We start from the raw sequence: 57,671 nt of genomic DNA on the forward strand, positions 1-57,671 counted from the left end.
TCAGGCCTGGCGATGCTGGCCCTCTACTCCAGGCTCACAATGCCGGCCAGGAGGCCAGGCAAGAGGTACTTCTCTAACGAGAGGTCGAGGTCAACGGCCGCCCTGCTGGCCGCCATGTTTGCGGCCGACGCCTTCGGAGGGGGGCTCGTGTCGCTGTCCCTGCTCTCCTTCTGGTTCCACTACCGCTACGGCGTCGGCCTGAGCAGGCTTGGGCCCCTCTTCTCCGTAGCGTTAGCCTTAACCGGGGTCTCCATACTGGCCACGTACCCGCTGGCAAGGCGTTATGGCAACCTAAACATCATGGTATTCAGCCACCTCGCGTCTAACGTCTTCCTTGTCGGCGTGGCCCTCTCGCCCAGCTTCACCCTGGCGGCGGCCACGCTGCTGGCAAGGCAGTCGCTCTCCCAGATGGACGTGCCTACGAGGCAGGCCTTCATGTCCGAGGTGTTTCCCAGGGAGGACCTGGCCCCGGCCAACTCGCTGACTAACACCGCTAGGCTGCTGGCCTCCCTGCCGGGCGGTGCAATAGTTGGCGCCCTGGTAAGCGTTGGGGCCGTCCAGCTGCCGGTGCTCCTGGCGGGGATGATAAAGGTAGGGTATGACATTAGCATCTACGCCAAGTTCAGGGGCCCCTACAGGGCGCTGAGGCCCGCGGGAGGCAGGGGGCCTCATTAACTTTAGATATTTTATATTTCTTAATTTATAAATAACGTTTAAACCTTACGGATGTCACTTAACCTTTAGTGACAGCCCTTGGAGGACCTCAGGGTGAACACCAAGGTACTGAGGATAGACCCGGAGAACATAGACATGGACCTGGTGAGGGAGGCGGCCGCCGCTATAAGGGCGGGTGGCATAGTGGCCTTCCCCACCGAGACCGTCTACGGCCTTGGGGCTGACACCTACAACCCCGAGGCCGTCAAGAAGGTGTTCATAGCCAAGAGGAGGCCCATGGACAACCCCCTCATAGTTCACATACACTCGCTCAACCAGCTTTACGAGGTGGCAGTTAAGATACCCCCTGAGGCAGAGAAGCTAGCCAGGAGGTTCTGGCCGGGCCCCATGACCCTGCTGCTCTGGAAGTCGGACAAGGTGCCCCCGGAGGTGACTGCCGGGAGGCCCACAGTGGCCGTCAGGATGCCCGCCCACCCAGTGGCCCTGGCCTTCATAAGGGAGAGCGGGGTCCCAATAGCCGCCCCCAGCGCTAACCTCGCCGGCAGGCCCTCGCCTACAACTGGTGAGCACGTGGTAAGGGACCTCTACGGCAGAGCTGACGTCATAATTGACTCTGGCGAGACCGTTTACGGCGTTGAGTCCACGATAGTTGACATGACCAGGGACCCGCCGGTCCTCCTGAGGCCCGGGGGGCTGCCGGTGGAGGAGATAGAGAGGGAGCTGGGCAAGGAGGTAGTTATACCGCAGTTTGCGAGGGGCCTGGGGCAGGCCGACGTGGCCCTGGCCCCCGGCATGAAGTACAGGCACTACGCCCCCTTCAAGAGGTTGACCATAGTTGAGGGGGACTACAGCGACCTAAAGGCCTACGCGGCCAAGGTGGCTGAGGTAGTTAAGCAGGAGATAGCCAAGGGGGCGAGGCCCATAATACTCTGCTCCTCCGAGACCGCCCAGTACTACGAGCAGCAGGGCCTGAGGCACCTGGTGCTCGGCCCGAGGAGCAACATATTCATAGTCGCCAGGAACCTTTTCAAGACGTTCAGGGCCATTGACGAGATGCTTGACGTTGACGAGGCCTTCATGGAGGGCTTCGAGGAGAGAGGCCTGGGCCTCGCGGTCATGAACAGGGCCAGGAAGGCCAGCGGCTTCAGTATTATCCGCGTCTAGAGCCCCATTCAAGGTAGCTGGCCTGGCCGCACGCCTTCACTTTTAACCAATGGGCTCCAAAGCTAAGTCTTGGTGAAGCCTATTTCGAGCGCGCGGAACCCTGAAGCCCTCATGCTAGAGCGCGGCCTCAGGAGGGCCGCCCTGGGCCTCCTGGCTGACCTGGAGGTCTACTTCAGGGAGACCGTGGGCAGGGGCTTCGTCCAGTACCTCATGGAGGACCCTGTCAGGGCCTACAGGCTTGCGGCGAGCAGGTACCCTGAGAGCCTCGTCAGGGCGGCCCTGAGGGCGGCCCTGAGGCTTGGCCTCGGGGCCTCCTCGGCTGACGTGGAGCTGGCAGTGGAGATGCTCAGCACGGGCATACCGTCAAAGTTCTTAGCCCTCCTCAACAGGGCGGCCCAGTGATCAGATCTCCTGCTGCTCCTGGTAGGGGGACCTTGACCTGTAGTAGGAGTAGCCCATGTAGGCCGCTATCGCAGTGGCGGCCAGGGCCCCGGCTATAATGTAGTACTTAACGTTCCTCACAACGGGGGCCCCGCGCCTGACTGGGACGAGGCCCAGGGTAACGTTCACAGTGGAGCCTGGGGAGACCGTCACGGTCCTGTTAACTCCCACGTAGCCGGTGCCCTCCGCCGAGACCACGTACTGGCCCGGGGAGACGGAGACCTCCACGCGGCCAACGCCGACCGCCACAAGTGTGCCGTTGGGGAACCTGACGTAAACAGAGGCGGAGCTCACGTTGCTAACCGCCTCTATTGTGCCCCTGGGAGGGGCGGGCGGCGCCGTCGGCGTCACGTTGTAGAAGTAGAGCTGGGGCAGCGTGGCGTTGACCTTAATGCTGGCTGAGAGGCCGTTAGCTGTAGAGAGCACGTCGTAGCTCCCCGGCGCCACGGGCAGGTAGAGAGGCGCCTCGGGCTCCAGCTGGCCAGAGAACACGGTAACGCCTGACTTGCTGACCTTAACTGAGGCGGGGAGCGAGCTGACCAGCTTTAAGACGGGCGTCGTGAGGCTACAGCTGACCTCGATGGTCCCGTTGGACTTCATTATAACTGTCTCGCTCACAGGGGCGCAGACGTTAAGCGGGTAGAAGTAGTTGACCTCGACCTCGTAGGGGATTCCCGAGAGAAGCTGGAGGCTCGAGTTGACCGGCAGCCTAAAGCTTGACCCATTTATGTAGCCTTCGACGTAGCTCACGGGTATGGGTGAGACCACCGAGAGCGTCGCGTATACGGTGACGGGCCTGAGGCTGACCTTTATGTCCTCAGACGTCAGGGGCAGCACCGTGGAGGAGTAGGCGGCGTAGCCCGCGGCAGAGACGGTTACGTTAATTGGCGTCGCTATGTCGTAGACCGTGGCGGAGCCCACGCCGACCCTCGTGCCATTTATGTATATGACAGCCGAGGGGGGCGACGCTGAGATGTTGACCTGCCAGGCGCCCTGGACCAGGCCCTCGTAGCTAACTATCTCGACGGTGAAGCTGCTCTTGTTGTATATTGCGAGGAGCCCCCCAGGCATCGGCGCGTACCTCAGGTAGCCGCCCCAGGCGGGCATCACCACGTACTCCGTCATGGAGCTCAGGTTCACTATGTACAGGTTGCCGTCAGCCCCCTGAAAGGCGGCCGAGGCCCCGTTGACTGAGGCGGTGCTCACAACGGCGGGCAGGCTAATGTTGAGCCCGGGAGCCTGAACGCCCGCGGGCGTAACTGCAACTCCAGAGGACGGGTCCTCAACAACCGGCGACTGCAGCCGGTACTCGCTGGCGCCGCCAGGGCCGTAGACGTACATGTAGGTGCCGAAGGGGCCTGAGGACTCCACCATGACGTAGTAGCCGCCGTAGGCCCTGTAGACCCCCATGTAGGTGGGCACGAACGTTATGTTGGCCCTGTAGGCCGCCACGGGGCTCCCGCTGTAGCTGAACACGTAGATGGTGCCGTTGGCCGAGTACAGGGCTATCCCGCCCGGCCCGAGGCCCCCGTAGAGCCACTCGCCGGGGATGACCAGAGGCCTAGGCGACACAGTGACGTTAACGCCAGGGGAGAGCACTATGGCCTTTGACGGCACCACCAGCAGGAGGGACCCACCCCCTGAGGCCATGTAGGTGACCTGCCTGAAGACCTCCAGCGGCGAGACGGCCGGCGGCCTTACAACGTAAACTGCTCTCACGGGCCCGCCTACCTTGGCAGGGTAGGCCAGCGTGCCCCCCAGCAGGTCAAGGAGCCTGTTGCCGACGAGCAGCAGGGAGGGGGTAGGAAGCTCATATGCTCCGGGCGTGAGGTTCAGCTGGACCAGGAGGCCGCTTATGTTAAGCGTGCCGTACATGGGAGCCTCCGCGACCAAGGTTGTAGGCACGGCCGGCGCGAGCAAGGTGACGCCGTTGTAGTCGGTTATGAAGGCCACCCCTCCCAGCGAGGCCACCTCAAGCCCTGGGACAGGGATCCAGGAGCCCCCGCTCATGACGTAGCTGTAGCCCGAGGATGGCATGTAGTAGCCGTCAGGCACCGGCAGCGCATCACCTATGACCTGCGCCCTGGTCCTGCCGCAGCAGGCGGTCACCAGCTCCAGCCCCGGGGGGCCCTGGACAACGAGCTCGTCGCCCTGAGCCCTGTAGACGGCGAGCGGCACAAAGCTGGCGACGAACTCCCCCACGGGGACTGCCCTCAGGGGGCTGGAGCTGACGTCAAATATTAAGAGCATGGGGCCCTGGCCGTCAACGTAGCCGAAGACGTAGGCCCTTGTCCCGTTCAGGATGCCCGCGGGCTGCCCGCCGGAGCCGCTCACGTTAAGCGAAAGCGCGCCCTGGGGCGACTGGAGCTCAAGGGTCCCGTTGACGTCCTCAAGGAGCAGGGGGCCGTTGGCATAGCTGAACGACAGGACTCGGGAGCCCTGGGGCAGGGGGATCACAGCCGCCGTGCCCCTTGGGCCCTCGACGTAGGCCTCGTTGCTCAGGTTGTAGACCACCATCCCACTGTACACGCCTATTATGTCTGAGTAGGGCTCCCTGACTACCCAGGCCAGGGACGCGTTGGAGGAGTACAGGAAGTAGGTGCCCTGGTACCCCAGGACCGCTATGAAGCCGTCGCCGCATGAGGCCCCCAGGGCGACATCGCCAGGCCAAGGGTCAGTGAAGGAGCCCGTCGCCAGGTCCAGCACCCCGCCCTGGGCTATGAGGTAGGGGTAGCAGAGCCCCACGGAGCTCCCGTTAAGGAGGACTGGCAGGGTCGCCGAGGCCTTCGCTGAGGTACTGGCAGCGTAGGGACCTAGGGCTGCCGCTATAAATAATATCAGCAGCGCTGCTGTCCACACCTTTAACAAGGGCGCGCCCCATGGTGCTAACTCAAGCTAAGGGGAACCTAATTGCGTTACTCGCCTCGGCTTAAGCCGCAGCCCCATGGAGGGCCGCCCTCGGTGTTACCGGCCGCCCACGTGCCTCCAGAAGTTAAGCTCATAGGTCTGGGCCGACAGGGCCACGTGCCTGTACATCTCCATGTTAAGGTGTCTCTCAGCTATGGCCTCTGCAAGCGACTCCCTGGCCTCGTCTATCCCCCTGCACCTGAGGAAGCCGGCAGACCTCACGCCGAGGGACTCGGCCCACTCGGCCAGGACGTTGGTGTTGACGCAGAACGACCTGAAGTTGACCCCGACCAGCACCGCCAGGTCGCCCATGGTGCCGTTCACGCCAAGCCACGTCAGGAAGTGGGAGTAGGCCACGGCGTCAGGGCTCACCTGGTCAGGGCTGTAGGACACCCCCAGCTCCCCCGCGAGCGACCTTATGTTCCTTATCCACCTGGGCCCTCCCTCGAGGAGGCCCATTATGAAGTCCACCTCGTCGTCAGCGGCCGCCTTGGGGACGAAGAGCGAGAGCGCCCTGTAGTCGTAGGGCGCTATGTACATCTCGTTCACCACGAACCTCCTGAGGGCCTCAAGGCTTGGGCCGAGGCCCTGCAGCGATGACTCCACCTGCCTGGTCAGGTCGGCCACATAGCCCCTGAGCTCGTCAAGTACGCGGCCCACCCGAAACCCCTGAGCCTTAGGGCTCCTCGGCTTTAAAGAGGGCCCTCTTTACACTTTCAAGGGAAGAGCTTGAACCGCAGGGACTGGATGATATCGCTGATACCGTTCAACCTCGCCATGGGGCCACTCTCCACGCTGGTGACGCTTGAGGTCTACGAGCTCAGGGGAGGGGCGGTGGGGGTAAGCTACGCTATATCAGCCGGCACCGCGGCCTCCATACTGGCCTCCCTGATATGGGGCTTCGCCCTAGACAGGTACGACAGGAAAGACGTGCTGACCGTAGGCCTCGCCGGCACCCTGCTCTCACTCCTCGCCCTGGCCTTCTCGAGCTCCCTGGCCGAGGTGGCGGCGTACTACGCCGCCGCGTCCCTCTTCTCCTCAGCCGTAGGCATGGCGGTCAGCGTCCTGATAATGGACACCATAGAGAAGTCCAGGTGGAGCTCCGCCTACTCAAGGTATAACATGCTCTCCTCCGTCGGCTACTTCTCGGGGGACGTGACCGCTGCCATAGCCTCGGGCCTCATGCCCACCAGGACCATAGTTGAGGTTATGACAATGATCACAGCCGCCTCAGTGGCGTGGGCCTCCCTCACGGTGCCCAGGTCGCCGATCTCGTTTGAGAGGGAGTCCCTGCTCCACATAATTGAGGGCTTCCTGCTCAGGATAAAGCTGGTGCCCACGTTCTTCCTGAGGCTGCCATCAAAGAGCACCTTCAAGCCCCTGAGGCTCATAAAGCTCGGCAGGAGCCCCGCGGCCTACGTGCCCATGCTGTTCATAGCAATAACTATATTCTACGTCTCGTCCGGCATATTTAACACCCTCTACCCCTACGGCCTGAGGGCCCTGGGCCTCTCCAGGTCAGAGGTCTTCCTGGTAATATCAGCCGGCATGGCGGCCCAGGTGGCCGGGTTCCAGCTCGCACCCAGGATAATAGCCGCCTCAAAGGGCAACGCCGGGGCCTCCTACAGGGCCCTCCTGGCCAGGGGGGCCTCCTACATAGGAATTGGAATTGCCACGTCCGCGGGAGGAGGCCCCGTTTACCTGCTCGGCACGGGGCTCACGCTCTACCCCCTGGCCGCCGGCATAGCCTTTGCCACCTTCTTCACGGCCTCCAATGTAATGGTGTTTGAGGTGCTCAAGGGCAACAGGGAGGGCAGGGGCCTCGGGCTCTACAGCACGCTCACCGGCTCGGCCTACTTCGCCGGGTCCCTGGCCTCGGGCTTCCTGGCCAACTCGGTCGGCTTCGGGTACACTTATGTGATAGCCGGAGCTATGCTGGGAGGCTCCGCCTACATATTCAACGAGCTCAGGAACATGGCCTGAGGGTCAGCGAAGAGCGCTTCGGCCACGGCTTAGCCCAATGAGACCTCTCGTCATCCCTAGGCTCCAGTGGCCCCGCGGGAGTTAAGCGTTGCCCAGGTACTTCATCACGAGCCTCGTGAACCCCACGTCCTCCGCTGGCCTGAAGAAGTACTCGGCGCTCCTTATTATGCCCAGCACGAAGTCCCTGGGGACCCTTATGGGCAGCCTTGAGGCTATCAGGTCAGCTGAGGCCTCGGGGTCCCTCCTCATCATGTTAACTCCAAGCTCGTAGGCCTCCCTCACGTAGCCTAGGGCGTCCGCGTTAAGCACGCTCACCCCGCACGCCCCGGGGGCCCCCACCATGGCCTCAAGGGTTGGCCTCCTGTTGACCATAGCTATGCTCAGGACCGCGCTGTCAACCTCCCCCGAGGAGAGCATCCTGTAAAGCTGCTGCCACTCGTCCGCGTAGACCAGCGACGCCCTGACCCCGTACATGTCCATGGCGGCCCTGACCAGGACGTCGGCGGCTGACCCCCTCCTCCACACGCCCACCCTTGGCCCCCTCAGCTCGGGGTAAACGGTCATCAGCTCCCTCACGGTCACGTAGTCCACCCTCAGCCCTCTCCTGATCAGCGACACTACCGAGTCGGCCACGGCGTCCGCCGAGCCCTCCTTGCTGAACTCCAGTGATATGTTGGCCCTGTCCTCGGCCACCACAAGCGGGTATGAGACTGGCCCTGGGGCAGCAAGCACCTTAACGGCCATCCCGGTCACCTTCAGCCGCTGGGACCGCCGTCACTATTAAGCGCTTCTATATATCACATGATTTAAGATAAATTATTTACTACAGCGGCCGCAAGGAGTATGAACCAGTATTTTCTCGCATATATTTATTTTTACAAAATAAGTAACTTTATATACGACCCTTTCTCTTATAATAGAATTGGTGGGAAGGTGTCAGCTGGAGACTCCTTCCTCTCGGACCCCCGGAAGAACTTAACCGCGATAGCTGTTTACACCGCCGTCCTGTTCGCCATATCACCGCTGCTCGGCGCTAACTGGATATCGCCGGGCGACTTCGACTCATCGACCCAGGCGGTCTACCACGCGCTCATGATACCCCTGACCCTGCTCCTGGCAATACTTGCGTGCGAGCTGCTCGGCCTGCCCCGCTGGGCCAAGCTGTTGGCAAACTACGCCACCTACCCGACCCTCGCCCTCACGTTCGTGGGTAACGCTATACTTCAGAACTACTACCCCTCCTCGCTGGCCAACTACGCGGTCCAGGGCGTCAGGGACGTGCTGCTCTACCTGGTGGCCCTCGCTGTCATAGTTGCAGCGCTCCTCAAGGCTGCCCGCGAGAGGGCCTGGCTCAAGGCGTATTGGGCTCCCTTCCTGCTTATATTGGTCGCCGGCGTGTCAATAGCCCTCGCCCCCATCTATGGAATTGTATCGCTCATGCCGCAGACGTGGCACCTGTCCTTCCTGGCCTCCACAGTTAACGCCGTTGGTAACCAGACCTTTGTGTCAGACCTCGTGACGTCGCACTCGCACCAGATGCTCCCAGCGGTGGGTGACGCCATTGTTGGGCTCACCGCTATCTGGTTCGGGTACTCCGAGCTCAGGGGCAGGGCGAGGGCCGCCGCGGCTGCAGGCCTCATTATAGGCCTCGCCAGCGTCATCGTCTTCACCTACCTGTACTGGGCCTCGGGCGTCGGCACCTACTCAATACCTACCATAGCCCCCTTCGGGCCTCAGGGGGTCAACGGGCTGGCACTTGACGACTTCACCACAGGGCTCTCCGGCTGGGGAGCTATGCTCGTGCTCGCGGCCCTCTACGTTGGGCCGCTCGCGTACCTGGCCAGGTCTGGACAGAACGCCGAGAGGCTCTACAGGCTCGCCACCCTGGCCACGTGGGTTGCAGCCATGGCCATACTTGTAGGCATAGGCTACTTCATAGAGTTCAACGAGGCCTTCTTCGGCTTCGGGAGCCCTGGCCAGCCGCCCAGCGGGGGACCCGGCTACATGTTCGATGACGCCTTCATGAAGGGGCACCTGGTCACCGCATTCATGATAATACCCCTGCTGGCCGCCACCATGCTCGCCGTGGACTACATAGTTAAGGAAGGGGGCAAGGCCAAGAGGTACCTGGCCTACCTCACCTTCGCCTCCCTCCTCCTCTGCTACCTCGGGGTCCAGTTCTACACAATGACGCTGATACCTACACTGCTTGAGGCGGCCCTGGCGGTCTCAGGGCTTGACCTGCTCCTCAACGCGCTGGCGCCCCTCTACGTGAGGCCTAGGACGGCCAGCTGAGAGGCTTTAGCCTTCACACCAAGCCTATTTTTCTTGGTCCAGGCCGGCCCGCGTTTTACCTTCTCCCCGCGCTCCCACCTGGGCGTCCGCCAGGTGGAGGTCTTCCGCATAAAGGGCATGTCAAATTCCTACCTCACCAGCGACGGGATCCTCATAGACGCCGGGGCCAGGGCCAGCGACGTGGCCAGGGTGGCCGAGGAGCACGGGGTGAAGGTCAGGTACCTCCTCATAACGCATCAGCACGTGGACCACGTCAGGTACGCGGCTGAAATTGTAAAGGCCTTCAACTGCAGGGTCGTTGCCCCCTCGCTGGAGGCCGACGTGATCGAGGGGAGGGCCAGGCCCTCGGGCAGCGCCCTGACGGCGATCTTCCAGGCGCTGCTCAGGGCCAGGGCCGTCCACGTAGATGTCAGGGTCAACGAAGGTGACGCGGTCGAGGGCTACAGGGCGGTGCTCGCCCCAGGGCACACGCCGGGCAGCACGGCCTACGTTAAGGACGAAGTGATGTTCAGCGGCGACGCTATAGTGAGCCGCAACGGGAGGCCCTCGCTGCCCTCCAGGGCCCTTAACGTGAACTACGCCTTAGCCGAGGAGAGCCTCAGGAGGCTCCTTGAGCTGAGGCCCAAGGTCATCTACCCTGGCCACGGGAGGCCCATAACGCTGTGACTGAAGGTGGTGGGCCCGGCCGGACTTGAACCGGCGACCTCCGCCGTGTGAGGGCGGCGTCCTAACCAATCTAGACGACGGGCCCACCAGCGCTAGAGCTTCAAGGGGAACCAATTAAAGCTTTGTGCCAGGCCTTAAGTTCTAAGCCATTATTATCTGGTAGCCCTGCGCCACCAGGTCCTCAAAGGCGTAGTGGTGCCCCTCATCGCCTATGAGCCTGAACCCCTTGAGCCTCTCCCTCAGGTTCAGGTGCGGAGGGGAGGCGCAGTAGCCGCAGGCCCCCAGAAGGAGGTTGTTCCTGAGCACCTCCTCAAACGCTGGCCTGAGCCCCCTGTAGGGCGACTCCGACACCGGTATCTTGACGCCCGGGCCGTCGAGGTATACTTTAACCTCGTGGCCTGCCTTCGCCAGGCTCACTGCGTAGTGGAAGGCGTGGGCGGCCCTTATGGACCCCTCGAGGCCTGAGGGGTCATCCATCACGACGAAGAGCAGCCTCATGTTCCCACAGGGCTCCCCCCTCCAGCGATATTTAAAAATGTTGATATTGACTAGCTCAGCCACGTCGCCCTCCAAGTACTTCATCTTAGCTTATAAGGGCCCCGCCCAACGGGAACTGGGTAAATAGGAGTGCAGGTAAAGGACCTGGCTCCTGGCGTCAACGTTGACAGCCTCACTGTGAAGGTTGTCAAGGTTGAGGAGCCCAGGAGCGTGAGCGGAAGGGACGGGTCAACCCACAGGGTTGCCGATGCCCTAGTTGGAGACGAGAGCGGCAGCATACTCATGACTTTGTGGGACAGGAACATAGACTCCGTTAGGCCGGGCGCCGTCATAACCGTCAGGAACGGCTTCGTGGGCACCTTCAAGGGCCACATGAGGCTGAACCTGGGCCGCGGCGGCACCCTGAGCGAGTCGGACGCCCAGATAGAGAACGTGAACACGTCAAACAACCTCTCCGACAAGGTAGTTGAGGACGCCCCGCCCAGGAGGCGCGGCTTCGGGAGGAGCCGCAGGTTTTAACCCTCCCTATCACCTTGTTTTAGACTAATTCTTCCTTGAGCTATAGTCTGCGTCTTAATACTAAGCCCTCCTATAGTCATGGATAGGCCTTACAGGCCTGAGCTCCACTTTATACGGCTTGGCCTCCCCGACAGGCTGGGACTTGCTGTGAAGTGGTACGGCTACAAGGGCCGCATCCTGAGGGTTGACCTCTCCGCTGGCAAGACCAGCGTGGAGGAGCTAAGGCTGGACTACGTCAAGATGTACATGGGAGGCCTCGGCTACGCCGCCAAGGTGCTCTGGGATGAGCTTCAGCCGGGGGTAGACCCGCTGTCGCCCGACAACATTCTCATAGCCACCGCCGGCCCCTTCACGGGAACCCTGGCCCCAGGCAGCGGCAACATATACTGGGCCTTCAAGGCCCCCATGACGGGCGGCTGGGGGGAGACAAGGTCAGGGGGCAAGTTCGGCTCGTGGATGAAGTACAGCGGCTTTGACCTAATAGTAATAAGGGGCAGGGCCCCCGAGCCCGTCTACCTGTACCTTGAGTCGGGCAGGGCTGAGATAAGGAGCGCAAAGAGGTACTGGGGCATGACAGTACATGAGGTCACCGACGCCCTCAGGGATGACACAGGGGTTCACGACGCCTCGGTGGCCGCCATAGGCCCGGCTGGGGAGAACCTGGTCAGGTTCGCCGCCATAATAAACGACTACGACAGGGCGGCCGGCAGGACGGGCGGAGGGGCGGTCATGGGCTCGAAGAACCTTAAGGCCGTGGTGGCGGCCGGCGGCGAGGGGATAGACGTCTACGACCCAGAGGGCTTCATGGCTGCCGCGCTCGAGGCCCAGGGAGGCATAAAGGCCGACCCGGGCCAGAGGTTCATGGGACAGCACGGCACCATAGGCGGGCTCCTGGGAACCAACGCCATGGGAGGGCTCCCCACTGCGAACTTTGAGACGGGCTACTTTGAGGCGGCCGACAGGGTGTCGCACGAGACGCTCGAGAGGAACTACATGATAAAGAGGAGGGCGTGCCACGCCTGCGCAATAGGGTGCAGCAGGTACAGCTACGTCGCCTACGGCCCCTTCGCCACCCCGCCCAACGAGGGCCCCGAGTACGAGACTACAGACATGAACGGCCCCATGAACATGATAGACAACATGGAGGCCATAATAAGGGTCAACTACCTCGCCAACAACTACGGCCTGGACACCATATCAACGGGGCACACGATAGCGTGGGCCATAGAGGCGTACCAGAAGGGGATAATAACGAAGCAGGACACCGGCGGCCTTGAGCTGAGGTGGAACGACCCCGAGACCCACGTGAAGCTTGTCGAGATGATAGCCTACAGGAAGGGCTTCGGGAACCTGCTGGCGGAGGGGAGCTACAGGGCCGCCAAGGCCATAGGCAGGGGCGCCGAGGAGCTGGTGAACCATGTCAAGGGCCTCGAGTTCCCCGCCCACGACCCCAGGGTCGAGTCCAAGCTGTTGGCCATACAGTATGCAATAAGCCCTAGGGGCGCCTGCCACGTGCACCCAATATACCCGTCGTACGACATGATGCAGGTGGACGCCGGCCTCAAGGACTTCGGCCTCCCGTGGCCGCTGCCTGACAGGCTCGCCGAGACGGGAGTCGGCAAGGGGATAGCCTACAGGGCGCTGGCCAGCTACGGGGAGGCTTTCAACAACGTGGGCCTCTGCATATTCTACTCGGCGGGGCCCGAGAGCGGGGTCATAAGTCCAAGGAGGATAGCCAGGATATACACAGCACTGACGGGCATAGAGACCACCCCCCAGGACGTGCTGTTGGCCGGCGAGAGGACGTGGAACCTGAAGAGGGCCTTCAACCTCAGGGAGGGGTTCACCAGGGAGCACGACAGGCTGCCCAAGAGGATGATAACGCCTATACTCACGGGGCCCGCCAAGGGGCTCAAGGTTGAGAGCCCAGACGGCCTTGTAGATGAGGCCTACGATGCCTTTGGGTGGGACAGGAGGACTGGCTACATAAGGAGGTCAACGCTTGAAAGGCTTGGCATGAAGGACGTTGAGGAGCAGCTCCAGAAGCTCGGCAAATTGTCTGACTGAGATCCAGATAAATGCTACAAAGCGGACGTTGAAGGAAAAAAGGAAGCTTTTCACCAACAGTGGTCGTGACGGCCGCAGGGACTATTTATCACCCGGACCTCACCCTGTAGATAGTGATGTATAGGTCAGCCACGGCCTCAAGCCTCTGGTTCTGCCTATTAGCCTGCCTGTACCCCCTCTCCATTTTTCTCACCTCTTCTCCAAATATTTAATAGAATCCAAAAAGCCTAAAAAAGGTTTCTCCTAATATTTACCTGAAAATACCCTTGTAATACTGTATACAAAAGTTGATAAACGTCTCCGGAGCTGGTAACACGAGCTGCCGTGAGCTCCGACAAGTGCGACCCCTTCACCAGGGGCCACGTGGTGGAGGTCTGCAGGGAGAGGTGCGCAGAGGTCAGCCTGGGAGGGAAGGACTTCGCGGAGTGCGTCAGGTCCTGCGTTGAGGAGCTCAGGTCAAGGTGCGGATCCTAGAGACCAGGTCGTAAAACTTCAGCCCGCTGCCCGTGAGCACGGCTATGAACCCGCCCACGTCAACGCCCACCTCCCTCAGGAGCTTCAGGGCTGCATATGCCGAGGCCGAGGTGGGCTCAGCCATGAGCCCCATGGACCAGAGGTCCCTGGTGGCCTCCGCTATCTCCTTGTCCGAGACCAGCACCAGGCCTCCCCCGCTCCTCCTTATGGCATCAGCGGCCTCCTGGGCCCTCGGCGCCGAGGGGAGCACCAGGCCGTCGGCCAGGGACGACGTGCTGCCGGAGCCAACGGCTATGGGCTCCACGAGGCCCCTGAGGGTGGCGTTCTGCACCCCCTGCACGGCGTACAGCCTGACCTTGCCCCCTGAGCCCCTCCAGATGCCAAGGAACAGCGAGAAGCTGGCCGAGGGGACCACCACGGCGGAGCCCTCTGGCACCTCCCTGCCAGCTGAGGTCATCCCCTCAAGGAAGGCGGCGCTCACAGAGTGGGCCACGTAGAAGCACCTGCCAGCCATGGCCTCCGCGTACTTGGCCGCCTCCTCCCTGCTGTCGAGCTCGACCACCCTGGCCCCCAGCGACGCTATTATTGACTTCTTGGAGGGGGCCGCCGTCCTGGGCACCGCCACTACGGCCTCCAGCCCAAGGAACGAGGCGTAGGCGGCCGTGGAGATGCCCGCGTTGCCGCTCGAGTCCTCGACCACGCACCTGTAGCCGAGGTCCCTGGCGAGCTGAAGCGAGTAGGCCGTGCCCCTGTCCTTGAAGCTGCCCGTCGGGTTGACGTACTCCAGCTTGAAGCCTATGGGGCCGAGCGGCGTCTCCCTGTAGACAAGGGGAGTTGAGCCCTCGCCGAGGAGCCTCCCGTACCTCGGCCTCTCCCCCTCAAACTCCAGCGGCGAGCCGCACCTGGGGCACCTGTGGTAGTACCTGCTCTCCTCGCCCCTGAAGCCGCACCTGGGGCACACTAGCCTCCAGGCCAAGGCCCGCGCCTCAGTAGGTAGGGAGCCCCGCGGCCTCAGCCACCTCGTCGTAGGCCCTCCTGGCGTCGTCCTCGTTCATGGCTCCCTCTATCACTACGACCCTCCTTCCAAGCACTGTGACGCTCACCCCCTCCTTAGTGACCACCTTCACGTAGTTGGGCCTTGAGACCACCCAGCTGAACCTGCTTGAAAGCCTGGATGCCAGGTCCTGGGGCTCAGGGGCGTCAAGCGGGAGCCTGAGCTTGAACGCCTCGCTGCCGCAGACCCTGCTGATAACTCCGAACCTCGGGGGCCTTGAGAGGAGCTTGAACTCCCTCCTGACGCAGACGGGGCACGAGGGGTTCCTCTCTACCTTAACCTTCTCAACGGTGTTCTCCCTGGCGTCTATCGAGTACAGGACCCCTGGCTCGGGCCCGTCGCCCGCCAGGTACCTTATAGCGAGGTTGGCGGCCATGGCGCCAACTATAGTTGTCACGGTGCCTATTGCAGGTATGATATCGCATGAGGCCTGCTGCCCCTCCTGGCCCTCGGGGATGAGGCACCTGAGGCACGGCCCCCTGCCGGGCTCTATGAGCATCACAGTGCCATACCAGGAGTTCACGCCGGCGTAGACCCACGGCTTGTTGTACTTCACCGCGGCCTCGTTTATCACGAACCTGGTGTCCATGTTGTCCGTGCCGTCAAGCACTATGTCAACGTCCTTAACTATGTCCTCTATGTTGTCCGAGTCAACGTCGTCTATGTAAGCCTCAACCTTAACCGACCTGTCTATCCTCGCCACGCCGTCCCTGCAGGCTATAGCCTTGGGGACCCCCTGCTCGGCCTCCGCCTCGCCCACCATGTGGGTCCTGTGGAGGTTGGTGTAGTCCACCACGTCCCTGTCAACGACCCTCAGGAACCCTACCCCTGACCTGGCCAGCAGCTCAGCCTCGGTGGAGCCAAGGGCCCCACAGCCTATTATTGCGACCCTCGACTCCCTCAGCCTCTTGACGCCCTCCTGCCCTATTCCCTTTACCAGGGCCTCCCTTGAGAACCTAGAGAGGACCTCGGCAACGTCAGCTGAGGCCATAAAGCTCCCAGCTGGGCGTGGCCCAGCGAGTTTTTGAACGTTAGTAGGCTGTCCGACTGGCTCAGTCCTCGCGCGGCACGAACCTCAGGTCCAGGTTCTCCTCCTTAGCGAGCTTCTTGAGGCTCCTGACCTTCCTCGAGCTCAGGTTCGCCCTCCTGGGGAGCTTAACTATGAGGGCCCCGTCCCTGACCTCGGCCTCGGCGCCTGGGACTATCCTTGAGACCTTGTCCTCTATGCTGAGCGATGACCTCCTCTGGCCCACGGGTATGACCATGACCTGCTCGCCGAAGGTGTACATCTCGTACTCCAGCTCGCCAGTCAGGAAGTCCCTGACCTCCACCACCGGCCTGGCGAGCTCCTCCTCCTTGAGGCCCGTCGGCAGCTTGACAGTTATGCCCAGCTCGTACACCTTGCTGACCTGGCCGCTGTCTATGAATATTACAGTGTCAATGATGCTTGGTATCATGCCGAGCTCCACCCTGGTGGCCAGCCTCTGGACGGCGTCTATGGGCGTCGTGGCGTGAACAACTCCTATCATGCCTATGCCGGCCAGCCTGAGGTCCACGTAGAGCTTGAAGTCCTCGTCGTCCCTCATCTCGTCGAACACCGTGTAGTCGGGCCTCGAGAGCAGGAGTATGTCGTGGAGCTCCGTCATGTCAGCGTAGTTCTTGGAGTACTGCGTTATAGAGGGCGAGAGCCTCATGTCCCTCGGCGACTCTATGGTCTTCACTACCTTGCCCCTGCTGGCGTAGAACTCGGCCAGGGCCTGGGCAAACGTTGTCTTGCCGGCGCCGGGCGACCCAGCTATGAGTATGCCCTCAGCCCTCGAGAGGAGCCTGTCCATGAGCTTCTCAGGCAGGTTGTAGTCCTCAAGCTTGAGCTTCGCTATCGGCCTCACCGCGGTTATCTCCCACCCGTCGCTCAGCGGGGGCCTCGTTATGACGACCCTGTAGTCGCCCAGCTGAACTATGGTGGAGCCGCTCCTGTCTATCTCGACGAAGCCGTCAGTTGTAGTCAGCGCCCTCTCGATTATCTCTCTTGCCATCTCCTCAAGCTCTGACCTCTCAAGCGGCCTGTCAGAGAGCTTCACGAAGAGCCAGCTCCCGGGCCTCCCTACCTTAGCCAGCGGGGCCGCCCCCTCCTTGAGGTGTACGCTCATTGTCTTCTCGTTGAAGTACTCCTCTATCCTGAGCTTGCCCTCCCTGGGCATGCCAGTGTAGAGCACCTTGATGCCTATGAACTGGGCCGCCTGGGCCTGTATGGGGTCGCTCGTCACCAGGACGGCCCCGCGCCTCAGCGCGTAGTCCCTCACGGACAGCTTGAGCCTCTCGTAGCTCTCGCCCTCCACCTCGGCTGAGACCTCTATGGTCACTCCATTGGGAGCCTCCCTGGCCAGCCTGTCGAGCTCCTGGAGCCCCGTGAAGCCCACGCTCCTGCCGGCCTTGGCCTCCGAGTAGAAGTAGTCGACCGCGCCCTTCGGTATAACCACCCTGCCCATAACCTTGCCTGACTCCACGAGCTTCCTGAGGCTACCGTCAACTATGGAGTCCACATCTGTTACGTAGGTCGTCGGTTCACCGCTCAACCCATCTGGCCCCTTAGTCCACTGTAAGCATAAAGTCCAGCGATTTTAACCTCTCACGTGACTGAGGACTTCCTCAATGGGGGGAGCGATCCGACACGCGTAATTACCCACGGAAAACCAAAGGGAACGTGGATGAAAGATGACCCTCACTGTGCTGATTAACGCGGCGGCGGTCTACACGGGCAAGGAGGTCATAAGGGACTCCTACGTCTACATAGAGGACGGCATAATAAGGGACGTGGGGCCTCAGCCCGCCCCCGATGACATACAGGACGCCACGCTGGTGATAGGCGGCGAGGGGAGGGTCGTTGTCCCCGGGCTCACGGCCGTGGCGGACGTGGCGGCTTACCCCATAAGGTACGCGAGGCCTTCCCTGACAGCGAGGATAGAGCTCTACAGGAGGCTCAAGGACGAGGAGCTGTTCACAGCCTCCCTGCCGGGCGTCTACGAGCTCCACATGATGGGGGTGACCACCGCACTGGTCGAGAGCCTCTCAAGCTCCCTCGCCCTTGACCTGGCCCGCAGGATAGGCGGCTTCTACGGCGTCGCCAGGCCGTCGTGCACGGAGGCCTTCTCCATACAGCCCATACTGAGGGGGATGGTGACCATAGGCGGCAAGGACTGCCCAGGGGGCCAGGTTGAGGACGGCGACAGGGAGCACCTGGTGCTGACCGGGAGAGGAGGCTACGGCCTCGAGGACCTTGGCGACGCGCTCTCGCTGAGCCAGTCCCTCAGGAAGCTGGCGGGGCTTGAGGAGACGCTCATAGAGCCCAACAGGCCCGCCGAGGTGGCAGTTTATGACGCCTCGAAGCCCCCAGCTATGCTGATATACAAGGCCGGCGAGGACGAGATAAGGAGGATCTACACGTCCCACGCCACGCTCGAGAGCCTCATAGCTGGCATGGACGTACTTGTGGAGATGGGGGAGCACATGAGGATAGGCAGGAAGCACCTGAACGAGGCGGCCCAGCTCTACAGAAGGCTGGGCTACGCATGACGAGTGCACCCTTTTAATCTAAAACTTCGCGGCCCTCCTGAGGGGCTACTGAGGTGAGCCTAGAGGAGATCCTCTACCTCTCGCTGGCCGTGGGCTTCATAGTTGGCCTCGCCCTTGAGGGCAAGGGGTCGGGCCACCTAAAGGTCCTTGACACGACGTCAACCATATTCATACTGGCCCTCGTGTTCTCAATGGGCCTCGTGGTCGGCTCCGAGGTGCTCTCCATAGGGAGGAGCGCAGTAAGTATAACAGCGGCCTCCCTGCTGATAGCGGTCCTTCCAGGCATCCTGGGGGCCTATATAGCTGAGTGGGGGCTGAGGAGGCTTGAGGGAAGAGCTAAGGGCAGCGGCTAGGACGGCCTCCGCGTTTGCTATAGGCATTGCCCTGGGGGCAGCGCTGAGGCCAAGGCCGGACGACGTGCTGCCCTACGCTTACATCTTCCTGTATATAGTTGTCGCGACTGCCGGGGCCTACGTGGGCCTCTCGTGGAGGAGGCTCGCCAGTGCTGGCAGGAGGATACTCTCCGTGGGCCTCATGTTCACCGCCGCCGCGCTCGTGGGTGACGCCGCGGCGGGGCTGGCCATTGCCGAGCTCCTGGGCCTCCCGCTGAGGCTCACCGTGGCCGCCGCCCTGGGCTCGGGCTGGTACTCCTTCACAGGGCCGTTCCTGTCGCTCTTCAGCCCATCCATGGGTGTCATAGGCTTCGTGGCAAACCAGCTCAGGGAGGACCTGACCCTCGCCCTCTTCCCCGCGATTGACAGGCTCATAGGGGAGGGCTCCGTCGTTATGGGGGGCGCCACGTCGATGGACACCACACTTGGCGTCATAACTAGGTACGCCGGGCCCGAGACAGGCCTTGAGGGCCTTGTCCAGGGGGTGGTGCTTACCCTGCTAATTCCTATTATAGTGCCTGCCGTCGTCAGGCTATAGGTTCTCGCCCTGGTATGAGCCCCTGTAGAGCGAGGAGGGCCTCGACTCGAGCCTTATAAACACCATCTGGGCCACCCTGGCGCCCTGCTCTATGACGGCCCCATGGGGGTTGGCCACTATCATGAGGGCCTCCCCCCTGCCCGTGTACCCGGGGTCCCACACCGCGCATGAGATGGTGACCCCCATCCTCAGCAGCGTGCTCCTGGGGTAGCAGATGCCGACTGCGTCCGGGGGAACTGCGACAACGTCAAGGAACCTTATCTTGTAGGCTCCAGGCTGGAGCCTGTAAAGGCCGTCCACTGGCTTCACTGGCCTGACGTCGGGGAGCCTCTTGGAGCTCGCCCTCAGCTCGCCCTCGTTCAGGAACTCCATGACCTCCCCCAGCCTTATGTCGACGCCCGCCGGCTGAACCTGCTCGTCCACGGAGTCCCTTATGTAAGACCTGGCCGCGTGGCCCGGGACAGCCAAGCCCTGCACCTGGGATAACTCAAGGTCTAGGCCTAAAGAAGCGAGTGGGTCTAGAGGGTCAGAAGGAGACAACCTCATAGCCTTCCTGTACCTTCTTAGCCGTGTGGACGCCGCCCATCACGGGCTCAACGCCCTCTATCAGCATGTCTGGCGTCAGCCCGAGCCCCTTGGCTGAGACGCTGCAGTAGGCCACGTCTATGCCGGCCTGCTTCATCTGCTCTATCTGCTTCCTCACCTCGTCTGCGTTGGCCGCGTTCTTCATCAGGTACTCAACGCCCCTGCCGAGGAACATGAACGACACGTCAGCGCCCGCGTTCTTCCTGGCGCCGAGGGCGAAGTTTATGGCCATGTTGACCCTGTTTATGTCGTCCCTCCCAGCCGTGCAGATTACAAATATCTTTACCATGCGCGCCACCCTTGACCTGAGTGCCCGGTGGGATTAAACGCTTCAGCCGTGGTAGACAAACGTGTACTTGACGTCCGCCGGCATCCCCTCAGCCGAGCAGGTGCCTCCCCTGCACCTTACCGTGGCCCTGACGCCGTCGTCGTAGTAGGGGTAATCCGCCTCCGTCACCTTGAACGCGTGGAACTCCACTGGGCTGAAGCGGCCGTCAGGCACGTGGTCGACCTCAACTCCCAGCAGTGGTATCACTGAGCCCTCCTTGACCAGCAGCGGGAACCTGTCGAGCGAGTCATATGATATGGTCACCCACCTGCCGCCCTCGTACTCCCTGCCCGTGAAGTAGTCTATCCACCTCCCCTCCGGCAGGTAAACACCCCTGCCCCTCTGGCCCTCCTCAACTATCGGGGCCACCAGCAGGCTCGAGCCCAGGTAGAACTCGTCATCTATGTCATACACGTTGGGGTCGTCAGGGTGCTCGAGCGGCAGCGGCCTCACGAGCGGCACCCTCTCCTCTACGGACCTCCATGACTCCGAGTAGAGGTAGGGCAGCAGCCTGTAGCGCAGCTTGAGCGCTGCAAGGGTTTCCTTGGGTGAGTACTTCCAAGGCTCCCTGTCAGTCACGCCGTGGGCCCTCACGTGACTCACAGTTACCCCCGCCTGGAGGAACCTGAGGTACAGCTCGTCGCTCGGCCTCCCTATGAAGCCCCCCACGTCGAAGGAGCCGAAGAAGGCGCCGCTGGCGTGGTATGAGAGCAGCCCCCTTATGGCCTGCCTTAGCCCCTCCCAGCTTGAGGGCACGTCGCCGCCCCAGTTCAGGGGGTAGGCCCAGACGCCCGTGCTGCCTGACCTGCCCCATACTATGCCGTAGCCCTTGGCCTCCACCGTGGCCTCGTAGACGGCCTTCATGTATAGGAGCGGGTAGTAGTTGTGGGCCTCCTCGCCGCTCATGCCGTTCCTGAAGTCCGCCTCCTCCGGTACGGCCTCGCCGTAGTCAGCCTTTATCACGTCCGCGTATGGAAGCACCAGGTCCTTGAGCGCCTCCTTGAAGGCCCTGAAGCCCTCGGGGTCCGTCAGGTCCACTATGCCGGCCCCCTCCCTCCTCTGGCAGTCAGCTGCCGGGGTTGCAAGGCCCCCCAGCTTTGACTTGACCATGTACTTCTCAAGCCTGGCCCACAGCCTGGTGCCGGGCTCTATGTAAGGGTTCATCCAGAGCGACAGCCTGAAGCCCATCCTGTGCAGCTCGTCCACCAGCCCCTTGGGGTCGGGGAAGGCCGACGTGTCCCACTCAAGGTCTATAGTGTCACACCTGTACTTCTTCCAGTTGCCCTCCCAAGGCGGGTCTATGTGGATGACGTCGGCCGGGTAGCCCCTGCTCCTCAGCTCCCTGGCGACGCTAAGGACCTCGTCCTGGCTGTAGTAGGCGCACTTGCTCTGCCAGAAGCCGTAGCTCCACTTGGGCGGAGGCGCCTTGGGGGTCCCGGTCAGCCTGTAGAGCTCCGCCAGTATCTCCTTTGGGCTTCCCAGGAAGAGGTAGAGGTCCAGGGGGCCCCTGACCATGATGAGGAGCCTGTCGTACGAGCTCTTGCCGAGGTCGAAGTAAACCGGGGAGTAGGTGTTTACAAGGAGCCCCCAGCCCCTGGGGGACCATATGAAGGGCACGGGCACGTAGGTGGCGTAGTTGGGCGTCGAGGGCGCGTCCGCCGCCCAAGTTATGAACTCGCCTCCCCTCTTGTTTATGTGCCCGAAGTGCTCCCCAAGACCATAAAGCGGCTCGCCGGGCCTGAGTGAGACGGTGAAGGAGCTGCAGACTCTGCCGTCAGCGCAGGTCACCTTGCCGGTAACTATGGTGCGGTAGTTGAGCCAGCTCTCCGTGGGCTTCACGTCTAAGAAGAGAGGGTCTACCCACGTCCTGTTGGCGCCGCGCACCAGCCTGTCGTCCGGCTCCCACTCCTCAAAGATCGTCACGCCCCCGCGCGTTACCCTGATGTGAGGCAGCAGCTGCACCCTGTAATCCCCTGTGACGAGCTCGGGCGACCCCAGCTGCTGGGCCTTGAAGTCCCTGGCCTCAGGCTCGGCTATCCTTATGGTCCTCTCGCTGACCTGGGAGACGCATATCCTGCCGGCGTCGCTCGCTATGCAGCTGTCCACGAAGGCCCTGTTGGACGAGGGAAGAAAGCTTACAGCCCTGAACTTGCTCTCATCAAACCTAAACGTGGGCAAGCTGAGCCCCTGCAAGGGGTGAAGCTAAAAAGTAAATAAAAGGACCTACGTTAATCAAGTTTTAAGTTAGGGGCCCTTGAGCGTCTGCACCAGGGCCTCAAGGTCCTTGGTCCTGCGAGCGCTGAAGAGCGCGAACACGTAAAGAACTGCGGCCACCACCGCTGTGCTCACGTCGTCAAGCGGGTAGCCTATGGGCGCGTTGGACCCGAAGGGGCCCAGGGTGCCGTAGAACACAAGCACTAGGCCGATAAAGAGGGCAGCTATGACCCACCAGCCCGAGTTTATCTCCTGCCTCAGCTCATCGTTGCCCTTAGAGTATATGACCAGCGTGAAGCCGACCGTCGTAAGCAGGTTGACCAGCACGAAGGCCCAGAAGTCAACCTGGTAGGACTGCCTGAGCGCGAGGGGCCCGTAACCTATCGAGGCCCAGGGAAGCACTATGCCTCTATATACTAGGAAGTACGTGGTGAGCGCCAGCACGACCCAGTAGGTCACGCCAAGGGCGACTCCCAGGGACCTGCTGACGCCGTACCAGCGCGGCGCCACATAAATGTAGAAGATCGGCAGGCCCGCAAGCACTAGCGGCACCGCTATCCACATGGTGCTGAACCCCGCCCAGTAGACTATCATGTAGGCCGCTATGAAGGCTATGCCTCCCATAACTGTTGGGGCCCAGAGCTTGAACGGCCTCCTTATCTCGGGAGCGTGCTTCCTGAGCGCTGGGACCGCCGCCCCGCCTATGGTGTAGGTGAACACCGTGGCGAACACCGTCAGGCTGGCTATGTAGGCCCACGAGGGGAACGGCAGCAGGTAAAGGGCCCCTATGAGCCATGATATTAGCAGCCCTACCCAGGGCACCCTGTGCCTGTTGAGCTTCATGAAGCTCTCCGGTATGCTGCCGTTCGTCGACATGCCGTAGAGAACCCTTGAAACAGTGCCTATGTATATCAGGCCGGTGCCTATGGGGGCAACTATGGCGCCCACCATGACGCCCCAGCTCCACCACCTCAGGGCCGAGGAGCTTGAGAGCCTGGCCACCTCAAAGAACGGGGCCGCTGATATGGGCGTGGCGGAGAGGCCCGTCCAGTTTCCGGGCCTGAGGCCAAGGGCCGACCACGGTATTGACCCCGTGAAGGAGACCTGCAGGAGCACGTAGACTATTATGCCCATCACGAAGCCAAGTATAGTGCCGAGGGGCACGTCCCTCTGCGGGTTCTTCGCCTCGCCCGCAAAGTCAAGGCCCTGCCTGAAGCCCAGGTATGAGAACACTATGCCGGTAGTAGATATAGACATTATGATCGGGGCCGTGCCGTAGGGCACGAACGACGGGGTGCTGAAGTTCCTTGGGTGCAGCGCGAGGCCCAGGAGGAGCAGCACCGTGACTATGGGCACCACGAACTTTATGTAGGTCAGGAACGTGTTGGTTGAGCCCATTATGTTAACTCCATAGTAGTTTATCAGGAAGAACGCAGTCAGCAGCGCGAAGGCTATGGCAACGCCAGGGGCCGTGAGCACGGTGACGCTTCCCAGGGGCGTCGTCTTGCTGGTGTAGAGCCACGGGAAGAATATGGCGAGGTATGTGACTACCGCTATCGCCTCCGCCGGGGCCACGCTCAGGGAGGCTACGAGGTAGGACCATGAGAGCGTGAACGACGCGAAGCTGCCGTGCGTGTACTGGGGGTACCTCACTATTGAGCCCGACTTTGGTATCGCCGCAGAGAGCTCAGCGAAGGCAAGGGCTACGAAGAGCATGAGCACCCCAGCGACTATCCATGATATGAAGGCCGCCGGACCTACCGCCATTGCTGTGTAGTAGGAGGCGAAGAGCCACCCGCTTCCCACCAGGGCGCCGAAGACCAGCGCAGTTATGTCTATGAACGACAGGGACTTCCTGAGCTGCCTGTCTGTGCTCTCAGCCCTCTGAATTCTCTCCTCGCTACTCATACGCTAAAACACCAACAGGGGTCCCACTGAATGATCTTTAAAAATATTATGATATGGACCGCACGGGTTTATGAAGCGCGTTCTTAGCAATAACGTCTATCCCATAGAAGGTGGACGCATATTATAACACCACTTAGACCGCGTTTAGGCCCAGGGCCTTAGCCGTGGAGAGGCCGACGTAGAAGTAAGCGCACTTGAGCCAGGCGAGCGTCGCCCTGATGTTAGCCTTAAGCGTCCCACCTATCCTGGGGCTCCGCCTCCTTGGGGGCGGCCTGTAGAGCACCTCGCAGACCTTTGCCCCCCTGAGCCTCGAGGCCGCCAGGAGCTCACAGCCGAAGGTCTCCCCAAGCTTAAGGTTATAGTCAGCCAGGAGGGACCTCCTGAAGACCCTGAAGTTGGAGAAGAGGTCCCTGACGCCCAGGAGCCTTCCGAGGGTTGCTGAGGCTATCACCTCGGCGGGCCTCGGGAGCCAGGTCCTCGACGCCACCACCACGTCGCACCCCATGTCCCTGGCGGCCTTAATGATGCCCGGCACGAGCTCGGGCGGGTTCTCTAGGTCCGCGTCTATAGTAACCACTAGGTCTCCTGAGGCCTCCTTGATGCCCTCCAGGAGGCTCGCGGTCTGGCCCACGTTGTTCATAACTATGACCCTGTCGAAGTACTTGGCCGCCACAGCCGCGGTGCCGTCAGGCGAGCTGTCGTCGACCAGTATAATCTCGTGGTCGTAGCCCTTCAGCGCGGCCCTGAGCCTCTCGGCGAGCTTTGGGACGTTCTCCGCCTCGTTGTAGGCAGCTGTAACCACTGAGATCAAGGCTCTTCCGTATTACTTTCCTGCAGTTTCAGGGAATAATAGCCGTACCCGGAGGGGAGTCCCTTTATTAGGTATTACTGTAACGTTATTACCACGAGCATAACTGGTGAGCAGCACGCCGTCTGTCTCAGAGATAGTAGGCGAGCTCGCAAAGAACCTGCTTAACCCGGGCAGCAGCTCCAGGAGGAGCGGCAGGTCGTCACTTAGCCTCTCTGAGATCCTTGAGGCGTCAAGCGACGAGGACAGGGGGCCCGTGGACATGTTCGAGAGGGCCTCGAGGCCCCTCCTGCCCAGGAGGGTGCCGGGCTACTCGAAGGACATGGTGCACATAGGCGTTGACACCAGCACCAGGCTCCTGGCCACGCCTTACGCTGACATAGTAGTCTCCGCCCTCTCGGTGTCAGGCCCGGGCCCCGTGGAGCTGTGCGACTACCCGTCGCTCTACGGCGAGCCCATGAGCTGCGGCCCCTCGCCCCCGCCCTTCATATATGTAGTGCCCCACGGGGCCGTCGAGCTCCCTGAGCAGGAGGGCGTGGCCTCAGTAATTGCAAGCCCCTCAGACCTGTCCCAGTCGTTTATATCTAAGCTCGCGGACTACGCCAGGCTCTCGCTCGAGAGGTGGGCCATGGAGGTCCCAGTTGAGCAGATAGCCAGGGCGTTCGCCGAGGCGGGCAGGAGGCCCGTGGTCATGCTCGACGGGCCCATATTCATAAGCCAGGGCAAGGGCGTCGGCAACCTCATGGTTCAGAGGTATGAGGCCGTTAAGCAGCTGGAGTCCGCCGGCGTCCCTGTGATAGGGGTAGTCAAGAGGGTTGAGAGGAGCTTCATGCTCTCCTCATCGCCGACATACTCAAGGCTCCTGGAGGGCTGCGGCCTCTCGGCGTCCGGCGAGACCGACGCAATGATATTGCAGAGGCTGGCCTCGCTGGGGTGCGTGGACGAGGTGCCGGGCAGGGTATATGTTACCCCAAAGATAATAGTTAAGGGCGGCGACGGCATAGAGAAGATAGTGGAGTACGTAATTATGATGCCCAGCGCGTGGCAGAAGCTCGGCGTCAGGTCCAAGGTCTTCAGGCTGGAGTACGCGGAGGAGACCCTTAACATGCTTGAGGAGTTCAATGTGGACCCACTCCAGGCGTTCCTTGGTGACTCCCTGGCCAGGGAGAGCCTCGAGCCCGTGAGCGTCTCCATGAGCGACAGGAGGGCCAAGGCCCTGACCTCCTCCTTAAGAGCGCTGTTGGCTAAGGAGGTCGTGGGGCTGGGCGGCAGGCTGGGCTACGAGAGCGAGGTCGAGCTTAGGGGGCTGGCAGGGGAGGGTGAGGAGTAATTGGCCGACAAGGAGGGGCTGCAGCTCGACAAGCTCAAGGCTGTCGAGAGCGAGGTGGACAGGCTAGACCAGATGCTGAGGGCCGCCTATGAGAAGGCCAACAGGGTCGGCAAGCTGGTGGGCAGGGTCTCGAGGTTCAACGAGGTGAAGGTGGGCGAGGGCTCCAGGATAGAGTTCGTCATAGACCCCTCGACCTACTACAGGGAGAGGGAGGCGCCCTTCCAGAGGGTCGGCGACTACCTGGTCATAGTTGACCCCAAGGACCTGAGGCTCGTCCTTGTGAGGGTCACGTCCATAAACAGGAGGGACGAGCTCGCCATGATGGGCCTCCAGCCCCCGGTGAGCCCCATAGTTAACAGCGTCGAGCCCAGGGGGCTCATAACCGACGCCATAATAGAGGGGGAGCTGGTCCTGGAGAAGGGCGACGGGGACCCGTCGCCGAGGCCAGCGGTCAAGAGCATAGAGCCCCAGGCCCCCGTCGTTGTCCCGTCGCCCCAGACCCTCAGGGAGCTCCTGGACCTGCCCTCGGAGGGCGTTGTCCTCGGCAGCCTCGCCACGCCGGGAGGCCTCATAGAGGGCGGCAGAATACCAGTTAAGCTGCCGGTCCAGACGTTCCTTCACCACATACTGATAGTGGGCACCACCGGGGCCGGAAAGACGACCCTGCTTAAGAACATGATAGCCGCCGCCTACAGCAACTCAAGGAGGGGGTTCACGGCAATAATAGTTGACCTTAATGATGACTTCGTTCAGCTGCCCATGAAGCCCCAGAGGCCCCCAGAGCCCCGTGAGGTCTACGAGAACGCCTACTCCAACGTGTCGCCGCCCCCCGGAGTAATGGTGGTCCTGCCCATAACTGCCCAGGTCCTCGGTGAGATCTGGGCTTCAAGGGAGGGAGGCAAGTACGTTGAAGTCCTCAGGGAGCTTGGTAAGGAGTACGTCAGGGACGTCATAGCTCCCCTGCTTGAGAGCGAAGTTGAGGCCGACTTAAAGCACAAGGTGTCGGACTCCACCGGCCTGACGTACCTTGAGGCGCAGGGGCTCCCGTTTAGGCTGGCCCTGGTGCCGTACTTCATCGACACCAGCAGGAGCACCACCGACTCACTCGTCAGCCTCATGCCGGGTCTGAGCGAGCTGGCAAGGAGCATGCTGGCCTCAATAAGGAGGAAGTTCAAGGCCAAGTTCAAGTTCAACCCACCCATGGAGATTCTGCAGGCGGCGCTGCTGGTCGCCCTGATGAAGCTCAGGAAGGGTCCATCCGACGAGGAGGCCATGAAGATGGCCTGGGAGCTCATGAGTAACTACGTGGCCAACTGGAGGGAGTCCCAGGAGGCCGCGAGCCCTGAGGACATACCGCTCCTGAAGCTCGTGGGCTACGACGAGAGAGGGAGGGCCAGCGCCGTCAAGCTCGACGAGGCTGTGGACTTCACGACCAAGGTAATACTGTCACTCATGCCGCACAGGAGCACGGTTGAGGCCCTGTTCAGGAGGGTCTCGGCCCTCCTGGACACTGGATTCGTTGACGTCATGATAGTCTCCGACAAGGGCCTTGAGGTCCTCAGGGAGCCCAGCTGGGAGAGCATCGTGAGGGAGGCCAACCTGCTGCAGGTGCCCGTGGTGCTTGACCTCAGGAAGGGCCTCGAGAGCTCCCAGGGAGGCCCCGAGTCCCTGAGGGTGCTTACGTACAGGATGCTTGAGAGGATCATAGCGTGGAAGCACGAGGCCTGGAGGAGGAGGGAGAGGGACTCGCCTGAGGTAGTTATCTTCATAGATGAGGCGCACCAGTTCTTCCCAAGTGAGGGCAGGTCCAAGGAGGAGGCGGAAGAGGTCAGCGAGATCTCAGCAATGATTTCCAGGATAGCCAGGCTCGGGAGGTCAAGGGGCATAGGGCTAGTCTTCAGCACCCACAGCCCCAAGGACCTTAACAGCATAGTAATACAGCTCACTAACACCAAGGTGCTGCTCAGGAGCGAGGAGTCCCAGGTGGAGTCGCTCTCGCTCCCCCAGGAGGTTAAGCAGTACCTGCCGAGGCTCCAGGACAGGTACATGGCCATAGTAAGCTACGCCTTCAGGGAGGGCTACGTGTTCGCCCAGACCACCACGCCACTGACAATGCACTATGACATATCAGCCTAGCGTCGGCTGGCGACTTATCGAGAAACCATAAAGAAATGCGCTGAGGAGCAGTGAGCGAAAGAGGATGAAGAGGGCTAGCGTCGTTAAACTCGTTGTGGCCAAGAGGATTATTTACCGAAGGGCTTCAAGCTGACCTTAAAGTTCAAGGAAAAGTGGCGCGGGGAAGCAATTTAGACTGACTGGAGGTAGTTTATAACGAGGTTAGGAGGGGGTTGGTATGCCCACGTCCCAGTTGAGGTCGAAAATACCACCTGAAAACAAGGGTAATTTAGGGGCCTCCGTTGATTTGGGAGTCATTAACTTGGCCGCTGTGTACGTAGAGGACGGCGACGTGGTGGAGAGGCAGCCGCTGCCCACGCTGAGCAACAACGGGTGAAGAGGCTTGGAGAACCTCGTCGCCCAGAAGCTGATGAACGTAGTCTCAATGAACGAGGAGCTGCTGGAGATGGCAGTGGCCTACTCAGACGCGAACGCCTTCAACCGGTTCTACGAGGCCGTGAGGAGCGCCTTCGCTGAGGACGGCCTTGAGGTGGTCAAGTACCCAGCCCTCAGCGACGTGGACGAGACCGGCGCTATGTACCTCTCCACGGTAGCCGTGAACGACGTTAAGAACGGGGTTTCCTACGTCGTCTTCGGCAAGGTCAAGGCAGAAGTGATGATAAGGACCATCTACAGGTACGTGGGGTTTGAGGTCGACACTACAGTGCTGCTCGACGATAAGAGTGCCCCGCTGGCGAACGCCGTGATGAGGTACGCTGCCCAGAACATCGAGGACGGCGAGCTGTTTGACGCCATTGAGAGGGTAGCCATGGAGCTCTCCAGGGCCGAGGCCCAGGGCAGGGTCAGCGAGTTCATAAAGGAGCTCGACAGGAGGGCGAGGGCGCAGGACGTGGCGGCAGTGCTCGTAAGGTCGATACTGAACGACTTAGGCGCCAACACGTGACGGATATAAATTAATTACAAGCCTCGCCCTTTCAGGGGCGGGGAGAAGGCCAGGTATTAGCTTAGCGGCGCTGAGCCCAGCCTTTATTACCCTGGCAGGCCTTAGCCAGGCGGTGGAAGCGCTTGTCCCATGTGTTCACTAGGACGGGCGACGAGGGCACAACATACTGCAGCCTCCTCAACGAGAGGGTCCCAAAGGACCACGTCCTCGTGGAGCTAATGGGCTCCCTGGACGAGGCCAACAGCTTCGTTGGGCTCGCCAGGTCGCTCGTCCCCAGCTACATGACTGACGTGCTGGCCGACCTGGAGTACATACAGAGGCTCATCTTCAGGGTCGGCTACACGGCCTCGGGAAGGGTCTCGGTGACGGAGGACGACCTGAGGAGGCTTGAGGACATGGCAGATAACTACTACGGCAGGCACCCCCTCAAGAACTTCGTGTTGCCCGCGGGCCCCAGCCCCGCGGCGGCGCTGCACGTGGCCAGGGCCGTGATCAGGAGGGCTGAGAGGGTCATGGTAAGGGCCTCGAGGGAGTACAAGATAGACCCCCTCGCGCTGAAGATAGTCAACAGGCTGAGCAGCGCCCTGTTCGCGCTGGCAGTCTACGTGGCCACCGCCATGGGCTACCCCGAGGAGCCCGTGTAGGAGGTGTAGGCCTTGAGCGAGGTCCCCGGGCTCCTGAAATCAATAGACGAGGTCCTCGTCACGGACGACGGCCTCGGAGTTAGGTACGTGGTCGGGGGGCAGGCCAGCGAGCAGGGCAGGAGGGTCTGGGTTGAGACCCCGCTGGGCCTCAGGTACTACATAACCGTCCCGCCCGACCCCTCGCCGGCCTTCAGGCTCAGGTACGACTCCCTCTCGCTTATGTCGCCCTCCGACAGGGTCGAGTCGCTCCTCGAGGCCTCCGACGCCATAGATGACTATAAGGACGCTATTATAAAGGTCATCTCCATGGAGACGGGCAAGAAGCTCTCCGAGGCCAGGGACGAGGTTGAGGCCTCGCAGGCCATACTTTCACAGGCCCAGGAGCTTGCCAGCGCCAGGGGAGGCTCACTCACGGGCAGGCTTCACTTCGACATGAGCGGCGAGTGGACCTCGACCACAGTTCACTCCAGGGAGGGCGTAGGCCTAGTCCTGCCCCCCTTCACGTCGCCCTTCTTCGGCGCCATAGCTGGCGCCGCCTCGCTCCTCGCCAACGGCATGCCCGCGGTGGTCAAGTCCCCCTGGGGGGCCTCCGCCTCGACGGCCGCAGCCGTAGCAATACTCAGGGGCACTGACCTTGGGGACTTCGTGTCCCTTGTCAACATGAACGGCTACAGCAGGCTGACGGAGCAGGACGTCGCGGCAACGGTGCTCTTTGGCAGGGAGTCTACCAGGCTTTCAGTCAGCAGGACGTTCAGCAACGTGATAGCCAACTGCTCAGGAAGGGCTGCGCTCCTCCTGTGCGGCGAGCCCAACGACATAGAGTCCCTGGCTAGGCAGGTAGTTGACTCCGCGGTCTCCAACGCAGGGCAGGCCTGCGGCTCGGTGAGGTGGGTGCTGGCGTCTAGGCGCCTTGGCGAGGAGCTCCTCGACTCAATGGAGGACTACATATCACAGCTCAGCGTTGGAAGCCCGCTGGAGGGCAAGGACGTGGGGCCGCTGAGGACTAGGGGGCTCGTGGACAGGGCCGTGAAGCTCATAAACGACGCCGCCTCCAAGGGCGCGTCGCTCTCCGACGAAGTTAACGTTAACGGCAACTACGTCTCGCCGCTGGTGATAAGCGACGTGCCCAGGGGCGCGGAGCTCCTCTGGACCGACGTCCAGGCGCCTATAGTATCCGTGTCCCTCTACGACGACTGCTCAGAGGCCTCGCAGGTAGCAGCCATGATTGAGGGCAGCACCGCCGTGCTGGTCTATGGCAGCGTGAGCGCCGCCCTGCAGCTCTCCAAGTTAAGGCAGGGAGTAATAATAAGGGGAAGGGACGACTCCTTTGAGGCCCTGAAGGCCCTATGTCACGTCGTCGGCGACCCCGTTAAGTACTTTGGTGAGGGGCCCGAGGTGCCCACGACCAGGACCTCGTTACTCCTCCTCTGACGAGCCCTCATCCTCCCCCTCTTCTCCCTCGCTCTCCTCGGCCTCCTCCGACTCCTCGGACTCCGCGGCCTCTTCCTCCTTAGCCTCCTTCCTCCTCGACCTCCTGCCCGTCTTCTCCTCACCGGCGGCCTCGCCAGTGTACGGCGCCAGCACGTACCTAACTGAGAAGCTGGGCGAGTCGAGCCTAAGCTCAAGCGGGTTGTCGGTCTTAAACATGACCTCCACCTGCTCGGCGACCTTGGTTAGCGACAGCACCTTGTCCAGGTAGCTGTAGTCATAAACAGCCTTGGCGCTCTCCTTGACCTCAAGCGATATCAGGGAGCCGGAGCCACTGAGGAACTTCGCCTCGGCGCGCCTCTCCCCGCTGGCCCTTACTGCAAAGTATGTGTCCGTGGCCTCGAACTCCACGGCGTTCCCAAACTCGCCGGCGTCCTCTACGGCCCTCCTGAAGGGGTCCGCCATTATCTTTATGTCAGCGTCGTGCTCCAGCTTCATCTCAGGTATCTCGCTGGCCACCTCTATGTTAGGGAGCAGGTAGACCCTCCTGGCCTGACCCTCGACCTTTATAAGCACCTGGGACTGGGAGACCCTGAACTCAACGCTGTTGCCCTTCTTAGTGTCAACAAGTGCCTTGGACAGCGAGGCCAGGTTGGCCCCCATGGTGACGGAGTCCTGGGAGAGCTCATACTCGAGGAAGCTCGAGTAAGGTATCGTAACCTCCACGTAGGCAACCTTGGCCGGGTCCAGCCCAGAGACCTTGACCCCGTCCTTGGTTATTGTGAAAGCCGCCTCCTCAATGATGTCGGACAGAGAGTCTATTATCGACCTGAACATCTTGGCGTCAGGGTACCTGAACCTGGCCACGGCGTTGCCGAACTGCGACTCAAGCTCGCTCAAGCCCTGTCCCCTCTTGTAGATAGCTATTACAGCTTATAAGCGGACGGCCCCAGCGTTCTTGGGGCCCTGCTTGTCAAAGGCCGCAGCCTACGCGGAGCTGATGAGGCCCGTCAACGGCGTCATGATGGGAATCATAGTGATAGTTGGGGCCTTCGTCGCCGGCCACGGCAGGCTTCCGCCCGTGGCCTCGATAGTCATGGGGTTCCTGGTGGCCTACACCTTGACGTCGTCAGCCATGGTGCTCAACGACATAGTTGACGTCAAGATTGACATGGTTAACTCGCCCGGGAGGCCCATACCTTCAGGCAGGGTGAGCGTGGCTGAGGCCAAGGCCCTCTTTTGGCTGACGTCTGCGGTAGGCCTCGCTATTTCAGCAGTTATGGGCCTGCCGGAGCTGACCGTTGCCGCCGTGTCCTACGTTGACGCGGTACTTTATGACACTGTGACGAAGAGGACGGGCCTTCTGGGCAACTTCATGGTTGCCTTCACTGGGGTCTCGCCGCTGCTCTACGGCGCCCTCATGGGAGGCGGGGTCAGCATGGCCATAGTGCTCGAGACCCTCATGATATTCCTCTCCATGGTGGGGAGGGAGATAGCGAAGGGCGTCGCTGACGTTGAGGGCGACAGGCTCCACGGGGTTAGGACGCTGGCAGTGGTGCACGGCCCTGCAAAGGCCTCCCTGGCCTCCATGGCCTTCTACCTGGCAGCAATAGCCCTCAGCCCGCTGCCGCCGCTCCTTGGAATAGCCAACCCCATTTACTACGGCGTGCCAATAGCAGCGGTAGACCTGGTGTTCATCTATGAGTCGCTAAAGCTGGTGAGGTCGCCCACAAAGGACGTCGCCACCAGGGTCAAGGACGTGGAGCTCTACGTGGTTCCCCTGGCCCTCCTGGGCTTCGCCCTCGGCGCGCTTGGCTGACGTTACCGGTTTAATTATTTACAAAAACTTTAAAGAGTTAGTTTACACATTATAGCCTCCCTGGACCAAGCTATGACACACGTGATACCGCTGTACGCCCTCGTGCTCATAGGGGTGGCCGTCGGCGCCCTCACGGGGATAACGGGCTCCAGCGGCGTCCTTATAGTGGTTCCGGCCCTCTCCTACCTAGGCCTTAGCTTTAAGGACTCCATAGGCTCAAGCCTCCTGGTCGACGTCATAACTACTACCTCGGTGATATACGTTTACTTCACTCACAGGAACGTCGACGTTAAGAAGGCCGTGCTCATAGGCCTTGGGGCCGTCCTTGGGGCCCAGGTGGGCTCAGCCATAGCCTTCAGGGCCCCCGTCAGGGCCCTTGAGATAGCCTTCTCCACCTTCACCGCATACATGGCCTACGTGTCATTTAGGAGATCCAAGAGCCCGTCGCTGAAAGTGAGAAGCCTGGGGCTGGGCAGGGCCGCCTATGTACTTGCGCCTGCCCTCAGTTTCGTGGTAGGCCTGGTGACGGGCACCCTTGGGGCCAGCGGGGGGATAATGTTCATAGCCATAATGATGCTCCTCTACTCAATGGAGGTCAAGAGGATGATAGGGACCGCCACCTTAGCCATGTTCATGTCCGCGGCCTCAGGGGCTGAGGCCTACATAGCTGACGGCATGTCAGACGTCATGGCGTCAGTAATAATAGGCGCCGTTGCAATGCTCTCCGGCATATACTTTGCAAGGCTGGCCAACAGGATGAGGTCATCAACCATATACAAGTTCCTCGGGAGCGTGTTCGTGCTGACCACTATAAGTGAGCTGGTTAAAATAATTTGAAAGAGTTACGTGCAGTCAAGTTGGGCTTGTAATTTATAAGCGCGGCCTCTGAAGCAGAGCTGAAAGGCGAGGGTTTTGGGAGACCTTGAGCTGATCGCTGAGCTGCCGCCCAAGAGGTCCCTGGAGAAGATGGCGAGGGCGGCGTCAAGGCTCCTTGAGCTGGCGGACTCCCTTGACGTGCCCGACGCACCGCTCGGCGCGCCGGCCCCCTCGTCACCTGTCATGGCTGCAGCCATTAAGTCGGCCCTGGACGGCAGGGCAGACTTAATAGCTCACCTGAGGCTCCTAGACGTCAGCCCCCTCGGCGCGATCAACATTGCCATGTCAATGGAGGCCGCGGGGATCTCGAGGCTGCTCCTCCTCAGGGGGGACAGGCCCACCCTTGGCGACCCATGCAACACTGACCCCGAGGCCATGGCAGCGGTAATAAGGTCCCTTGGGATAAGGGTGAGGGTCGGCCACCTCCTGAGCCTCGCTAAGCCTATGGACCAGGTTCTCAGGAGGGTGTCCTCGGGCGCCGACTTCTACGTGATAACGAGGCCCTGGCGCTCGGGCCTCGTGGGCGAGGTGGCCAGGGAGGCCCACCTCAGGGGCTCTAAGCTCTACGTGTACCTGGTGCTGCTCACTGAAGCCAACGCCGATGCGCTCAGATCCATCCCCAGGGAGGAGCTCATTACCATGAGCGAGGTCAGGGAGGCCGTGGAGAGGCTCAGGGACGTGGTGGACGGGGTCATAGTTTCCTCCCCCAGGGACCTCGAGTCCCAGCTCAACGCCCTCAGGGAGGCCAGGGCGGCGCTTTAGAGGAGCAGGAAGAGGGAGGCCGCCGACGCCCTGGCTATCGCCGTGTACAGCATCAGCTGCCTGAGGCACTCGTAGCCCTCTATCGCCTTAAGGTACTCGAAGGCCCAGCCGCCCAGCTCGCCCCCTATCAGGGCCCCCACGCCCATGACGACGCTGTAGGTGCCTATGGCGGCCCTCTTGTCCTCCACCTTATCGACGAGGTATGAGAAGTAGGCCACGTTATTTATTGAGTTGGCCAGGCCTGCCAGGAGCTGGGATACGTATATGCCGTAAATGTTGGGTGACACGGCGTAGGCCAGCGCGAAGAAGGTGTTGGTGAGCCTGCCCAGGAACATGGAGAGCTTCATCCTCCTAGCTATGAACCCCCCTATGAACCTCTGGACGACAACCGTTGAGGAGGTGGCTATGACGTTTATTATGGCCACCTGCTCGGTCGTCATCTTAAATATGTAAATTTGCGAGAGGGGGAAGAGGGGCCAGGCGAAGGACCACACAATCATGTAGACAAAGTTAAACGCCAGGAACTTCTCAAGCCCCTTGGCGGAGAGCCTGAGGGACCTTCGTCCCTGGGGCTCGTCGTAGGGCAGGTCAAACACTATGAAAGTGGAAAGGGTGGTCACCACAGCTGATGCGACGAAGATGTACTTAGCCAGCTCCACGTTAGTGGCCATATACAGGCCTCCCGCCACTATTACAGGAAGCGAGCCCAGGGCCGAGTAGAAGGCCATCCTGGACAAAACTATGCTCCTGCTTCCCCTGCTGTAGTACTCACTCAGGAGGGAGAGGCCCATGGAGCTTACGCCTGAGCCCGCCATAATCACGGCGACTAGAATGGTGTATATGATGTGGCTGTTCAGGAAGAACAGCATAAGGAAGAGGCCGAGGCCCCTAACTAAGTTCCCCTCAAGTACCAGGAGCCTCGCCCTGCTCCTCGTCACTGACGAGAAGTACTGCGCCATGTTAGTGAAGAACGTGCCTGCGGTTGAGACTATGCCAAGGGTGTAGCCTGAGAGCCCCAGGGAGGCCCCTATAAATGAAAGGTAAGGCGAGTAGGCGCTGCTGGTCATGCCGTTTACCAGGTTGTAAAGCGATATCCTCATCACTCCGCGCGATCTTTCTGGGTCGTCCGGCCGTCCTTTCATTGTTAGCCCCAGCCGCTGGGAATCCCTTTTGCCCAGCGCAATAAATAACGCCAACAGCCGAGGACCTGTGGCCCTATTAATGCTCCACGCCGAGGGAAGCTGGGTGGTAAGGTTGCCCAGGGTTGAAGGCGTCGTCGTGCCTCTCATAACGCCCTTCACCGCTGACCTCAAGGTAGACTATGACGCCTTCGAGTGGCACGTTAAGAGGCTCGTGGAGAGCGGCGTCAACGGCCTCTTCCCAAACTCCACCACGGGCGAGTTCGTCCACGTGACCTTTGACGAGGCCCTCAGGCTGGTCAAGACGGCAGTCAACGTCGCCCCCTCAGGGATAATGGTGCTTCCAGGCGTCAGCTCCCTGAGGACAGAGGACTCCGTCAGGATGGCAAAGGAGTTCATTAACGTCGGCGCAGACGGCGTTGTTGTTCTGCCCCCCTTCTTCTACAGGTCCTCTGATGAGGTAATGTACAGGCACTTCTCCGCGGTGGCCAGGAGCGTTGACGTGCCTGTGATAATATACAACAACCCGCTGAACACCGGGGTTGTCGTGCCGGTCAGCATCTACGTGAGGCTGGCCAAGGAGTTCAGCAACGTGTCGGCGGCTAAGGTCACGTTCGCGGACTTCTCGTACCTGGTGGAGCTGATAAGGGAAGTCAAGTCGGTGAGGAAGGACTTCAGCGTGCTGACAGGCCTTGACTACATGCTGCTCCCGACCCTCTTTGCGGGAGGCGACGGCGTCGTCCCAGGGCTCGGCAACATAATGCCTGAGCCCTACGTGAGCCTCATAAGGGCCTTCGAGTCAAAGGACTGGGGGCTCACGGAGAAGTTTAACAATGTTATACTTAGCCTGAGCAGGCTGTACTGGATGAGCGGGCAGGGGGTCGAGTCGCCGGCTGTAATAAAGGCCGTACTGGAGGCCATGGGAACCCCGGTGAAGAGGTTCGTGAGGGAGCCCCTCAGGCCGCTCAGCGACGATGAGATGAGGGATGCCATAAAAATAGTTGACGAGGTCAGGAGGGAGCTAGGCTGAGCCGACTATTCTGATTGCCCCAAGCACCATGCCAACGCCGGCCACGAGCGCGAGGACCCCGTAGGCGAAGTAGACCAAGGGCACGTCCTGAACCCTGAGGACCCCGTCGTGATAGAATAGCACGGTCACATTATAGAGTTTATAGATGGCGGTCGAGTACGGGGTGCCATTGGCATAGACGTAGGTCAAGTTAGCGAAGAGCAGGTTTCCAGTGCTCAGGTCATAGTAGGACGTTATGGACCCCCTCAGGTTGCCGTTAGTTATGTTGGTCACGTTTAGCTGGGCCGCGGCGTAGGGGGCTCCGTTAAGGTAGTAGACGAGGTGCGGCAGCTGCTCCAGCTCCGTCTCATTAAGCACGAAGGGCTGGGCTGACTCTAGGACCTCCGTGGGCTGAAGCGATAGGCTCTGCAGCGACGCCACTATTACAGGAGATCCACCTGTACGGACAACGTAGACTCCCATGACCATGAACGGGGGCTGCGTCTGGTTGAACCTTACCATTATCAGGGCCCACCCAGTGCTGTTCTCATGGTAAAGCCTTGCACTCACGTTGTAGAAGAGAGCCTCATAGGTCGGGTTCTCAGCCAACGATGAGCCCCTGAGTGGGTAATATATCGTGAGCTGGCTCATCGCGAGGCCCAGGTAGAGGCCCAGCGCGATAACCCCTATTATTATGAGGGCCACGCCCTCAATAACCGTCTGCCTGTCCAATCGCTACCCCCTCTGAGCCTGGCATCGCAAGGTTAAAGTGAATTTAAGGCCTAACGTCAATTACCCTTGCCCCCTCAGCGGGGGTCACCACCCAGTGCTGCGGCCTGTGCGGGAACCTCCTCACATACTCCTCCTCGGCCTCCCTGCCGAGCTGCTCCCCCTTGCCCCTGTCAACCAGTGCTATGGCGGCACCCCCGAAGCCGGCGCCCGTTAGCCTCGCCCCGTAGGCTCCGTGGGAGGTGGCGAACTCCACGAAGAAGTCGAGCTCGGGCACGCTGACCTCGTAGTTCCTCGCAAGGTCCCAGTGGGCCTCCGTCAGTATCCTGCCGGTCGTCACCACGTCGCCGCTCCTCAGGGCGTCCCTCACGGCCAGGACCCTGGAGTTCTCCCTTATGACGTAGCCGAGCCTCTTCCTCTGCAGCTCATCAAGCCTTGAAAGCTGCTCCTCCCTGACGTACTTTGACGAGCTCACCCCGAGGGCCCTGAGGGCGGACTTAACAACCTTGACCCTCTCTGAGTACTCAGTGCCTGCCACCGCCCTCCTTATGCCCGTGTGGAACACCAGGAACTCTACGTCCTCAGGTATTGGAACGTACTCGTAGTTAAGGGTCTCCGTGTCCGTAAACACCGCCTTGCCCTCCTTGCCCATCACGGCAGCGAACTGGTCCAGGATGCCGCTAGGTATCCCAAGGAACTCGTTCTCCGCCGTGACCCCCAGGCGGGCCAGCTCAAGCCTAGAGAGGCCCAGCCTCGCCAGCTCGTTCTGGGCGACGGCTATTGCCATCTCGAGGCTTGCCGAGGAGCTGAGGCCAGAGCTCATGGGCAGGTCCCCGCTGAGTCTGCCGCTGACGTGCATGTACCTGAGCCCCCTGCTCCTTATTGCATAGTAGACCCCCTTGACGTAGTCTATCCACCTGCCCTCCCTGACGAGCTCGTCACCGAAGCAGAGCTCCTCCTTCATGGCCTCTGAGAATATGCACGTCCTCTCGTCCAGGGACGGCTCAGCGGTGAAGGTGGTGCCCAGCTGAATGGCCATGGGCATAACGTAGCCCAGGGCGTAGTCCGTGTGCTCGCCAATTATGTTAACCCTGCCAGGCGACCTAACCGTTATCATGTTAAGCCTCCTGGGCCCCTGTGGGCGTCCCACCTAAATAATGCCTGGCCCCGCGCCGCACGTTCCAAGGAGGCCAAGCCTGGGCTTCACGGACTCGCAGGCGCTCCTCAGCAGCCCAGCGTTCTCCTCCGGCACGCTGTCATAGGTGAAGTCCCAGGTGGACATCTCTATGCCAGCCGCGTACTTCAGCTTGTCCCTGTCCCTGAGCAGCGGGTATATCTCAAGGTGCATGTGAAGGAAGGGCCACCTTCCCTTGAGGGGCGCCTGGAACAGGTTGAATGTGTAGGGCATCTGCCTTGAGAACAGGGCGTTAAGGGCCCCCAGCGAGGCCCTAAGGGCGTCCGCCATGTACTTCAGCTCCTCGTCGCTCAGCTCAGTTATGTATTGGACGTGCCTGAGGGGGTATATGTGGAGCTCAAAGGGCCACGAGGCGTAGTAGGGCAGGAAGGCGACGAAGCCGCCGTTTGAGTAGACCACCCTCTCCTTGTCCTCAAGCTCCTTCCTCACTATGTCGCAGAAGGCGCACCTGCCGAACCTCCTGTAGTACTTCCTGGCGTTGTCAGCCATGAGCCTTGGCCTGAGCGGGAAGAACGGCATGGCATAGTACTGCCCGTGGGGGTGAGTGAGCGAGACCCCCACCTCCTCGCCCTTGTTCCTGAATATGGCCAGGTAGACTATCCTCCTGTCCGACATCTCCTTGGCAGTCACCTGCTGCCACAGCTTCAGTACCTTGACCACGTGGTCAAGGCTTAGCTCGTCCAGGTCCTTAACGTTGTGCTCGGGCGTCTCAACTATCACGCCGCAGTCGCCGTAGGCCTGGGCCCTCCTGAGTATGTCGCCGCCCATCACGGGCTCGGCCTCCCTTGAGAGCACGGCAAACCTGTTGGGGAGCACCAGGGCGTCCCAGCCGTAGCCCGTCTCCTCAGCCCCTGGGCAGAACGGGCAGTACCCCTGGGGCCTCCACCTCCTCTTGGCCCTCTCGCTTGAAACCATTATCCACTGGCCGGTGAGCGGGTTGTACCTCAGCTCCCTCAAGTTGCCCGCCGGGGGCAGTGGGTCCCCTTGAAAATATAAGGCAGCATCGCTTTACCTCGTCCTGATCGCCCTCACCTTGTACCGCCTGGCTCCCAGCTCCTCAACCGTGGCCACCCCGAAGCCGCTCCTGTTTATGAGCTCTGCCGCGACAAAGGCGCACTCCTTTATGTCAACCTCAGCCTCAACCCACTCGCCCACGCTCAGCTTCCCGAACTCTCGGTAAAGAAGTATGGCTGGCTCTGGGCAGTCGAGGCCCCTGAGGTCAAGGACCTTTGACGCCCTGTCAGCTATGGTGGGTCACCTCACATGGTTGTGAAGTGGGCGTAGTTGCAGCCCGTCAGGTCCTCAACCTCTATGTTATCTATGTCGAAGTGGCTCTCCCTCAGCTGCTGGAGAAGCTCCTCTATGGACTTCTCCTGGCCCTGGGCCACTATCTCAACGCTGCCGTCAGGCATGTTCTTGGCGTAGCCTGTCAGCCCTAACATAGTGGCGTGTCTCCTCACGTAGGCTCTGAAGCCGACCCCCTGAACCACGCCGGTCACCCTGATCCTCTTGCAGGCCTCAGGCACCTCCCGCACCCAGCTCAGAGAGTATGGCCTCATCGTATATATAATATGAAATATCCCTGGGCGCTATCACCTTCGGCGTCCCCTTGGCCACGACCTCGCCTATTATTGACGGCGAGTAGCCCCTTGACCTCAGGTCCCTCACTATGTCGTCAGCCACCTGCTCGGGGGCTATTATTATGAAGCCCCCGTTGGTCCCGGCGGTGGCGTTCGGCATTATGAAGTGCTCCGTGGCGAACCTGGCTATCTCCGGGAACAGGAGCGGGAACTGGTCTATCCTTATCGTCGTCCTCGAGAGGTCCGCCAGCTCCTTGACAACGTAAATTCCGGGCCCCGTCACGTCCGTGGTCGCAGCTATGTGCTCGTCCGGGCTGTACTCCTCGCCGAAGGCAGGCAGGTACTTCTCGATGACCTCAGCCGCCGCCCTGTTGGGCGATGATATTATGTTGACGGCCTGCTCCTTAAGCCTCTCCAGCTCGTCAAAGCTTATCCCCTCGGCCTCAAGCTCATCAACGACGCTCTCATCTATCGCCGCTGTGAGGTAGGTAGTTATCGGCGCCAGTTCACCCAGCGGCCTCGTCGCTATCACCTTCATGCCCGGCCTCACCCTGTCGTGGAACTGGGGCGGCTGCCTGTCGCTGTAGCCCATTACCGTGGCCCCCATGAGGAGCCTTCCCCTGCCAGGTCCCGGCACGTCTAGAACCTCTGCCCCTATGGACTTTGAGAACTCGCGGGCGTTCTCAATTAGCCTCTCCTTGAGATCCTGGCTAGGGGCGTTTATCACAGGCGCTATCATGAGGCCCCTGTGGACCCCTATTACAAACAGGTCGTTGAGCGCGTTCGACAGCGCCCCCGAGACCTGCCTTATGTCCAGGGGGTCCTGGGTAGGATCTATTATGTGCATGGTGTCGTTGTTTATCGCTATGAACTCGTCGCCCTTTCCTGACGAGACCAGGTCCGCGAGTATGAACTCGTCCTCCCTGAAGGGGGTCACTATTGAGTGCCCCTTGCCTATCCTTATGCGCGGCGCGCACTTGGCGAGCGACCTGTACGCGGGCTCCACGCTGGCTGCGAACTTCTCCGGGGACTCAGCGTTAAGCTGGTACGCCTGTATTAGCACGGCGGCCCTGGCAGGCCTTGAGAGCCTCCTGCTGGGCTCGAACTCAGTCCCCAGGGGCGACACCGCCCTGACTACCTCCAAGTCATTATGGTCTCCAACGAACACGTCTGCGTCCTCCCTCTCGGCTATCTCTATGGACTCGCCGAGCCTGGACCTCAGGGACTTCATGGCAGGGTACACAACCCTAAGCAGGTCCACCTTGACGGAGCAGCCCGCAGCCAAGGACATGGGGTCTGCCCCCAGGGACCTGTAGTGGGCCGCCATCTGCCTTACCCTGCGAAGCCTCTCCTTAACTTCCTCGCTCACCATGGCCGTTCACGATAACATTCTCTAGTAGAGAATTTAAGCCTTTTTTATAAAGAGAATTACATGGCCTGTTAAAAGTCCTTAAGCTGCAGCGGCACGGCTAGGCTGGTGTAAGCTTGAGGCTGAGGCCCCTTGAGGAGCTGAAGGCAGAGGAGGTAAGCTTGGAGGAGCTGCTGAACTCCATGAGGTCCATGCTGAGGTCCAACTCGGTGGCCTCCTCGCTCGCGGTGGAGGGAGACAGGGTAATTGACGGCGCCGTCGACTACTGGGCCCTGAGGTGGCTCAGGTGCAGGCTGGCCCCCGTCAGCGAGGGCCTAAGGGAGGGCGGGCCCATACCGCTTGAGGCGCTGGGATTCTATGACAACGCCATGTCCAATGAGTACAGGGCCTACAGGGACGTCATGGAGCTCCTCAGCAACGACCGTCCAACTCCCATGGTTATGCTGAGAGGGAACTGGGGGCCAGGCGTGAGGGTGTGGGCCAAGCTTGAGTGGTACAACCCTCTCAGCCTGAGCATAAAGGACAGGACGGCCCTCGGGGTGCTGATGGAGGCCCTATCAAGGAATCCCGACGCCAGGAAAATCTTTGAGGTGTCCTCCTCTAACACCGGCATAGCACTCGCCGCCCTCTCAGCCGCCCTGGGCCTGAGGGCCAGGATATACGTGCCGACCACTGCTGAGGGCTTCGGCCCCTCCATGCTTAGGATCCTCGGGGCCGAGGTCGTGGTGAGGGGCTCATCGACAGTCGAGGCCCTTCCGTCAGCCATTGCGGAGGCCAAGGCCGAGGGCGCCATAATGCCCAACCAGTTTGAAAACATTGCCAACCCGCTCACGCACGTGGGGACGACGGCCAAGGAGATAGACCTCCAGGCGAACTTCCTGGGCCTCAAGCTCAGGGGCATATTCGTGACGCTTGGCACCCGCGGCCACTCCGCTGGCATAGCGTTTTACTTCAAGAACAGGAGGCCTGACGTCAAGGTCTTCGGCGTGCAGCCGGCCGAGGGAAGCATAATACCCGGCATCAGGAGGCAGGACCCCTCAAAGTGGTGGCCCATGGCTGAGAGGCCCGATGAAATCATCGACGTCACGGACTCCGAGGCCATGGACTCCGCGATAGCTGTTGCCAGGACCAACGGCCTCCTGTTTGGGATGAGCGGGGGCGCGGCCGTGGCGGCCCTGCTCAAGAAGGGCAAGCTGGAGGAGGGGGACTACGTAGTAGTGGTTCCTGACCACGGCATTAAGTACTTAGATCGCTACCTCTCAAGGCTGGGGGACTAAGGAGTTGTGGGAGGAGGCCATCAAGGTAGTCGATGACGCGGTTGAAGCCCTCAGGAGGCTCCCCCTGATAGTCCACCTCGACGGTGCCAAAAGCATAGCAATACTCGGCGACGTACATGGATATGATGAAGTTGTCGACAGGTTTGAGCAGCTGGTGGACGAGTTCTCGATAGACAAAGCCGTAATGTTAGGGGACTACGTTGACAGAGGGCCGAACAGCTCCCAGACCATAGTTAAGGTCCTCAGCCTCGCGAGCTCCGAGCCCAACAGGTTCGTACCGCTGAGGGGCGACCACGAGGACCCCAGGATGAACGAGGGCTACGGGTTCTACGAGGAGGTGCTATACATGCAGGCCACCGACCTCTTCTCGCACGTGGTAGAGGCATACCAGCATTTGCCTGTTGCCGCGGTGGGCCTTGGGGCCTTCCTAGTCCACGGCGGCGTACCGTGCGCTGACTGCGCGAGGCCTGACGTGCCGATATCGCTTAGCAACGTTGAGCTGCAGTACTCGGGCGTCAAGGGCACCAGACGCTACCTTGAGCTGGCTGACGACGTGCTCTTCCAAATGCTGTGGAACGACCCAAACGGCGACGCGGAGTACTTTGAGCCCAACCCTAGGGGTCCCGGAATTTACTACTACGGAAGGCTGGCGTGGTCCTCGTTCCTCAGGGAGAACGGCCTGGACCTAATAATCAGAGGGCATGAGGTCGTCGACGGGGCCTTCGCGATAAGGCACGACGGCAGGCCCGTGGGGACGCTCAAGTGCAACGAGTGGCGCTCGAGGCGCGAGGTCAGCGGCGGGGTGATAACGGTGTTCTCAAGCAGGTACCACGGGGGGAGGGCCGGGGCCCTTATAGTTGACAGTGACGGCCTCATACTTAAGTGCCTGTGACGCTCGGCCTGAGGCTCCTGCCCTTCCATGAGATGGGCCTGAACCTCGCGCTGACAAACCCATAGGCAACCAGGGCCCCGGCAAGCGGCGACGCGAGGAACCAGGGGCCCCTTATGCCCTCCAGCCTCTGGCCCATGGCAGTGAACGCCGCCTGCGCTGCGTAGGTGATGGCGGGCCCGAGGGCCAGCAGGGGGTGGCCCAGCGCCGCCAGCGGGATCATCACAAGGGGCCAGACCATTAAGATCGTAACGCCCACCGAGAAGGCCAAGTAGGACGGCAGGCTCATGACGTTGGCCACCGCGTAGGAGACCCTCCTTATGAGGTTAACGAAGTCCCTCGCCGTGCCCCACGACTCGACCAGCAGGCTCCCCCTGGCGTCGTAAGGCCTCAGCCTGAAGCCCCTCTCCTTGAGCTTCACGGCCAAAGTCCTGTCCTCAACTATGGAGTCCCGCACCTGGGCCATGCCCCCGGACTCCCAGAAGGAGTATGGATCTATAGACCAGCAGCAGCCGAACATCATCGAGTGCCTGTCGCTCGGGTTGAGGGCCCTGTCAAACCCGAAGAAGCCGTGAACTATTGACGTGAGGAGCGGCTGGGTGAGCCTGCACAGCGACGTCCTGCAGACGAACCTCGGCTCAAAGGCCACCAGCTCCCCAGGCCTCACTGTGGAGGCCGTCACTATCACGTCATGAAGGTCACCCCTTACGTCGGCGTCAAGGAAGAGCATTGAGGAGCTTAGGCTGACCCTGCTGGCGCCCAGCTCCAGCGCGTGGGGCTTGGGGAGCCAGCCCGGCGGAGGGCCGTCCGCCCTGATAACCTTAAGGCTCACCCCTTTGAGCTCCTCCTCAGCCTTCCTGACGGTGCCGTCAGAGCTGCTGTCATCAACTAGGACCACCTCCCTGAGCGGCTGCCACGAGAGGGACCTCATGAGTCCCCCTATCCTGCGCTCCTCGTTCCTGGCAGCGACTACCACTTCCACCGGCCTCCTCACTTCGCCGTCCTCGAGCTTCCTTAGGAGGGAGTAGCTCCCCCTGAACTTGATTATGCCGTAGACGTAGATCCCTGTGGTCACCGCTGAGAGCAGCCAGGCCAAGAAGTAGAGGAGGTACTTTAGCGGGGCCATCACGACTCAGCCAGCCTTAGGAGCACTTCCCTCAGCTCCTGGGGGCTTGCCACGTAGTACCTCGCCTTGCTGGGGCCATAGCCCACCTTGACAGTTATGGCTCCCTGGGGAAGCGACGCGAACAGGTCCTCATCGTCGCCCGAGTCCCCGGCCGCAAATATGAAGTCGTAGCTTCCCCTGGAGAGCCAGTTCAGCGCCGCCCTCGCCTTGGTGAGCTCCGCCAGCCTGACCTCTATGCTCATGGGCCCCCTGACCACCGCCAGGTTAGGGTGAACGGCTATGAACCTCGAGAGCAGGTCCATCAGCTCGTTCGACCTGGCCTCGCCGAGCTCGCTGGGCACGTTACGGTAGTGCCAAACTATTGAGAAGTCCTTCTCCTCGACGTAGGAGCCAGGGGTCCTCTTGGTGAACGACGTGAATATCTTCATCACCTCCTGCTTCCAGCTCAGGTCGCTCGCCGCCACCCCCTGGGACCACTTTCCGTCTATGTACAGCCAGCCGCCATTCTCTGCAGCTATCTCAACGCCCTTGACGTCGCCCAGCATGGACTCTATCGAGGCCCTTGACCTGGTGGTCACTATAACCACCTTGGTGTTCGGCTTTGACGCTATCCTGGAGAGCAGCCCCTTGAGCTCCTCGTCAGGCCTAGCCATCCACGAGAACTGCGTGAGTGGCACTAGCGTCCCGTCATAGTCAAGGAAGAGTATCCTGCTCCTTGACGCTATGAAGGAGCTCACAACCATGGTGAGCTGCACGCCTGAAAGCCTCCTGGTCCTGGCCTCCTCTATTTCCACTGCCTGGGTCTTCTTGAAGGACAGAAGCGTTGAGACAAAGTCATATGACCAGGCGTTAACGTCATAGCTTGAGACCCTGCTCTCGAGGGAGGCCATCCTGTTCTCGCGCTCATAGTCGCTCATGTCAAGGGCCCTCTTCAGCGCGTCTGCAACGCCATCGTAATCGTTGGGGTTCACCACTATGGCCTCCACCAGGTCGCTCGACGCGCCTGCCCCCTCGCTGATTATAAGGACGCCGTTGTGGCCGACGTTGGCAGCTATGTACTCCTTCGCCACCAAGTTCATGCCGTCCCTGAGGGGCGTTATGAGGGCCACGTTGGCAAGCCTGTACAAAGCCAACAGCTCTTCCTCGGGTATGAACCTCCTTATGTAAATGACTGGGGTCCACTCCAGCGTTGAGAACTGGCCGTTTATCTCGCTCACAAGCTCGTTTATCTCCCTCTTCAGCCTGGCGTACTCCTCAACCCTCTCCCTTGAGGGGGAGACCACGAAGATGTAGGACACCTTGCCGCGGTACTCGGGGTACTTCTCAAGGAGCCTCTTGAAGGCCCTGAGCCTCTCGGGCAGGCCCTTCGTGTAGTCAAGCCTATCTATTGAGAATATTACCTTGACGTCGCCCAGCTTCTTCCTCAACTCGTTGTACTTGGCCGCCACGGCCTCGCCCATGGCCGCCGCCCTGATGCCCCCGAAGTCTATCCCCATCGGGAAGACGTCGACCTTAACGCTCCTCTCGCCGTACTTTAGCTCGCCAAGGTAGTGCTCTATGCCGAGGAGCCTCCTGACGCTCTCAAGGAAGTAGTTCATGTAATCGTAGGTGTGAAAGCCTATGAGGTCAGCCCCGAGGAGCCCCCTTATTATGTCCTCCCTCCAGGGCAGCTGCCTGAAGACCTCAAATGAGGGGAACGGAATGTGAAGGAAGAACCCTATGGGGACGTCATCCCCCAGCCTCTCCCTCAGCAGCGAGGGGAGCAGCATCAGGTGGTAGTCGTGAACCCATATGACGTCGCCCCTCCTGTACGCCTGGAGCACCACATCGGCGAACTTCCTGTTGACCTCCACGTACCACCTCCAGTAGTCCTCATCGTAGGCTGCCCTCTCAACGAAGTAGTGGAAGAGAGGCCATATGGTGCTGTTGCAGAACCCCTCGTAGTACCCCTCTATCTCCCTTGAGTTAAGCCAGACCGGGACTACGCCCCTGAGCCTGAGGGTCTTGCTTATTGAGTCCCTGAGGTTGCCCGCGGCCTCCTCGCTGATGCCCGGCCAGCCCACCCATGTGGCTAGGCCGCTCTCCAGGAGCGGCCTCATGCCTGTGGCCAGGCCCCCCGTGCTCGGCGCTAGGCTTACCTGGCCCTTCTGGTCCACCTTGACCGTGAACGGGAGCCTGTTGGACACCAACAGCAGCCTTGACGTGCCCAGCAGGTAAGATATGTTGCTTGACACCTTGACCCTCCTTGGCTCTCAAGGAGGCTAAGAGGCATATATTTTCAAGCAGGCGTAGGTATACAGGTGCAAAGTTTGGAGATCGACGAGTCCCTTGAGAAGGCCGCAAAGCTTACCGACATAAACGCGGTTGTCACGGTTAACGAGAGGGCCGAGGCAGAGGCCAACGCGGTGGCCAGGAGGGGCCTGACGCCCATCCCAATAGTTATCAAGGACATAATATACACCAAGGGCCTCAGGACCACCATGGGCTCAAGGGTATTCAGGGACTACGTGCCCAGGGAGGACGCGGCTGTAGTTGCCAGGCTGCGCAGGGCGGGCTTTGTAATTATAGGCAAAAGCAACACCCATGAGTTCGCCTCAGGGGCGACCACGACGTCGTCCGTCTTCGGGCCCACCAGGAACCCCCTTGACAAGGACAGGATAGCCGGCGGGAGCAGCGGGGGCAGCGCCGCTGCCGTGGCGGCCGGCATAGTTGAGGTGGCCATAGGCACTGACACTGCAGGCTCAGTGAGGATCCCGGCCTCCCTCTGCGGCGTCTTCGGCTTCAGGCCCACCTCGGGCTCAACTCCCAAGGCCGGGGTCTTCCCGCTTGCCCCCACCTTTGACGAGGTCGGAGTCATAGCGTCAAACCTTGACGTTCTGAGGAGGGCCCTTCAGGCCATAATGGTCAGAAGGAGGAAGGCCAGGCCGATCCGTGGACAGCCAAGGCTTGCGGTGCCAAGGGGGCTCCTGGTAGCCGACAGGGACGTCTCCAGGGCCTTCTGGGACCTGGCGGCGAGGCTGAACGCCGCTGAGGTTGACCTCCCCATAGCCAGGGCCAGGGGCAGGGAGTCGTTCACAGTGATAAGGCTCTCCGAGGCCTCCAGCGTGCACCTGCCCTTCAGGGACAGGTGGCAGGAGTACTTCCCGGACGTCAGGAGGCTCCTTGAGAGGGGGCTGGAGTTCAAGGCAACCGACTACGCCACCGCGCTGGAGGTTATGAGGAGGGTCAAGGACGAGTTCACGTCTGTCATGAGGAAATTCGATGCAATGATACTGCCATCAACGGCAATACCGGCGCCGAGGATAGATGAGGTGCTGGGCAAGGAGGATGGACCAGTGAGGGACCTGCTGACGGGCAACTCGTGGCTTGCCCCCTTAGTTGGGGCGCCTGCCATCTCAGTGCCCATGTTTAAGGTCAATGGGCTGCCGGTGGGCCTTCAACTTATAGGGAGGCCTGGGGAGGACCTGGAGCTCCTAGAGCTGGCTGAGCGCATACTGAGCCTATAAGATTATAAAAAAGAAAAGGGAAGGATTATGAGGGCATGCCTTGGCTAAAAGGAGTTAATGACCGGTGACCAGTTCATGGACAGGGCTCTGGGTAGATCGCCGTGGCGTTGGCGTACTCGGACGGGTAGAGCAGGTTGACCGTAGTTGTGCCGTTGGGCCAGACGAAGACCTGGGCAGGTATTGGGTTCTCACCAACCTGCATCCCGTTTGAGGTCACGTTGAATATGCCGTCTATCGTCATCACCTTGCCGCTTACGTCGCTGAGCACGGCCTGCTTGAGCGCGGCCTGGTTCAGCGTGCCCGCGTCCTGTATGGCAAGCTGGATTATGAGTCCAGCGTTGAAGCCGGCTATTGCCAGGAAGTTAGGCGACGTGTGGGTGAAGTTCACCCACATGCTCTCGAACTGGGGCAGCGTGGGCCCAAACCACTGAAGGCCCAGCTTTGAGGCCACCTGCGGCGTGTACTCCACTATGGGCGGGTAGGCCAGGGTGAAGGTGCCGTTGACCGCTGTTGGCTCGCTGCTCACAAATATTGGGAGCAGCTGGCCTGGGAAGTTGGTTAACACGAGCGGGAAGCAGGCGTGCGAGGCCTCCACCTGCGAGAGGAAGGCTTCATCGTTAGTCGGATAGCCAAGCTCAAGCACCGCCTGCGGGTGTAGGCTCTCAATCGCTGCCACTAGGCTGGTGTACTGCGACGTTGACGTCGCCACGCTCGTGTTGTAGACCACCTTAATTCCGTAGCTGCTCAGGCCTGGGGCCAGGAAGTACGCCTGGTAGGCGTTGAAGTCGTTATCATCATAGACCACTGCAACATTATGAATTCCTAGCATGTGCAGGAACCCTGGGACGTAGAGGACGAAGTACGGCGAGACAGGCAGGCTGGTCAATATTATGTAGTTGTTGTTAGTGAAGAACTTGAACGAGCTGCCCGTCACGTCCCACAGCAGCACGTGGCTGGCGTTCGTGAAGCTCACCGCGGGCGCTGTCATCACTGAGCCGAAGTCAGCCACAAGCACGTCCACGTGGTAAGTGTTGACAAGCGTCTCGTAGTCGCTCTCAGCAGTGGACGGGTTGCTGGCCGCGTTGAGGGCTATTACCTTAACCGTGAGGTTCCTGCCGTACTGCTTGACGTATATGCCGCCGTGGCTGTTGACCCAGCTCGCCCAGAGCTCAAGGCCCTCGTACTCTGGCATTGACGACGACGCGAACTCGCCGCTCGAGTCGTAGACCACGCCAATGGTTATGTACTTGACGGAGGGCTTCTTAGTTGATATATATGCATAGTATCCTCCTATAACAGCTACTACGACTACTACCACGATGATGACCGCCAGGGCGGTTGTTGATATACTTCTGCGGACCCTGCTCAAAACACCCGTCACCTCGCTCAAAGTTCACCTATTATATCGTGTGACTACAGTTGGGCTGCCAGGGTATTAATTTATATCATGGTCGCTAATCATTATTCCCAAAGTTTTCCGGGGCCGCCCTTAGCAAAGCAACCGAGAGAATGGCCATGGTTTGGCCCTCGTCCTGATCAACAGTCACGAAAAGCCGCTGCTAATAGCTGGCCTTATAATCCTTTTCCTCAACAGGCTCCTCGACAGGCGCCGCCTACGAGCTACCTAGCCTCAGGGACCATGAGACCTCGTTGGGCGCCCTCCCTCTGCCTTGCAACTGTCGCCGGGCTTCACAGTGGCACCTTCAGTAGCCTAAAGTAACTAGCAGTTACGTAAATAGCATTACAGGCGCTCCCGAGGCCCACCAATGAAAGGGCCCGCGCCTTGCTTTACAAAAGGGTGCAAGCCCCCATCATGACGGCCTAGAAATCAACTTTTAAGTTCAGGCGTGTATACCACGTTGACCAGAGGCTGCAACAGGTTGAACGCTGGCCCACTGGTAGGATATGCTCTGGTCGTCGGCCTCCTTGAAGGCCTTTACTTCGCGTTTATGGCGCTGGGCCTGAACCTGGTTTTCGGCGTGGTCAGAATGGTCAACATAGCTCACGGCGACCTAATAGTTATGGGCGGCTACCTGGCCTTCGTGCTCTTCTCCGCGTTTAAGCTTAACAGCCTCGGCTCTATGGTGGCCGCGTTCCTGCTGTTCTTCGTTGTTGGCATAGCCCTCTATTACGTCCTAGTGCCGAGGCTTCAGGGCAGCTCAGACCCTGAGATGTTCTCGTTCATAGCCTTCTTCGGCATCTCCATGTTCATAGAAGCTATAGCGACGCTTATATTCGGCGAGTACCCGCTCAGCCTCCCCTTCTCGGCGCTGTTAGGGGGCTCCGTCGAGTTCATGGGCCACGGCATACCCAAGGCCTTCATAGTAATGGCCGGCGTCTCAGCGGCAGTGCTCGTATTGACCTACTACTACCTCGAGATGACGGGCCTCGGCAGGGCCACCAGGGCTATGATGCAGAACCCCGAACAGTCGGCAGCCCTCGGCGTGAACTCCAAGCTGGTGGCCCTCTTCGCCTTTTCCTACGGCATAGCCCTGGCCGGCGCGGCCGGCGCCTTCACCCCGTACGTCTTTGGCAACATCTACGCCGCGGCGGGGACGCAGATAACTGCGATAGCCTTCACGATAGTCATCATAGGGGCCCTGGGAAACCCGCTGAGCACCGTCATAGGGGGGCTCATATTCGGCGTCTTCTACCAGGTGCTTGAGGTCTTCGTGCCGTCGCTCGCCTACGCCATAGTGTTCATCGCGCTGCTAGCGATAATCGTGGCAAAGCCGGGAGGCCTGCTGGGAGGTGAGCAGCGTGAGGTCTGAGCTGAGGAGCCCCGTGGGCTTCGGCAAGAGGGAGGCCAAGGAGCTGGCCATACTAGCAGCTGTCCTGGCCGTCATATTCCTGGCCGGCCCGCTGGCCTACAGGAACCAGTTCTTCTTCCTCAGCATGATGATCTACATGATGCTGGCCTTCGGAATAAATATGATATATGGCTTCACGGGCTACCTTCCCTTCGGCTACACGGTGTTCTACGGCCTTGGAGCCTACGGCGTTTACATAGGCCTGGTCCTCGGCCTTCACCCCGCCCTGGCGTTCATCTTCAGCATAGCAATATCAATGGCCGTCGCCGCAGTCCTGCTGCCCCTCTTCAGGCTCAGGTCCCACTACTTCGCAATAGCCACCTTGGCCGCCCTGCTGGCAGTAAATTACCTCGTGGCGTCCTCGGAGCTGGCAAGGTGGACCGGCGGCGGCAAGGGCGCGTCGCTGGTGACCATTTATGACCCCAACCTGACGTACTACGTGACCTTTGTGCTCCTCCTGGTATTCCTGGCCGTGACGTCGCTGGTTAAGTACAGCCGCTATGGGCTGGCCCTCAGGGCCATAAGGGGTAGCGCGCTCACAGCGTCGATGGACGGCGTCAACGTCCCCCTAATAAGGGGCCTAGCGTGGCTCATCAGCGCCCTCATGGCGGCTGTCGCCGGGGCCATGTATGGCTGGTACGTCTCGTTCTTCTACCCTGATATATTCAGCGTTGCCACCGACGTCTACGTGATAACCTACGCGATATTCGGCGGCGCTGGGACCCTTACAGGTCCTATACTGGGCTCTATAATACTGAGCAGCGTCTACCAGTTCATAGGCATCTACTACACGGAGTACCTTAACATAGTATTTGGCATACTGCTGGTGCTGCTGATACTCTTTATGCCAAGGGGCCTGGTGGACCTGCTCAACAGGAAGGCGCACCTGAGGCTGCCGTAGCCTTAGGTCACCTGGAAGAAAGTCTTCCTGACGTCCTCCAGCTTGCCGACCTCCTCGGCCCTCCCAAAGATCTTGGCCCTGCCCATCTCCATAACCATCACGTAGTCGGCCACTGATATAAATGATGGGTTCTGCTCGGCCAGAAGTATAGTTATCCCCAGTGACTTGAGCAACTTCACGTAGCCTACCACCTTGGACACCATCAGCGGGGAGAGGCCCGTTGAAGGCTCGTCGAGGAGCAGGACCTTCGGCTTAGAGACCATGGCCATAGCCATGGCCAGCATCTTCCTCTGGCCCCCTGAGAGCGAGGCGGCCCTGAAGGAGAGGAACTTCGAGAGCTCAGGGAAGTACTTAACTGCCTCCTGGACAACTCTGCTGTCCCCCGTCCTCGCGGCAAGCTTTATGTTATCGGACACGGTCATGTCAGGGAAGACGGGGTTATCAGTTATCATGACCAGCCCCATCCTGGCCCTCTGGAAGGACGGCGTGTGAGTTACGTCCTTTCCCTCAAATGTTACGCTGCCCTTAATGGCAGGCAGTATGCCCGCTATAGTCTTAAGGGTTGTGGTCTTTCCGGCCCCGTTAAGTCCAAGTATCAGCGTGGTGGTCCCCCTCTCCAGCGAGAGGCTCAGGTCCCTGACGACCACTAGCTTTCCGTAGCCTGCCCAGAGGCCCTTGACCTCAAGTATGGGGTTATTCGACTGCACCCTTCTCACCCAGGTAAATCTTTATGACCTCCTCGTTATTGGCTATGTCGTCGTAGGTCCCCTCGGTGACCTTCCTGCCCTCGTTCATTACTATAACCCAGTCGGCCACGGACTTCACCATCTTCATTATGTGCCCTATGTAGAGCACTCCAACCCCCTGCTTGGCCACGGCCCTTATCTTTGAGGCCAGGCCCTCAAGCTCGTCAACGCTCAGGCCAGCCCCTATCTCATCAATAAGAAGGTACTTGGGCCTGGCGGCTAAGGCCCTGGCAAAGTCGAGGAGCTTCTGCTGCTCGGCGTTGAGCTCCGAGGCCAGCCTGTCTGCCATGTTATAAATGCCCACGTACTTAAGCGCCTCCACGGCGGCGCTCATCGCATCCTCCCCCTCAAGGCCTGCGGCGTAGATGGACGACACCATGACGTTCTCCAACACAGTGAGGTTTGGATATGGCTTGGGTATCTGATAGGTCCTAGCTATGCCAAGCCTGGCCCTCTTGTACGAGGGTAACTTAGCTATGCACCTGCCGTCAAGCCTTATCCTTCCCTCGTCTGGGGCCAGGGCCCCCGTCACAAGGTTGACAAACGTAGTCTTGCCTGCGCCGTTAGGGCCTATGAGAGCCTTTACCTCGCCCTTCTCTATGCTCAGGCTGAAGTGGTCAACTGCGACCAGCTTGCCGAAGCTCTTGACCAGCGACTCCGCCTCTAGCAACCCTTCTTCCCCCGCCTTGTGTAGGGTTTTCTGGTAGGAAAGAAATATATGTAACCCCGACCCAGGTATTAGTTTCCTCGCCTCTTAAGGGTCCTGCGCGAAGACTCCCAGTTACGTTCAAAGTCCTAAACCTTAAAGTCCTAGAGAGCGCAGGCCTGCGAGGAGGCCAACTATGAACATAGCCGAGAGGCCCATCAGGCTCTCGAGGCCCGCCGTGGTAGTTCACGGCGGCGCCGGCGCGTGGAAAAACGCCGACAAGGAGGCCGTGAGCAGAGCAATAAGGGAGGCCCTGGAAAATGGCATGAAGGCCTCAAGGAACGGGGGCAGCGTTGAGATGGTTGTTGAGGCCGTGGCGTCCATGGAGGACTCCGGCGTCTTTGACGCTGGCGTGGGCTCGGTGCTAGACCTGAGGGGCCACGTAACTATGGATGCTGCCGTCATGAGGGGCCACGACCTGAGGGCTGGCGCTGTGGCTGCCGTGACATATCCGAAGAACCCAGTCAGGCTGGCGAAGGCGGTTATGGAGAGGACCCCGCACGTAATGATAGTGGGCAGCTGGGCTGACGAGCTGGCTAAGAGAATTGGCCTTGAGCCCTTCCCAGGGCCCAGCAGGAGGTCGCTGGAGAGGTGGAGGCAGCTCAAGGAGAGCGGCGGGGGCGACGACGAGCTGGCGAGGAGGTGGATCGCCATGGCCAAGGAGGTGGGCCTCGACACCGTGGGGGCCGTTGCCGTGGACTCGGACGGAAGGCTGGCGGCCGCGGTGAGCACCGGGGGCGTGATAATGAAGTTCCCCGGCAGGGTCGGGGACTCCCCCATTGTTGGGGCCGGGCTTTACGCTGACAGGCTCTCGGCGTTTGCGGCCACGGGCATAGGGGAGTACATCATGTCACTGGGCCTCAGCCTTAGGGCGTCGCTGGCCTACGCACAGGGAAAGGACATTGCAGAGGCCGTGGAGTCCCAGATAAAGCTCATAACGGATACCTTCGGCCCTGGCACCGCGGGCCTTATTGGGATAGACTTTATGGGCAACGCGTGGGGCGATGCGAACACTAACGCAATGCCGTGGGGGGTAGCCGACGGCACGAGGCTCCTGGTGCTTGGCCTACCTGAGGGCCACCCCTAGAAACCAAAATTGTAATATTAAAAGAATAAAGTAAATTTTTGAAATGTATATATGTTAATGGGTCCCTTTCTGATAGGATAAGCCTTAAATATTCCCATTGGGAGGAGTCTCCCAGTGCCAGGAAAGTGGTGATTTTATGAAAGGCAGGCATAGTATAGGTTCAAATAACAGAAGGTCCCTCTCGACCACAGCCCTCGCGGCAATAATCATTGTAATAGTGGTTATAGTGGCCGTAGGCGGTTACCTTGCCTACACGTCTACCAGGCACCATGTAACTACGACTTCTCCTACCACTACACCTGTTACTACTACAAGTACCAGCCCGACGACCACGACAACTACCACCACTACCACTACTACCACCACTCCTATATCACCTACCTACACCATGTCGCCGGCGGCCCTCAGCTCCTACTCAACCACCGCGGGCTCCCCCATATCGATAACCATATCAACATTTACACCATCAGCTGGCAGCTACGTCCTCGTCTACACAGGCAATGGATCTGTAATTAACACCACCAAGTCTTACGCATCAGTATACTACGCTTACCCAGGCCACTACCTGGTGTACTACGCCATATATAAGAACGGCCAGCTCGTGGGCAGCTCCCAGGGCAACCTGCTGGAGGTCCTCGTGGCCCCGCCGCAGTTCAACGAGAGCTACGCCCAGCTCATAACAGTGCCAGTGATAACGCTCGTCAGCCCCACCACTCCAGTCGTCAGCGTGGGCCAGCCGGTCAACCTCTCGGCGGGCTTCCTGCAGCCGCCCTCGGGCACCAACATGACCATAGAGGAGTACGTCTGGAACCTCGGCAACGGCACGACGATAACTATACCTTCAGTCAACGGCACGGGCTACGCCGAGCAGGTGTGGCTAACAGGGTCAGGCAACACCACTTACCTGGAGCCGAAGGAGAAGTACATAAAGGTAAGCTACAGCTCCCCAGGTCTCTACGCCGTGTCGCTCACGATAGTCACTGAGAACATAACTACCAAGGCAACGTACAAGTATACCACGTACTACACCATAGCCGTCAGCTCTACCAGCTCGCCGTTCGCTGTATTCAGCCCACTCATAAGTGTGCCTAACCCAGGCACCATTGTGGTTGCCGAGAACGTGCCAGGAGGTCCCTTCAGCTTTGACCCAGACATAGACTATGAGAGCGTGGGCTTTGAGGTCATAGCCAACATCTACGGAACACTTATACAGTACTTCGGCGCTAACACGACCAAGTTCATACCGATGCTTGCCGAGTACGTGCCGACCGTCGGCCATGGCATTAACTCCAACTACACTGAGTACACCTTCCAGCTGAGGCCCGGCCTCAGGGCGGCCAACGGCGACCCCATAACAGCTTATGACGTGTGGTACAGCGTCATAAGGGACATGCTCTGCGCCGGCGGCACTCCGGGAACCCCAGGCTGGATACTCACGCAGTACCTCATACCCAACTACACGCCGTTCACCTTCGTTGTGACCTCCCCCAACGACACTCAGGGCGCGGAGGAGATAGTGAATGCGGTGACATACAACAACGCCACGGACACCGTGACGTTCCACCTGGCACAGCCGACATCACCTGAGGCGTTCTTCACCGCAATAGCTGACCCACTTGGAGGAGGGGTCCTTGACGCCAAGTGGCTTGAGGAGGTGGGGGACGGCATAAACTTCACTGGGCTCTACGACCACAACATGACCCAGCTGGCGGAGGCCTTCTACAGCTACGAGCAGACCTGCAGCGAGGGGAGCTACAACACGGCGGTCCAGTGGCCCTCGGGCACCTCAGCCGGCTTCACCGGGCCGTACTACATAGCCGTTTACACTCCGGGCCAGAGCGTGGTTCTCAAGCCTAACCCGTACTGGCCAAATAACATAACTTACTTCCCGAGGCCCAACGACACCGTGATCATAGAGTGGGTCAAGGACCCGACGACAGCTTACGAGCTGTTCGCCTCTGGACAGGCAGACATAGTGACTGGACTGCCCAGCAGCTTCATACCTAGCCTTGAGGCCCTCGAGTCCAAGGGCCAGGCAGAGCTCTACGAGTTCCCAACGCTCAGCGAGTTCTTCTTCGTGTTCGTAAACAACGTGAGCCAGTCAGCGCTTCACCAGCTCAACCCTGCATACCACATACCCAGCTGGTACTTCGCCAACCCGCTCGTCAGGGAGGCCTTCGCCTACGCCTTCAACTACACCGAGTACATAGACGACATAGTCGGCAACGTGAAGTATCACTTCAACTTCGGCAGCCTTTACTGCGGCGTGCTCATACCTGGCCTGAACTACTACTTCCCGCCGTCAGAGCTCACGGGCTGCCCCACCTTCAACCTGACCTACGCGAGGCAGCTGCTGGAGGAGAGCGGGTTCTACAACATAAGCGTCTACTTCCCCATCGTGATATCAAGCGGCGACACCACCGACTACACCGCCGCCCAGATGTGGGCAGCGGCCCTGCACAACATAGACCCGAACATAAACGCTGTGCCAATATACTTGCCGTTCTCAACTATAATAAGTGACGAGATACCGGGCCAGAACCCAATGCCATTATACTACCTGGGCTGGATAGCC

54 protein-coding genes and 1 tRNA gene (2 of these 55 cut by a window edge) are annotated in these 57,671 nt (G+C 60.4%); 29 read left to right on the forward strand and 26 right to left on the reverse strand.

Annotation, left to right across the window (positions count from 1 at the left end; translation table 11 throughout):
* From ACZ5OO_RS00270 to ACZ5OO_RS00280, 3 genes are all read left to right on the forward strand, one after another.
* On the forward strand, positions 1–675 hold the 3' portion of the coding sequence (locus ACZ5OO_RS00270; RefSeq protein WP_464078244.1) for an MFS transporter. The gene continues 447 nt to the left of window position 1, outside the view; the window shows 675 of its 1,122 coding nt (coding positions 448–1,122); its start codon lies off the left edge, out of view; its stop codon occupies positions 673–675.
* A 135-nt stretch (positions 676–810) separates the two neighbouring features.
* Positions 811–1,839, forward strand: coding sequence for an L-threonylcarbamoyladenylate synthase (locus ACZ5OO_RS00275; RefSeq protein WP_048812977.1), 1,029 nt, complete (start codon positions 811–813; stop codon positions 1,837–1,839).
* A gap of 111 nt (positions 1,840–1,950) precedes the next feature.
* Complete coding sequence (locus ACZ5OO_RS00280; protein WP_013266671.1) at positions 1,951–2,241, forward strand: hypothetical protein; 291 nt, start codon at positions 1,951–1,953, stop codon at positions 2,239–2,241.
* Here ACZ5OO_RS00280 and ACZ5OO_RS00285 read toward each other — a convergent pair whose 3' ends face one another.
* Together ACZ5OO_RS00285 and ACZ5OO_RS00290 are read right to left on the reverse strand one after the other, a co-directional pair.
* Complete coding sequence (locus tag ACZ5OO_RS00285; RefSeq protein ID WP_464078535.1) at positions 2,242–5,139, reverse strand: PEGA domain-containing protein; 2,898 nt, start codon at positions 5,137–5,139, stop codon at positions 2,242–2,244.
* Positions 5,140–5,244: 105 nt separating this feature from the next.
* Positions 5,245–5,847 carry a TENA/THI-4 domain protein gene (locus tag ACZ5OO_RS00290; RefSeq protein ID WP_013266673.1) on the reverse strand — a complete coding sequence of 201 codons (603 nt, stop codon included), beginning with the start codon at positions 5,845–5,847 and terminating at the stop codon, positions 5,245–5,247.
* Between the two features lie 69 nt (positions 5,848–5,916).
* On the opposite strand from ACZ5OO_RS00290, the gene ACZ5OO_RS00295 reads away from it, so the two are divergent.
* Entirely contained in the window at positions 5,917–7,170 is a 1,254-nt protein-coding gene (locus ACZ5OO_RS00295) for an MFS transporter (protein WP_202965438.1), read from the forward strand.
* Positions 7,171–7,251: 81 nt separating this feature from the next.
* On the opposite strand, the gene ACZ5OO_RS00300 is transcribed toward ACZ5OO_RS00295, so the two are convergent.
* The gene (locus ACZ5OO_RS00300) at positions 7,252–7,914 is read right to left on the reverse strand and encodes a DUF3834 domain-containing protein (RefSeq protein ID WP_464078536.1); all 663 of its coding nucleotides are present in this window, start codon (positions 7,912–7,914) and stop codon (positions 7,252–7,254) included.
* Positions 7,915–8,103: 189 nt separating this feature from the next.
* Here ACZ5OO_RS00300 and ACZ5OO_RS00305 point away from each other — a divergent pair, with 189 nt between their 5' ends.
* Positions 8,104–9,465, forward strand: coding sequence for a hypothetical protein (locus tag ACZ5OO_RS00305; RefSeq protein ID WP_464078245.1), 1,362 nt, complete (start codon positions 8,104–8,106; stop codon positions 9,463–9,465).
* A 93-nt stretch (positions 9,466–9,558) separates the two neighbouring features.
* On the forward strand, positions 9,559–10,131 hold the full coding sequence (locus tag ACZ5OO_RS00310) for an MBL fold metallo-hydrolase (RefSeq protein ID WP_464078246.1): 573 nt from the start codon (positions 9,559–9,561) through the stop codon (positions 10,129–10,131).
* A 7-nt stretch (positions 10,132–10,138) separates the two neighbouring features.
* On the opposite strand, the gene ACZ5OO_RS00315 is transcribed toward ACZ5OO_RS00310, so the two are convergent.
* Both ACZ5OO_RS00315 and ACZ5OO_RS00320 read right to left on the reverse strand, forming a co-directional pair.
* Positions 10,139–10,216 (reverse strand) — tRNA-Val (locus tag ACZ5OO_RS00315).
* A gap of 56 nt (positions 10,217–10,272) precedes the next feature.
* The gene (locus ACZ5OO_RS00320) at positions 10,273–10,629 is read right to left on the reverse strand and encodes a DsrE family protein (protein WP_464078537.1); all 357 of its coding nucleotides are present in this window, start codon (positions 10,627–10,629) and stop codon (positions 10,273–10,275) included.
* A 129-nt stretch (positions 10,630–10,758) separates the two neighbouring features.
* On the opposite strand from ACZ5OO_RS00320, the gene ACZ5OO_RS00325 reads away from it, so the two are divergent.
* The 3 genes from ACZ5OO_RS00325 to ACZ5OO_RS00335 all read left to right on the forward strand — a co-directional run bounded on the left by ACZ5OO_RS00325 (position 10,759) and on the right by ACZ5OO_RS00335 (position 13,689).
* Positions 10,759–11,148, forward strand: a complete 390-nt coding sequence (locus ACZ5OO_RS00325) for a single stranded DNA-binding domain-containing protein (protein WP_013266679.1) — start codon at positions 10,759–10,761, stop codon at positions 11,146–11,148.
* Positions 11,149–11,226: 78 nt separating this feature from the next.
* Entirely contained in the window at positions 11,227–13,215 is a 1,989-nt protein-coding gene (locus ACZ5OO_RS00330; protein WP_464078247.1) for an aldehyde ferredoxin oxidoreductase family protein, read from the forward strand.
* 324 nt (positions 13,216–13,539) lie between these two features.
* On the forward strand, positions 13,540–13,689 hold the full coding sequence (locus tag ACZ5OO_RS00335) for a hypothetical protein (protein ID WP_464078248.1): 150 nt from the start codon (positions 13,540–13,542) through the stop codon (positions 13,687–13,689).
* On the opposite strand, the gene ACZ5OO_RS00340 is transcribed toward ACZ5OO_RS00335, so the two are convergent.
* The 3 genes from ACZ5OO_RS00340 to ACZ5OO_RS00350 all read right to left on the reverse strand — a co-directional run bounded on the left by ACZ5OO_RS00340 (position 13,667) and on the right by ACZ5OO_RS00350 (position 17,319).
* A complete protein-coding gene (locus tag ACZ5OO_RS00340; RefSeq protein ID WP_464078249.1) occupies positions 13,667–14,665 on the reverse strand; it encodes a pyridoxal-phosphate dependent enzyme in 999 nt (332 codons plus the stop codon). The two genes, ACZ5OO_RS00335 and ACZ5OO_RS00340, sit on opposite strands and share 23 nt — an antisense overlap.
* A 10-nt stretch (positions 14,666–14,675) precedes the next feature.
* Complete coding sequence (locus ACZ5OO_RS00345; RefSeq protein WP_013266683.1) at positions 14,676–15,734, reverse strand: HesA/MoeB/ThiF family protein; 1,059 nt, start codon at positions 15,732–15,734, stop codon at positions 14,676–14,678.
* 61 nt (positions 15,735–15,795) lie between these two features.
* Complete coding sequence (locus tag ACZ5OO_RS00350) at positions 15,796–17,319, reverse strand: PINc/VapC family ATPase (protein ID WP_464078250.1); 1,524 nt, start codon at positions 17,317–17,319, stop codon at positions 15,796–15,798.
* Between the two features lie 139 nt (positions 17,320–17,458).
* Here ACZ5OO_RS00350 and ACZ5OO_RS00355 point away from each other — a divergent pair, with 139 nt between their 5' ends.
* The 3 genes from ACZ5OO_RS00355 to ACZ5OO_RS00365 are packed head-to-tail and all read left to right on the forward strand — an operon-like array spanning position 17,459 to position 19,246.
* A complete protein-coding gene (locus ACZ5OO_RS00355; protein WP_013266685.1) occupies positions 17,459–18,316 on the forward strand; it encodes an amidohydrolase family protein in 858 nt (285 codons plus the stop codon).
* A 53-nt stretch (positions 18,317–18,369) separates the two neighbouring features.
* Complete coding sequence (locus ACZ5OO_RS00360; protein ID WP_013266686.1) at positions 18,370–18,669, forward strand: hypothetical protein; 300 nt, start codon at positions 18,370–18,372, stop codon at positions 18,667–18,669.
* Positions 18,641–19,246: a LysO family transporter gene (locus tag ACZ5OO_RS00365; RefSeq protein WP_464078251.1), complete on the forward strand. Its 606-nt coding sequence runs from the start codon at positions 18,641–18,643 to the stop codon at positions 19,244–19,246. The genes ACZ5OO_RS00360 and ACZ5OO_RS00365 overlap by 29 nt, the downstream gene beginning before the upstream one ends.
* Here ACZ5OO_RS00365 and ACZ5OO_RS00370 read toward each other — a convergent pair.
* The 5 genes from ACZ5OO_RS00370 to ACZ5OO_RS00390 all read right to left on the reverse strand — a co-directional run bounded on the left by ACZ5OO_RS00370 (position 19,241) and on the right by ACZ5OO_RS00390 (position 25,083).
* A complete protein-coding gene (locus ACZ5OO_RS00370) occupies positions 19,241–19,723 on the reverse strand; it encodes a deoxyuridine 5'-triphosphate nucleotidohydrolase (protein WP_013266688.1) in 483 nt (160 codons plus the stop codon). The genes ACZ5OO_RS00365 and ACZ5OO_RS00370 overlap by 6 nt on opposite strands.
* A 49-nt stretch (positions 19,724–19,772) precedes the next feature.
* Positions 19,773–20,120 (reverse strand): DsrE family protein, encoded by a 348-nt coding sequence (locus ACZ5OO_RS00375; protein WP_013266689.1) that lies wholly within the window; start codon positions 20,118–20,120, stop codon positions 19,773–19,775.
* A gap of 42 nt (positions 20,121–20,162) precedes the next feature.
* Positions 20,163–22,337: a glycoside hydrolase family 31 protein gene (locus ACZ5OO_RS00380; RefSeq protein WP_464078252.1), complete on the reverse strand. Its 2,175-nt coding sequence runs from the start codon at positions 22,335–22,337 to the stop codon at positions 20,163–20,165.
* A gap of 66 nt (positions 22,338–22,403) precedes the next feature.
* Positions 22,404–24,281 (reverse strand): APC family permease, encoded by a 1,878-nt coding sequence (locus tag ACZ5OO_RS00385; RefSeq protein WP_464078253.1) that lies wholly within the window; start codon positions 24,279–24,281, stop codon positions 22,404–22,406.
* A 133-nt stretch (positions 24,282–24,414) separates the two neighbouring features.
* Positions 24,415–25,083: a glycosyltransferase gene (locus ACZ5OO_RS00390; RefSeq protein WP_013266692.1), complete on the reverse strand. Its 669-nt coding sequence runs from the start codon at positions 25,081–25,083 to the stop codon at positions 24,415–24,417.
* Between the two features lie 115 nt (positions 25,084–25,198).
* Between ACZ5OO_RS00390 and ACZ5OO_RS00395 the strand changes: the two genes are divergently transcribed.
* From ACZ5OO_RS00395 to ACZ5OO_RS00420, 6 genes are all read left to right on the forward strand, one after another.
* Positions 25,199–26,419 (forward strand): DNA double-strand break repair nuclease NurA, encoded by a 1,221-nt coding sequence (locus tag ACZ5OO_RS00395; RefSeq protein WP_464078254.1) that lies wholly within the window; start codon positions 25,199–25,201, stop codon positions 26,417–26,419.
* Entirely contained in the window at positions 26,420–28,555 is a 2,136-nt protein-coding gene (locus ACZ5OO_RS00400) for an ATP-binding protein (protein ID WP_464078255.1), read from the forward strand. It abuts the gene before it with no gap.
* A 217-nt stretch (positions 28,556–28,772) separates the two neighbouring features.
* Entirely contained in the window at positions 28,773–28,931 is a 159-nt protein-coding gene (locus ACZ5OO_RS00405; RefSeq protein WP_464078256.1) for a hypothetical protein, read from the forward strand.
* 6 nt (positions 28,932–28,937) lie between these two features.
* A complete protein-coding gene (locus tag ACZ5OO_RS00410) occupies positions 28,938–29,498 on the forward strand; it encodes a hypothetical protein (RefSeq protein WP_464078257.1) in 561 nt (186 codons plus the stop codon).
* A 131-nt stretch (positions 29,499–29,629) separates the two neighbouring features.
* A complete protein-coding gene (locus tag ACZ5OO_RS00415) occupies positions 29,630–30,142 on the forward strand; it encodes a cob(I)yrinic acid a,c-diamide adenosyltransferase (protein WP_464078538.1) in 513 nt (170 codons plus the stop codon).
* A gap of 12 nt (positions 30,143–30,154) precedes the next feature.
* Entirely contained in the window at positions 30,155–31,573 is a 1,419-nt protein-coding gene (locus ACZ5OO_RS00420; RefSeq protein ID WP_464078258.1) for an aldehyde dehydrogenase family protein, read from the forward strand.
* Here ACZ5OO_RS00420 and ACZ5OO_RS00425 read toward each other — a convergent pair.
* Positions 31,559–32,470: a hypothetical protein gene (locus ACZ5OO_RS00425; protein WP_464078259.1), complete on the reverse strand. Its 912-nt coding sequence runs from the start codon at positions 32,468–32,470 to the stop codon at positions 31,559–31,561. The two genes, ACZ5OO_RS00420 and ACZ5OO_RS00425, sit on opposite strands and share 15 nt — an antisense overlap.
* Before the next feature lie 70 nt (positions 32,471–32,540).
* Between ACZ5OO_RS00425 and ACZ5OO_RS00430 the strand changes: the two genes are divergently transcribed.
* The 3 genes from ACZ5OO_RS00430 (at position 32,541) to ACZ5OO_RS00440 (ending at position 35,027) form a co-directional block, all read left to right on the forward strand.
* Complete coding sequence (locus ACZ5OO_RS00430) at positions 32,541–33,389, forward strand: geranylgeranylglycerol-phosphate geranylgeranyltransferase (RefSeq protein ID WP_464078260.1); 849 nt, start codon at positions 32,541–32,543, stop codon at positions 33,387–33,389.
* 81 nt (positions 33,390–33,470) lie between these two features.
* Complete coding sequence (locus ACZ5OO_RS00435) at positions 33,471–34,226, forward strand: sulfite exporter TauE/SafE family protein (protein WP_464078261.1); 756 nt, start codon at positions 33,471–33,473, stop codon at positions 34,224–34,226.
* A gap of 75 nt (positions 34,227–34,301) precedes the next feature.
* The gene (locus tag ACZ5OO_RS00440) at positions 34,302–35,027 is read left to right on the forward strand and encodes a methylenetetrahydrofolate reductase (RefSeq protein ID WP_464078262.1); all 726 of its coding nucleotides are present in this window, start codon (positions 34,302–34,304) and stop codon (positions 35,025–35,027) included.
* Here ACZ5OO_RS00440 and ACZ5OO_RS00445 read toward each other — a convergent pair.
* Positions 35,024–36,169, reverse strand: a complete 1,146-nt coding sequence (locus ACZ5OO_RS00445; protein ID WP_238523583.1) for an MFS transporter — start codon at positions 36,167–36,169, stop codon at positions 35,024–35,026. The genes ACZ5OO_RS00440 and ACZ5OO_RS00445 overlap by 4 nt on opposite strands.
* 103 nt (positions 36,170–36,272) lie before the next feature.
* On the opposite strand from ACZ5OO_RS00445, the gene ACZ5OO_RS00450 reads away from it, so the two are divergent.
* On the forward strand, positions 36,273–37,196 hold the full coding sequence (locus tag ACZ5OO_RS00450) for a dihydrodipicolinate synthase family protein (protein WP_464078263.1): 924 nt from the start codon (positions 36,273–36,275) through the stop codon (positions 37,194–37,196).
* Here the strand turns inward: ACZ5OO_RS00450 and ACZ5OO_RS00455 are convergent.
* From ACZ5OO_RS00455 to ACZ5OO_RS00480, 6 genes are all read right to left on the reverse strand, one after another.
* Entirely contained in the window at positions 37,188–37,907 is a 720-nt protein-coding gene (locus ACZ5OO_RS00455; protein WP_013266705.1) for a hypothetical protein, read from the reverse strand. The two genes, ACZ5OO_RS00450 and ACZ5OO_RS00455, sit on opposite strands and share 9 nt — an antisense overlap.
* Before the next feature lie 43 nt (positions 37,908–37,950).
* The gene (locus ACZ5OO_RS00460; protein WP_048812979.1) at positions 37,951–39,021 is read right to left on the reverse strand and encodes a galactokinase; all 1,071 of its coding nucleotides are present in this window, start codon (positions 39,019–39,021) and stop codon (positions 37,951–37,953) included.
* Positions 39,022–39,054: 33 nt separating this feature from the next.
* The gene (gene galT, locus ACZ5OO_RS00465) at positions 39,055–40,056 is read right to left on the reverse strand and encodes a galactose-1-phosphate uridylyltransferase (protein ID WP_048812980.1); all 1,002 of its coding nucleotides are present in this window, start codon (positions 40,054–40,056) and stop codon (positions 39,055–39,057) included.
* A 51-nt stretch (positions 40,057–40,107) separates the two neighbouring features.
* Positions 40,108–40,254 (reverse strand): hypothetical protein, encoded by a 147-nt coding sequence (locus ACZ5OO_RS00470; protein WP_013266708.1) that lies wholly within the window; start codon positions 40,252–40,254, stop codon positions 40,108–40,110.
* A gap of 104 nt (positions 40,255–40,358) precedes the next feature.
* Complete coding sequence (locus tag ACZ5OO_RS00475) at positions 40,359–40,625, reverse strand: acylphosphatase (protein WP_052296727.1); 267 nt, start codon at positions 40,623–40,625, stop codon at positions 40,359–40,361.
* On the reverse strand, positions 40,618–42,051 hold the full coding sequence (locus ACZ5OO_RS00480) for a SelD-related putative sulfur metabolism protein (RefSeq protein WP_013266710.1): 1,434 nt from the start codon (positions 42,049–42,051) through the stop codon (positions 40,618–40,620). The genes ACZ5OO_RS00475 and ACZ5OO_RS00480 overlap by 8 nt, the downstream gene beginning before the upstream one ends.
* A gap of 113 nt (positions 42,052–42,164) precedes the next feature.
* On the opposite strand from ACZ5OO_RS00480, the gene ACZ5OO_RS00485 reads away from it, so the two are divergent.
* Together ACZ5OO_RS00485 and ACZ5OO_RS00490 are read left to right on the forward strand one after the other, a co-directional pair.
* Positions 42,165–43,325, forward strand: a complete 1,161-nt coding sequence (locus ACZ5OO_RS00485) for a pyridoxal-phosphate dependent enzyme (RefSeq protein ID WP_464078264.1) — start codon at positions 42,165–42,167, stop codon at positions 43,323–43,325.
* A 4-nt stretch (positions 43,326–43,329) separates the two neighbouring features.
* Positions 43,330–44,217, forward strand: coding sequence for a metallophosphoesterase (locus ACZ5OO_RS00490; RefSeq protein WP_013266712.1), 888 nt, complete (start codon positions 43,330–43,332; stop codon positions 44,215–44,217).
* Here ACZ5OO_RS00490 and ACZ5OO_RS00495 read toward each other — a convergent pair.
* Both ACZ5OO_RS00495 and ACZ5OO_RS00500 read right to left on the reverse strand, forming a co-directional pair.
* Complete coding sequence (locus tag ACZ5OO_RS00495) at positions 44,204–45,340, reverse strand: glycosyltransferase family 2 protein (RefSeq protein ID WP_013266713.1); 1,137 nt, start codon at positions 45,338–45,340, stop codon at positions 44,204–44,206. The two genes, ACZ5OO_RS00490 and ACZ5OO_RS00495, sit on opposite strands and share 14 nt — an antisense overlap.
* The gene (locus ACZ5OO_RS00500; RefSeq protein WP_464078265.1) at positions 45,340–47,574 is read right to left on the reverse strand and encodes a bifunctional alpha,alpha-trehalose-phosphate synthase (UDP-forming)/trehalose-phosphatase; all 2,235 of its coding nucleotides are present in this window, start codon (positions 47,572–47,574) and stop codon (positions 45,340–45,342) included. Before ACZ5OO_RS00500 ends, ACZ5OO_RS00495 begins: the two co-directional genes overlap by 1 nt.
* Positions 47,575–47,640: 66 nt before the next feature.
* On the opposite strand from ACZ5OO_RS00500, the gene ACZ5OO_RS00505 reads away from it, so the two are divergent.
* Positions 47,641–48,846 carry an amidase gene (locus tag ACZ5OO_RS00505; protein ID WP_464078266.1) on the forward strand — a complete coding sequence of 402 codons (1,206 nt, stop codon included), beginning with the start codon at positions 47,641–47,643 and terminating at the stop codon, positions 48,844–48,846.
* Between the two features lie 73 nt (positions 48,847–48,919).
* Here the strand turns inward: ACZ5OO_RS00505 and ACZ5OO_RS00510 are convergent, their stop codons facing one another.
* Entirely contained in the window at positions 48,920–50,227 is a 1,308-nt protein-coding gene (locus ACZ5OO_RS00510) for an ABC transporter substrate-binding protein (RefSeq protein ID WP_238523644.1), read from the reverse strand.
* A 478-nt stretch (positions 50,228–50,705) separates the two neighbouring features.
* Here ACZ5OO_RS00510 and ACZ5OO_RS00515 point away from each other — a divergent pair, with 478 nt between their 5' ends.
* Together ACZ5OO_RS00515 and ACZ5OO_RS00520 are read left to right on the forward strand one after the other, a co-directional pair.
* On the forward strand, positions 50,706–51,617 hold the full coding sequence (locus ACZ5OO_RS00515; protein ID WP_464078267.1) for a branched-chain amino acid ABC transporter permease: 912 nt from the start codon (positions 50,706–50,708) through the stop codon (positions 51,615–51,617).
* Complete coding sequence (locus ACZ5OO_RS00520; RefSeq protein ID WP_013266718.1) at positions 51,607–52,557, forward strand: branched-chain amino acid ABC transporter permease; 951 nt, start codon at positions 51,607–51,609, stop codon at positions 52,555–52,557. Before ACZ5OO_RS00515 ends, ACZ5OO_RS00520 begins: the two co-directional genes overlap by 11 nt.
* Positions 52,558–52,559: 2 nt before the next feature.
* On the opposite strand, the gene ACZ5OO_RS00525 is transcribed toward ACZ5OO_RS00520, so the two are convergent.
* Entirely contained in the window at positions 52,560–53,264 is a 705-nt protein-coding gene (locus tag ACZ5OO_RS00525; RefSeq protein WP_238523585.1) for an ABC transporter ATP-binding protein, read from the reverse strand.
* Positions 53,251–53,973: an ABC transporter ATP-binding protein gene (locus ACZ5OO_RS00530; RefSeq protein WP_464078268.1), complete on the reverse strand. Its 723-nt coding sequence runs from the start codon at positions 53,971–53,973 to the stop codon at positions 53,251–53,253. Before ACZ5OO_RS00530 ends, ACZ5OO_RS00525 begins: the two co-directional genes overlap by 14 nt.
* Before the next feature lie 172 nt (positions 53,974–54,145).
* Between ACZ5OO_RS00530 and ACZ5OO_RS00535 the strand changes: the two genes are divergently transcribed.
* Both ACZ5OO_RS00535 and ACZ5OO_RS00540 read left to right on the forward strand, forming a co-directional pair.
* Complete coding sequence (locus ACZ5OO_RS00535) at positions 54,146–55,096, forward strand: isoaspartyl peptidase/L-asparaginase (protein ID WP_464078269.1); 951 nt, start codon at positions 54,146–54,148, stop codon at positions 55,094–55,096.
* Between the two features lie 136 nt (positions 55,097–55,232).
* Positions 55,233–57,671, forward strand: partial view of an ABC transporter substrate-binding protein gene (locus ACZ5OO_RS00540; protein WP_464078270.1) — the 5' portion only. 453 nt of this gene lie beyond the right edge of the window; the window shows 2,439 of its 2,892 coding nt (coding positions 1–2,439); it begins with the start codon at positions 55,233–55,235; its stop codon lies beyond the right edge, outside the window.

This window comes from Acidilobus aceticus (assembly GCF_055392325.1).

What these genes read in the sequence shown, in the direction of transcription:
- ACZ5OO_RS00275 (WP_048812977.1), top strand. Translation starts at nt 811, where the DNA reads ATGGACCTGGTGAGGGAGGCGGCCGCCGCTATAAGGGCGGGTGGCATA.
- ACZ5OO_RS00280 (WP_013266671.1), top strand. Translation starts at nt 1,951, where the DNA reads ATGCTAGAGCGCGGCCTCAGGAGGGCCGCCCTGGGCCTCCTGGCTGAC.
- ACZ5OO_RS00300 (WP_464078536.1), bottom strand. Translation starts at nt 7,914, where the DNA reads ATGGCCGTTAAGGTGCTTGCTGCCCCAGGGCCAGTCTCATACCCGCTT.
- ACZ5OO_RS00320 (WP_464078537.1), bottom strand. Translation starts at nt 10,629, where the DNA reads ATGAGGCTGCTCTTCGTCGTGATGGATGACCCCTCAGGCCTCGAGGGG.
- ACZ5OO_RS00330 (WP_464078247.1), top strand. Translation starts at nt 11,227, where the DNA reads ATGGATAGGCCTTACAGGCCTGAGCTCCACTTTATACGGCTTGGCCTC.
- ACZ5OO_RS00345 (WP_013266683.1), bottom strand. Translation starts at nt 15,734, where the DNA reads ATGGCCTCAGCTGACGTTGCCGAGGTCCTCTCTAGGTTCTCAAGGGAG.
- ACZ5OO_RS00355 (WP_013266685.1), top strand. Translation starts at nt 17,459, where the DNA reads ATGACCCTCACTGTGCTGATTAACGCGGCGGCGGTCTACACGGGCAAG.
- ACZ5OO_RS00375 (WP_013266689.1), bottom strand. Translation starts at nt 20,120, where the DNA reads ATGGTAAAGATATTTGTAATCTGCACGGCTGGGAGGGACGACATAAAC.
- ACZ5OO_RS00385 (WP_464078253.1), bottom strand. Translation starts at nt 24,281, where the DNA reads ATGAGTAGCGAGGAGAGAATTCAGAGGGCTGAGAGCACAGACAGGCAG.
- ACZ5OO_RS00405 (WP_464078256.1), top strand. Translation starts at nt 28,773, where the DNA reads ATGCCCACGTCCCAGTTGAGGTCGAAAATACCACCTGAAAACAAGGGT.
- ACZ5OO_RS00445 (WP_238523583.1), bottom strand. Translation starts at nt 36,169, where the DNA reads ATGAAAGGACGGCCGGACGACCCAGAAAGATCGCGCGGAGTGATGAGG.
- ACZ5OO_RS00460 (WP_048812979.1), bottom strand. Translation starts at nt 39,021, where the DNA reads ATGATAACGGTTAGGTCGCCTGGCAGGGTTAACATAATTGGCGAGCAC.
- ACZ5OO_RS00480 (WP_013266710.1), bottom strand. Translation starts at nt 42,051, where the DNA reads ATGGTGAGCGAGGAAGTTAAGGAGAGGCTTCGCAGGGTAAGGCAGATG.
- ACZ5OO_RS00495 (WP_013266713.1), bottom strand. Translation starts at nt 45,340, where the DNA reads ATGGCCCCGCTAAAGTACCTCCTCTACTTCTTGGCCTGGCTGCTCTCA.
- ACZ5OO_RS00535 (WP_464078269.1), top strand. Translation starts at nt 54,146, where the DNA reads ATGAACATAGCCGAGAGGCCCATCAGGCTCTCGAGGCCCGCCGTGGTA.